A 56,683-nucleotide genomic window follows, 5' to 3' on the forward strand; every position below is an offset into this window, starting at 1 on the left:
GGAGGGATAATGCCGTCTGTAAAATGAGGTAAATATAGCAAATTGATGCAGCCTTCGTGTTTTACGTATTTATATATTCCGTATGGGGAATATGCTGCTTTTGAAGTGTGTATTATGGATGAACTGCCGATAACAGTAAATCGGTTTGATTTGTTTCCGTCAGCTTATGCCGTCTGAAGCCCTTTCAGACGGCATTTATTTTGAAGTTCGGGTTGTTTTTGCCAGTGATATTTTGATGGTTTGAAGCTGTCTTTTATATTCCCGGCAATGCGGGCAGAACAGCAGGTGCATATATATGGAAATCTTCTCGCCCGGGGTGCTTTCCCGATCCTGATGTTTGGAAAGAAGTAGGGCAATATCGCGGCATTTTTTCATAACGGTTACTTCGGGTTTTCTTGGTTGAACCATTTGATTTGCAGGCATTGGCGCAATGATTCTCGGGCGCGGTGCATAATGGTGTGGTAGTTGGCTGTACTGATACCGCACATTTGTTGTATTTCGTTGGATGAAAAACCGAGTATTTCCTTCAGGGTGAATACCCGTGCGGTGTTTTCAGGAAGGTTGTATAGGCAGCTTTGCAGAATTTTTTGAAATTCGTTGTTATTTAATGATTTTTCTGGAGTGTTCCAATGTTGAGGCTGCCCTTCTGGCGTCCAATGCCCGTTTTGGGAAAAATGGCTTTCAAATGCTTCATCCAGCAGCTCGTCGTCCAGTGCGGTAAAGACTTTCCTTTGCCTCCCGATTTGACGTAATGCGTCAATAATTTTGTTTTTCAATATGGCAAAAAGCCAGCTGTTGACAAGTGCCCTGCCTTGAAAACTGTCGCCTGCGCTGTATGCGGACAGCAATGTTTCCTGTACTAAATCTTCAGCCAAATCAGGGTGGTCGGGCAACTGGAGTCGCGCAAAATGCAGAAGCAGTTTGCGCGACTCCATTAATTCGGCATCGGTCAGGTCGGGTAGCGGCATAGTATCGGGAACAAGGTAATTTTATGCGGATAGATGGTTTTGGCCCGGGGAATTGCCTTCCATATTTTCGGATATGGCTGACAAGGAGGGGATGATAATCCTTTGTTCAATCCAGCCTGACCATTTCCTAAGCAAAATATTTTTCCAATTATCGGCTTCGGGCATAAATTCGACAAGGGTATGGGTAAGGGTGTCAAACGAAAGTGCGGAAGCCCCCATTATCTCCAGCAGCATCATATCGAAGCCGTCCAATGTTTGGTACATCACATCATCTTCGGCGTTTCGCCATATTAACAAGGCTGTTTCCGCTTCCTGCAAATCATCGGTAACATCATATCGATATTGCCGGATAAAGGCCGCAGGGGAGGGCGTGTATTTGCTGTGATTTGAATAATGAATATCGGGAATATCCGGAATTTGTGCAACTTCTGCCAGTAATTGGGTATATTCAAAATCCATCAGTGCCAAAATGCCGCCTGAAAGCGGCAGGCTTTGGCAATATTGTAGGAACTCGCCGGGGATTTCTTGAAAATAGGGCGTTTGGGCGCGCGCGTCGCGGACGAAACCTTCCTTCAGACGGCCCCATTCTTCGCTGTCAAAGTATTGCCGCGTTTCGGTATAACAACGGTCGATGAAGCTGTGGATATTGTTGCGTATCAGGCGAATATAGACGTTCAGGCGGTCCTGCGGCAGGCCGTCGGCGGCTTCGCCCTCGCGTATGGCTTGGGCAAAGCGTTGTTGGTATTGGGCGGAGGTTTCAGGCTGCACGGCGGTATTCCTTTCCGGCACGCGTTTGATAATCGGCGATTTTGGCAACTTCGGCTTCAAGCTCGGCAAAAGGCGGGAAATTGAAATCGCGTTCCAACAGGGTGGGCGGAATCGTCGGCAGCTTGGCATAGGCCAGTTCGAGCAAATCCCAAACGGTCGGCAATACCGCCGCGCCGTGGGTATCAATTAAAAGCTCAGGGGTTTCGACATCGTGTCCGGCGATGTGGATGTAACACACGCGCCCTGCATCCACATTTTCTAAAAAGGCTTCGGGCGACAACAGGCCGTGGTTGACGGCGTTGACGTAAATATTGTTTACGTCCAAATGAATGCCGCAGTCGGCTTCACGGGCAACCGCGTTAAGGAACTCAACTTCGTTCATCTCGGCAAGCGGAGAATGCAGGTAGTAGGACGTATTTTCTACAGCAATGCGGCAGCCCAACCGATCCTGCACTTCGCGGATACGGCGCGCGGTATGTTGCACCATCTCTTCAGTGAAAGGCAGCGGTAACAAATCGTAGAGATGACCGCCGTCATGGCAATAGCTCAAATGGTCGGAGAAAAACGTGCAATCGTAACGGCGCATCATTTCTTTGATTCCGTCTATCAAGGCGGTATCCAGCGGGGCTTGTCCGCCCAGCGACATGGATAATCCGTGCAACGCCAGCGGCAGCCGTTCCGCCACACGGTCAAACTGTTTGCGCGCCCTGCCGCCCATTTTCAGCCAGTTTTCGGGGGCGGCTTCGATAAAGCGTATCGGGCTGTCGTCTGAAAGCGAGAGGAAGTCTTCCGCCAAGTCGCGGCGATAGCCCAAGCCTGCATGTTGAATCATATTTTTACCCGGTTCGGATGGCACAAAAGAATAATGTGCTGGTTTAAAAAAATCTTTGTTTGCCGTTAAAAAAGCCGCATTTTATCGAAAAACGCGGCTTGGGTTGAAGGGGCGGTATTATTTAGAACCGCATTTGCCTTCGCCGCATTTGCCTTCGGCAGATTTGGCTTTGGCTTTAGATGCCTTAGCGTGTTTGTGGGCTTTTTTTACGGTCGCACCGCATTTGCCCTCGCCGCATTTGCCTTCTCCTGCTTTAGAAGCAGCCGCGCCGCACGAACCTTCGGCAGATTTGGACGCGCCGCAAGAGCCTTGGGCGGATTTTTGAACGCCTGTTGCGTTGCTTGCAGGTTTGTCGGCGGCAACGGCGCCGGCGGCCAAAGACAGGGATAAAGCACCGGCGAGTGCGGCAGCAATGTTTTTGTTCATTTCTATTTCCTTTTCAGAATATCAAGTTAACGAGATAAGGTTGGAATGTTTAAAGTCAGATTCCACGACTGAATCAATCTTGTTTCAGACGGCATCGGGGGCAAAACCGTTTTTTCAGCAGCGTATCCAGCGACCATCCGCCCGCACCCTGCAAAAGCAACGGGATTAATACCACGATATAAATTAAAGCCATTTTATAACCGTTGTCGCAGACATTGTAACCCGAACCGGCGTGAACCGCAGCCCAAGCGACGGCGGTAACGACCATCAGCCCCAATGCCGACAGGCGCGTTGCCAAACCCAAAAGCAACAGTACGGGCAGCAAAAGCTCCGCATACATCGCGAGATTCCAGTTTAACGCGTCCGGCAGCAAGTTGAACGGGAATGGGAATTGATCGTTGATTTCAGAAAACCAATTCTCCCCGTTCCATTTTTGCAAACCCGATTCCAAAAATTCATATGCGGCAAACAGACGCAAAACCAGCATAGCGGATGCCGTCTGCCAAGTTGTTCCGATTTTCATAAGTGTTCCTGTTTTTGGTTCTGTTGATACCCCATTAGACGGATTTTGTCGGAAAAACTGACACTCGGCAGCCAATAATTTAACAAGTTAATGAATATAAAAAGAAAGTATTTTGACGGGAAGAAAGGGAAAAGGGCGGGATGTTTGGATAACGGCGGTGTTGTGAGATAATTCCCCCCCTTGGACGGTATGCCTTCAAACACAATTTCCGTAAAGGAAAAGAAGAAAATATTAATTTTGATGATGATATAAAAAGCCCCTTTCGCTTGGCTGTCAAAAGGGGTTGTTAAGAAAAGCAATCCCCCTTTTGACGGGGTGCGATATATAAAGGAATGGAAAATATGGTAACGTTTTCAAAAATCAGACCACTTTTGGCAATTGCCGCCGCCGCGTTGCTTGCCGCCTGCGGTACGGAGGGAAACAATGCCGCCCGCAAGCCGGTGCAAACCGCCAAACCCGCCGCAGTGGTCGGTTTGGCACTCGGTGGCGGCGCATCCAAAGGATTTGCCCATATAGGTATTATTAAGGTTTTGAAAGAAAACGGTATTCCTGTTAAGGTGGTTACCGGCACATCGGCAGGTTCGATAGTCGGCAGCCTTTTTGCATCGGGTATGTCGCCCGACCGCCTCGAATTGGAAGCCGAAATTTTAGGCAAAACCGATTTAGTCGATTTAACCTTGTCCACCAGTGGTTTTATCAAAGGCGAAAAGCTGCAAAATTACATCAACCGAAAAGTCGGCGGCAGGCAGATTCAGCAGTTTCCCATCAAATTTGCCGCCGTTGCCACTAATTTTGAAACCGGCAAGGCCGTCGCTTTCAATCAGGGGAATGTCGGACAGGCGGTTCGTGCTTCCGCAGCCATTCCCAATGTGTTCCAGCCAGTCATCATCGGCAGGCACAAATATGTTGACGGCGGCCTGTCGCAGCCCGTGCCCGTCAGTGCCGCCCGGCGGCTGGGTGCGGATTTCGTGATTGCCGTCGATATTTCCGCACGTCCGAGCAAAAATGTCGGTCAAGGTTTCTTCTCGTATCTCGATCAGACACTGAACGTGATGAGCGTTTCCGCGTTGCAAAATGAGTTGGGGCAGGCAAACGTGGTTATCAAACCGCAGGTTTTGGATTTGGGGGCAGTCGGCGGTTTCGACCAGAAAAAACGCGCCATCCGGTTGGGTGAAGAGGCAGCGCGTGCCGCATTGCCTGAAATCAAACGCAAATTGGCGGCATACCGTTATTGACGCTATGCCGTCTGAACGTGTTTTCGGAAGGCTTTATCCATAGAAAAAAATACCCGAATCCCGTACAATACGCCCCTAAAATTTTGAAAGAACAAAAGAATCATGGAAGCCGAAGTAATCAACCAGCTTAACAACACACTGAACGACTTGGAGAAGCGCAGCGAAGACATCCGCGTCTATATGGATTATCAGGGTAAGAAAGACCGATTGGAAGAAGTTGTCGGACTTTCCGAAGACCCCGAACTTTGGAACGACCCCAAACGCGCCCAAGAAATCGGCAAAGAGCGCAAAATCCTCGAAAGCATAGTGCTGACGCTGGACAACATCGCTTCGGGCATCGAAGACAACCGCATGCTGATTGAAATGACCGTCGAAGAAAACGACGAAGAAGGTTTTGCCGCCGTGCAGGAAGACGTGGCGGGGCTGGAAAAACAGATGGCGGATTTGGAGTTCAAACGGATGTTCAACCAGCCCGCCGACCCGAACAACTGCTTTATCGACATCACCGCAGGCGCGGGCGGTACCGAAGCGGAAGACTGGGCGGGGATGCTGTTCCGTATGTACAGCCGCTATGCCGAGCGCAAAGGCTTCAAAATCGAAATCCTTGAGGAAGACGACGGCGAAATCGCAGGCATCAACCGCGCCACCATCCGTGTAGAAGGCGAATACGCCTACGGTTTGCTGCGTACCGAAACCGGCGTTCACCGCTTGGTGCGTTACTCGCCGTTTGACTCGAACAACAAACGCCATACCTCGTTTGCCTCCGTGTTCGTTTACCCTGAAATCGACGATTCCATCGAAATCGAAATTAACCCTGCCGATTTGCGTATCGATACCTACCGCGCATCAGGCGCGGGCGGTCAGCACATCAACAAAACCGACTCCGCCGTGCGCATTACCCACGAGCCGACGGGGATTGTGGTGCAATGTCAAAACGACCGTTCGCAACATGCCAACAAAGCCGCCGCGATGGAAATGTTGAAATCCAAACTGTACGAATTGGAAATGCGCAAACGCAACGAAGAGAAACAGGCGTTGGAAGAAGGCAAGTCGGATGTGGGTTGGGGCAGCCAAATCCGTTCGTACGTCTTGGACTCCTCACGCATCAAAGACTTGCGCACAGGCTACGAAGTCGGCAACACCAAAGCCGTATTGGACGGCGACTTGGATGGCTTTATCGAAGCCAGCCTGAAACAGGGCGTGTAGTTTGAAACGTATGCCGTCTGAAGCCTGTGCCGCTTCAGACGGCATTTTTGCGTTTCGTGTTATAATCCGCGCCGCACACGGGACAGGCAGACAGTCGCCGCGTATCGCGTAAGGCATACGGGGAGGAAAGTCCGGGCTCCGCAGGGTAGAATGCCGGTTAACGGCCGGGCGCGGTAACGCGACGGAAAGTGGAACAGAAAGCAAAACCGCCGATGGCTGCTTTGGCAGCACAGGCAAGGGTGAAAAGGTGCGGTAAGGGCGCACCGCGCATTTGGTAACAATATGCGGCAGGCCAAACCCCATTCGGAGCAAGACCAAACAGAACGCAATGACGCTGCCCGCCGAGCGTTCGGGTAGGTTGCTTGAGCATACCGGCAACGGTATGCCTAGAGGAATGACTGTCCGAGACAGAACCCGGCTTACCGCCCGTCCGGTGTGCATCCGACACGCAAATGCCGTCTGAAACCTGAAATATGGTTCAGACGGCATTTTTATTTAGGTTGTGTTTTTATAGTGGATTAACAAAAACCAGTACGGCGTTGCCTCGCCTTAGCTCAAAGAGAACGATTCTCTAAGGTGCTGAAGCACCAAGTGAATCGGTTCCGTACTATTTGTACTGTCTGCGGCTTCGTCGCCTTGTCCTGATTTTTGTTAATCCACTATATATTTCGTTGATGCAACTCTAATTTAGTCGGACAAAATGCCTTTTATTCAATAGAACCGGTTTCCGCCCAAGCGGAAATAAACGGCTATTTCCCTTGCAAACAGACGGAATCAGGCGGGTATTCAAATGACAATCGGCAGGCTGCCTTCCGGTTGGGCGGGAGCCTGTCCTGTTGGATGGAAACGGTTTGGTTTCATTATGCGGAAAAATGCCGTCTGAAGGGTTCAGACGGCATCGGTGCGTCGGGGCGGGACTTAGTCTATGCCTTCGAGCATTTTGTTCAATTTGGGGACGAGCAGGAGCAGCAGGAAGCCTGTGGCTGCGCCGATGTAGAACAGCAGCCGGTAAAAGCCGATTTCGTCGCCCGCCTGATAGCCTTTTTCAAATAATACGCCGCCCAAAGTGAAGCCTAATGAAAAGGCAAGGAAATTAAGGGCGACCATTTGGGTTTTGAATAAAGGCGGGGCGATTTTGGTGGAGATGGACAGCGCAATCGGGGAAATCATCAGTTCGCCTATCGTGATGGCGAGGACGATCAGTGCGAAAACCGCAATAGGCATCGGCGTGCCGGAGGAAATAAAGGGGACGAATCCCAAAAACGACGCGCCGGTAACAAATACCGCCATAGCGAATTTCAGCGGGGTTTTGGGCTGTTTGCGCCCCATTTTTGTCCACATTGCCGCCATGAGTCCGGAAAACAGGATGACCCACAGGCTTTGCATAGAGTCTTTCCAGGCAACAGGCACGGTAAACGAACCGATGGTGCGGTTGACGGTTTCGTCGAAATAGACGGTTGCCACGGTGTAAATCTGAAACCAGACGGCCCAAAACATACAGATGGTCAGGAAAAGCGGGATGTAGGCGATGATGTGCCGTTTGTTGTCGGAACTGACGCGGGGGTTGGTCAGCAGGCGGGCGAAATAGGCGATGACGGCAAGGATGACGGTAGATAAGAGGATGCCGGAGAAATTGTCGAGGTTGACAAGCCCTTTTTTGATAGCGGTTGCAAGTGCGGCGATGAGGGCGATGCCGACGGCGGCCGCAATTTTGCCCTGTCCTTTTGAAAGCGGATGGGGGACGGTGGGGTGGGGCAGATTTTTACGTCCCAAGGAATAACGCCACAAGCCGAATGCCATACCGACCGCCGCCGCGCCGAAACCATAATGGAAACCGATGTTTTCTTGAAGCAGGCCAGTCAGCAGCGGGCCTAGGAAGCCGCCGATATTGATGGCGATGTAGAAAATGGAAAATCCCGCATCGCGCAGCGGGCGCATTTCGTCTTGTTCGTATAATGTGCCCACCATAGAGCTGGCCGTGGATTTCACGCCGCCGCTGCCCAATGCGATGAATATCAGCCCGATTAAAAGGCCGTACAGGCCCGGTGCTATGGCAAGGACGATGTGTCCAAGCATCACGACGATGCCCGAGAGGAAGAGGGTTTTTTCCGCACCCCATACGCGGTCGGCAAACCACGCGCCCAAAATGGTGGACAGGTACACGCTGCCGCTGTATGCGCCGACAATGCCGCCTGCGAGGGTTTTGTCTATGCCCAAGCCGCCTTTGTCGGCGGTGTAGTAGAGGTAAATCAGCAGGATGCCCTGCATTCCGTAAAATGAAAAACGTTCCCACAATTCGATATGGAAGAGGGTGGAAAGCTGGAAGGGGTGGCCGAAGAATGTTTTTTCTCCGGTGGGGGCGGGATGCCGGGACATAAAGGTTCTCCTAAAAGATTTTCTCTCAATGCCGTCTGAAACGGATGCGGACGGCGGCGGTGTTTTTTGTATGAAAATCGGTTTTTAACCGATATTTTCATTCTTTGTCAAATGATGCGCTGCCGTTTTTGCGGTCGAATGTTTTTATATTTGTTTCAATTCAACGGGTTGTATTTTAGAGTACGTGTTCCGATACGGCGCGGGTAAAGCCTTTTCAGTCAAGCGGCTTATCCGATAGGGCGGTTTTTTATAGTGGATTAACAAAAACCAGTACGGCGTTGCCTCGCCTTAGCTCAAAGAGAACGATTCTCTAAGGTGCTCAAGCACCAAGTGAATCGGTTCCGTACTATCTGTACTGTCTGCGGCTTCGTCGCCTTGTCCTGATTTTTGTTAATTCACTATATCGATTCCGTTCCCTTGCAGGCGGACGGCGGCGGAAAAGCAGGTTTTCAAATGTCCGGTTTGGCGGCGCGCCTTTCAGACGGCATGGCGGCGGACAGTGCCATGCCGTCTGAAAACCGTTTATTTCCCTTTGCCGTTTCCGGCGGAGTCTTTTTTGTCCGAACCGAATAGGCGGTCAAAACGTATGGTGTATGTCAGCTCGCCGCCCGATGAAAGGCTGCCGATACGGGCAACCGCCTGTATGGCGCGGGTCAGCCGGTAAATCAGTTTGACTGACTGTTCCGCGCTGGAAATGCCGTATTCGTAGCCGATGTAGAGTTTGCCGGTCAGTTGTTTGCCGACGGTCAGCACCTGTTCGGCGGGGTTGAGTTCGCCGGTTTGCGCGTTGCGGCTGCGCTTGCTGGTAAAGCCCAAATCATCCACCAGTCCGATGCGGTCGTTGATTTGTCCGGCAAGCAATGCGCCGGCGGCTGCGGACAGGGTGGCATTGTCGCCGCTGCTGCCGCTGCCGGCGCGGTTGAGGATGAGCCAGGAGAGCTTGTCTTTTTCACTCATCGGTTCGTTTGCCGTCAGCGTAATGCGCGGGCTGTTGAGGCTGCCCAATATTTCCACGCCCGCACCGACGGGGGAAAGGCGGCGTTCGGCGCGGATGTTGAGGTTGGGGTCGTTGAGCGGACCGACAAAGGAGACAGTGCCTTTGGTAATGTCCAAATCCTGCCCGTATGCCTTGTAACGCCCTTTGATGACGCGAACCGTGCCCACGCCCCGCACGCTTCCGCCCGGTTGCGCGGTCAGGGTCAGTTTGCCGCCTATGGTAACGTCCGCGCCGTAGCCGGCGAAGCGGATGCCGTCATTGAGGTCTAAAATCAGGTTCATATTGACGGGGAGCGGTGCCGCCGCCTCTTTTTTGACTTCGCCCAATACGACGACATCGTCGCCGACGGACGGCATCGAGGATTTTTGCGAACCGAACAGCCCCTGATCCGTTTTAATCATCCCGGTAACGGATATGCCTTTTTGCGGCGAATAGCGCAGGCGGGTGTTGCCGGAAACCGTCAGGCGGCGGTTGGGGCGGGACAGGATGCGGTATTTGTCGAACACCGCGCCGATATCGACATCGGGCCCGCTGTTTTCCATACCGACCGTGCCGGAGAGTTCCGCCGTCCCTTCGTGCCGGAATTTCAGGCTGTCGATTACCCATTTCCTGCCCGCGATATGCGAACGCAGCGAACCGTTGTCCAAGATGATGCCTTGGGTTTGGTTGCGGTAATAGAGTTTGTCGCCGTTGATGCTGCCGCCCAAGTGCGGATCGGCGATGCTGCCGCCGAGGGTTACGGCGGCATTCAGGCTGCCTTTGACGGTTTGTCCGACGGGCAGGAAGTTGCGGAATGCTTCAGCATCGGCAACGGTCAGGTTGAGCCTGCCGCCTAAAGGCGCGGTATCGAAGGAGCGGCTTTGCCCGACGGTAATGTTGCCGTTGATTTTCCCGTAGTTGCTGCTGCCGTTGACGGCGGCATTGACGGACGGAGAGCCTACCCGTCCGCCGATTTGCGCGGCGGCATTCAGGCTGCCGGTAATGTTTTGCGCGGCGGCGGGCAGAAAGGGCTTCAATGCGCCCAAGTCGGGAAGAGAGGCGGTAATCCTGCCGCCGAGCGGTGCATTTGCCATATTGCCGCCGAAGGCGTTGCCGATACCCAAATCGGCGTTAATCCGTCCGAAACGCGCGCCGCCGTCAATCAGGATTCCGATGCGGTCGTTTTGAAAGCGCGTTTTCAGGGAAAATGCGTTCAAACCCAAAGCCTGACCGCCGGGCAATACGGCATCGCCGCTTTGTCGGCTGATATTGAGGTAGCCGCGCGCGTTACGCCCGTAGGCGACATCCCAGTCGCCGTTTAAAACCAGATTGTGTTCGACGGGCGGTTTGAAGAAATTGTGCAACTCGGCGATGTGCAGTCCGTGTGCGCCGCCTTTTGCCGATATGCCGGTTTTTTTATCCCAAGAAAAGTGTTGCAGGTTGAGGCTGCCGCCCATTGCCTGCCAATTTGCCGCACTTGCCGCCACGCGTTCCGTACCGGCTTCGAGCGTCATACGGTTTTGCAGCTTGAGGTTGAACGCGCCGCCGATGTCGAAAACACTAATGCTGCCTTTCCATCGGGTAAGTTCTCTGTTGATACCGCCTGAAGCGTCCAAATCGAATTTGAACGGTTTGCCGTCCAGCGTCATGGCGGCGTGTGTGCGGATGCGGTGCTGCGCGCCCGTGCCTTCCAGCGTCAGGCCGGCGGTATCGACAACCGCCGCCCCACCCGACAGGGAAAGTCGGCTGCCTTTGATGTCGGCGCGTATCGGGCGGCTTGTGTCGGGCGAGCCTCTGAGGGTGAAATCGAGCGAACGGATGTTTGCCGCCTTGCCGATATGCAGGCCGCGTGCCGTACCGGAAAGGTCGGTTTCAAAGGTTCGGATGCCGCCGTCCAAATCGCCGGAAAGGTGTCCGCGTACATTTAAAGCCCCCGCGAGTCCGAAACCGAAACGGGAGAGGTCGGGTGCAGTGATATTGAGGTTGAGCCGGTCGCCTTTTTTGCCGAAGCCGCCGTCTGTTTTAATAATGTTCTGTCCCAGCCGCAAATCGACGGCGGCGCGCGGAAGGTGGCGGGACTCGTAAATAATGTCGGCATGACCGTTAAGCGGTACACCGTTGAGTATGCTGGGGGAAAAACGCATTTTGCCTGCAAAATGCTCTTTTGCCAGTTCGCCTGCAAGGTTTATTGAGCCGTTGATATTGCCTGCCGGAAATTGCGGATCGATGCGCGAAGGGTCGAATGCGCGGGAACGGATGTCCAGCTTGAGCAGGCGGTCTTTAAACAGCTCGAGATAGCCTTGCGCGGTCAGGCTGCCTTGCCCAGCGGCGATGTTGACGGTGTCGAACACCAGTTTCCGCTGTCCGTTTGCGGGGTCGCTTGCGATGGCGAGGCTGCCGTCCGTGCGTGCCGTACCGGTGCCGAGTTGCCAAGAGATTTTGGGCGAGGCGGTCGTGCCGCCGATGCCGATGCTGCCGTCCAACCTGCCTTTGAACGCGGTTTGCAGCACGTCTTCCGCGCCGACGGAGTTGATGCCTATATTTAAATCGAGGATGTCTTTTTCGGTGTCGATTTTGCCCGACAGCCTGATGCCGCCCCGTCCGAGCAGGGCGGCGGACGTATTGCCGATATGCACCGTGCCGTCCTGCCGGATGACAAAGCTGCCTAAAACCTGACGGACGGGAATGCCGTTGCGGTCGGCAAAGCCGGCTTTGGTGTTTTCCAAATCGAGCGAGCCTTCCAGCGCGATGCCGTCTGAAAACGACGGGATGGCGGTCAGGTCGAAATTCAGCCCGGCATCGGGCAGGGAAGGCACGAAAGCGGACGGATTGATGTTGAATCCTTTGACCAGCACTTCTTCCAATGTTTTATCCAATGATTCGGCAAACGGGTGGATGACGGATTTTCCCGAGAGGCGGATATTGCCGCCGTCGATCGCCAGTTCGGCGCGCACATCCTTCAGGCTGCCGCTCAGCCGAGCCGTACTGTGTATGGTTTCGCCTTTGAGTCCGCCTTTGGTGTAAATGGCGGTGTTGAGGACAAAAGGTTTTTTCAGACCGATTACGACTGCGCCGGTCGATTTGCTCCACGGGGTGTCGGCGGTTTTCAGGTCGAGGCGGTGTCCTTTGATGTCATAACGGTACGAGGCATCCAGCCGTTCGAGATAGACGGTTTGTTTGTCAAAGGTTTTGCCTGCGCTGATTTTGCCCGTCTCGAAGCGGTCGAGATAGACGGCGGCAGGCAGGTCTATGCTGTCGGGAAGGCTGAGTGGCGGGCGTTCTTCTTTAGGCGGAGTCGGTTTGGTAACGATGGCGATGTCGCCGGCGGAAATTTCGGTAATGTGCAGGCTGCGGCGCATCAGTTCGGACGGTTTCCACGCGAAGCGGAAGCGGCTGATTTTAAGGTCTGCACCCTCGGTTTCTATCGACCAGTTGTCGCCGTCGAAGCCGTCGAGCAGCGTGCCTTTGAGGTTTTGGGAGGAAATGTTTACGCCGAACCAAGACGGGATTTGGTACAGCCCGAAACGCAAACCGGATTCCGTACCGGCGAGCCAGCCGAGGAAACATACTGCCAAAATCAGGACAGACAGCAGTGCCGCCGACAGCTTCAGCAGCGGGCGGCGTTTTTTTGCCGGCGGGGTAGGGCGGTGTTTAGACGGCATTTTGCGTGTGCCGTTTTCGGTCGGATCGGTATCTGTCGGTGCGGTATCGGTCATAATGTCTGTTTCAAAATGGTTTGCTGCAATGCCGTCTGAAGCGGCCGTATCGGTTTAGAAGCGCGTTCCCAGGCTGATGTGCCAGCGGATTTTCTTGTCGCTGTGCCCGTAGGCAATATCGAAGGAAAACGGCGCGAGCGGGCTGAACCAGCGCACGCCCAGTCCCGAACCGTGTTTCAGCTCCATACGTTTGAAATTGGCGGCGGCATCGCCCATATCGTGGAACACCGCGCCGGACAGGGTGCGCGTAAACGGCAGTTGGTATTCCAGGCTGCCCACCAAGAGGGCGCGTTCGGGCAGGACCGATCCGTTCGGACCGGCAAGCCCGATGCTGTCGAGTTCGTAACCGCGCACGGAAGACGCGCCGCCGCTGCGGAACATCAGCCCTGAAGGAACGTCGGCATTGTCGCGGGCAACGGTGTAACCCGCTTGTCCGCGTATGATGAATGTGCCGAGTTTTTTGTTTTCGGGCGTGAAGAAATAACCTGCGCGGGCGGAAGCGCGGATCAGCGCGGTGGAGGATAGGAATGTGCCCAAAGTCGTACCGATTTTGCCGTCGAGGTAATAGCCGTTTTCGGGGTGCAACGCGTTGTTGAGCAACTGGCGTTTCCAAGAGACGGTCAGCATCGTGGCGTGGCTGTTGCCCAAATCGACATCCGAGCCGGGGATTTTCCGGCCTTCTGCGAGAAACTCCGCCCCCAGCCTGGCATCAATGCCCGCGCGGTCGCGCACATACCAGATGCCGCCGGAGAAGGCGCGTTTTTCGAGGTTTTGGGTAGTCGAACGGTTGTAGGAAACGTTGCTTGTCCAGTATTTGCCCCTGTAGTTGCGGGGTTGGCTGATACCAGCGGCAAGCGTGGTTTCGTATTTGTCCATATCCCAGACGACCGAGCCGATATAGCCTTTGTTGAAGAGGTTGTAATAGTCGTAGGCGATTTTGCCGCCCAAACCGTATTCCGAATCGAGGCGGATGCCGGTTTCGAGCTTGTGGCGTTTGACCTCGGTTACGCTGACTTTGACGGGGACGCGGTCGCCTTGGAGACGGTCGAAGTCGGCTTGTACGGACGCGCCGGAATAATGCCCGTTTTGTTCGAGTGCCTGTTGGAAGTCGAGCAGCAGGTCGAGGTCGTAGGGCGTGCCCGGTTGGAAGCGCGCCAGGCCGGAGACAATTTGTTCGGGATAACGCTGTGTGCCGGTAATTTCAAAGTCGCCGAAGGCGATGGGGCGGCCGCTGTCCACGACGACGTTCAAATCGGCGGTGGCAGTATCGGGGTTGACGGCCGCCCGGGTGTTGCCGAGCTTGGCAAGCGGGTAGACTTTGCGCGTTACCGCGCCGAGGACGGAAGTTTTGCTGTTTTCCCAACTGTCCTGGTCGAAATCGCTACCTACCGGCTGCTGCCAGTTTTCCATCGCGTTGCGGTAGTATTCGGCGAGGTTGCCGTCTGAAAGGATGTCGCCGAGGATGGCGACGCCGACGTTGGCGATTTTGGTGCGCGGGCCCGGTGTGATGTGCACCGTATAAGCTCCGTCTTTTTCCGTCAGGCTGACTTTGCTGCTGAAATAGCCTTTGCTGCGGAGCATGGTTTTGACGTTGTCCGGTGCTTCTTCGGCAAGGAAGCCTGTTTGTTCCTTGTCCAATACTTCTTCCTGCTGCTGCGTGATGAGCGGCAGGTGTTCTTCGACCATATCTTTGATTTCACTGTCCTGCGTGTCGATGCGGACGGGGAATTTGGGTTTTAATTTGACTGATTCGGTGTCAGGGCTTTTGTTTTTGAACAATGCGAAACCCGCCGCCTTGTTTTCGGAAAGGTCGGCGGCAGGCGCGTATGCGTGCGGAAAGAAAAATAAAGCCGGCAGGAGCAGGGCGGTCGGTTTGATCATCATAGTACGGGTGTCGTGCATCGGTGTGGCGGTTTTCGATTTTAACACTGTTCGGACGGGGCGGGACGCTTCAGACGGCATACCGCCGCCGGTATTTCGGAGGTTGCGGCCCGCCTGGAATGTATCTGCTTGTTTTAGGGGATTTTGCTTCCAATCCGTATGCGGGCAGGCTGCGTTTCGGGGTAGTGTCGAAAAATAGGCGGGATTGAATAAATTTATTTTTATTCAATAAATTAAACCGTCGCGCCGAATGATAAAGCAAAGCCTGTCCGGCACTGCATAGGGCAAATCAACGCAACCTTAAAACACAGCCGAAAAATAAAAAAACACAGAGAATGAGTTTTCTTTTAAAATACAACATTTTTTAACATATCACAACATAAGGAAGAATTATGGCGTTCGGCAAATCCTTATTTCATGCGATCGGCCGCGTCAGCCTGGTCAGGCAGATTGCCGCCGGTTTGGCGTTGGGCATCGTAATCGGTTCGGTTTCCCCGCAACTGGGCTTGGCGGCAGGCTTGTTCGGCAGCCTGTTTGTCGGCGCGCTCAAAGCGGTCGCGCCGGTTTTGGTATTTATTTTGGTGGCGGCCACAATCGCGCAGCACCAAAAAGGCAACAAGGCGCATATCAGGCCGATTATCATCCTTTACCTCATCGGTACGTTTTCCGCAGCCCTGACCGCCGTCATCGCCGGTATGGTTTTCCCGACGCACATTGTTTTGGCGGGCGCGGGCGATGTGTCCGCCGCGCCGCCTTCCGGCATTGTGGAAGTATTGAAATCGCTGCTGATGAACCTGGTCGCCAACCCGATTAACGCGATTGCCAATGCCAACTATATCGGCATTTTGGCTTGGGCTTTGGTTTTGGGCGCGGCGTTGCGGAATCACGGTTCGGACGTTACGCGGCAGGTCGTTGCCGATTTGGCGGAAGCGGTTTCCACCGTCGTGAAATGGATTATCCGTTTTGCCCCTTTGGGCATTTTCGGGCTGGTGTCGTCCACAATCGCGGAGACGGGTTTCGGCGCGCTGGCGGGGTACGCGAAGCTGCTTGCAGTGCTGTTGGGCTGTATGGCGTTTATCGCGCTGGCGGTCAATCCCGCCATCGTGTGGTGGAAAATCCGCCGCAACCCTTATCCGCTGGTGTTCACCTGCCTGCGCGAAAGCGGCGTGTATGCCTTCTTTACCCGTTCTTCCGCCGCCAATATCCCCGTGAATATGGCTTTGGCGAAAAAACTGGGGCTGCACGAAGACACTTATTCGATTTCCATCCCGTTGGGGGCGACCGTCAATATGGGCGGCGCGGCGATTACGATTACCGTTTTGGCTATGGCGGCGGCGCACACCCAAGGCATACAGGTTGATTTTGCCACCGCGCTGCTGTTGAGCCTGGTGGCGACGGTCAGCGCGTGCGGCGCGTCCGGCGTGGCGGGCGGTTCGCTGCTGCTGATTCCGCTGGCGTGCAGCCTGTTCGGCATCAGCAACGATGTCGCCATGCAGGTGGTTGCAGTCGGCTTTATCATCGGCGTGATTCAGGATTCGGCAGAAACGGCGTTGAATTCTTCAACCGACGTTTTGTTTACCGCTGCCGCCGATTTGGGCCGACAGAGAAACCGGGCGGAATAAACCAAGCTATGCCGTCTGAAGCCCGTTTGGCGTTCAGACGGCATATTTTTACAATTTTATGGGCATATGGCGGAAACAATACCGGCTGCCTTGAATATGAAGGAGATGATGATGTTTAAACGCAGTGTGATTGCAATGGCTTGTATTGTTGCCCTTTCAGCCTGTGGGGGCGGCGGTGGCGGATCGCCCGATGTTAAGTCGGCGGACACGCTGTCAAAACCTGCCGCCCCTGTTGTTGCCGAAGATGTCGAGGAAGAGGTGCTGCCGAAAGAAAAGAAAGATGAGGAGGCGGTGAGTGGTGCGCCGCAAGCCGATACACAGGACACACCCACCGGAAAAGGCGGTCAAGATATGGCGGCAGTTTCGGAAGAAAATACAGGCAATGGCGGTGCGGCAACAGCGGATAATCCCAAAAATGAAGACGAGGGGGCGCAAGATGATATGCCGCAAAATGCCGCCGATACAGACAGTTTGACACCGAATCACACCCCGGCTTCGAATATGCCTGCCGTAAATATGGAAAACCAAGCACCGGATACCGGGGAATCGGTGCAGCCGGCAAACCAACCGGATATGGCAAATGCGGCGGACGGAATGCAGGGGGACGATCCGTCGGCAGGGGAAAATGCCGGCAATACGGCTGCCCAAGGTGCAAATCAAGCCGGAAACAATCAAGCCGCCGGTTCTTCAGATTCCACCCCTGCGTCAAACCCTGCCACTACGAATAGCGGCGGTGATTTTGGAAGGACGAACGTGGCTAATGGCGTTTTGATTGACGGACCGTCGCAAAATATAACGTTGACCCACTGTAAAGGCGATTCTTGTAGTGGCGATAATTTATTGGATGAAGAAGCACCGTCAAAATCAGAATTTGAAAAATTAAGTGATGCAGACAAAATAAATAACTACAAGAAAGATGGGAAGAATAATAATAAATTTGTCGGTTTGGTTGCTGACAGGGTAAAAAAGGATGGAACTAACAAATATATCATCTTTTATACGGACAAACCCCCCACTCGTTCTGCACGGTCGAGACGGTCGAGGAGGTCGCTTCCTGCCGAGATGCCGCTAATCCCCGTCAATCAGGCGGATACGCTGATTGTCGATGGGGAGGCGGTCAGCCTGACGGGGCATTCCGGCAATATCTTCGCGCCCGAAGGAAATTACCGGTATCTGACTTACGGGGCGGAAAAATTACCCGGCGGATCGTATGCCCTCCGTGTGCAAGGCGAACCGGCAAAAGGCGAAATGCTTGCGGGCGCGGCCGTGTACAACGGCGAAGTGCTGCATTTCCATACGGAAAACGGCCGCTCGTACCCGACCAGGGGCAGGTTTGCCGCAAAAGTCGATTTCGGCAGCAAATCTGTGGACGGCATTATCGACAGTGGCGATGATTTGCATATGGGTACGCAAAAATTCAAAGCCGCCATCGATGGAAACGGCTTTAAGGGGACTTGGACGGAAAATGGCGGCGGGGATGTTTCCGGAAAGTTTTACGGCCCGGCCGGCGAGGAAGTGGCGGGAAAATACAGCTATCGCCCGACAGATGCGGAAAAGGGCGGATTCGGCGTGTTTGCCGGCAAAAAAGAGCAGGATTGATGCTGATGCCGTCTGAAGCAGTGGCGTTCAGACGGCATTGTGATGTTTGGGTCGGCAGATCCGGTTCAAATCCGCATCAGTTGATAAACCCGTCGTCTTTCATTTTCTTTTCGGAAAAATACTGGCCGCATACCAGCAGGGCGGCGAGGATGATGACAAACAGCCCCGCCATAGTCAGTGTGATCTTAAAGAACAATTCCGCTTCGAGAAAAGAAAACCAAAGTTGCACAATCAGCAGCAGCACCCAGCCGGCAAACAGTCCGAGACAGGCATAAACGCCGAGCTTAAACACGATCCCGCTCCAAAATGACGACGTAGGCTTCGCGTTTGAAAAACAGCAGCATACGGCGCAAATCTTTTTCCATCGTTACGACCCGCCAGCCTTCGGGGGTTTGTTTGTTGAGGAACGCGCTGAAATTGACGGGGTTGACCTTTGCCGCGCCGAAAAACAGGCTGGACAACAGGCTTTCCTGATAAATGACGACTTTGTATTCTTTCATCGTATTTCCTTTTCGGTTGAAACACCGCCCTTTGGGGCGGCAGGATCAGACTTTATTTGGGAGGGGCGTAACCCCTTCCAAATCAGGACGATACATAGGGCGGTGCTTTATGTGCCGTCCTGTGTGTTGAAACATAGGATTCCTTTAACTAAGGGATTGCCTTTTCAGACAATCCCTTAAATTGCAGCGATGCAATGCGGTGAAACTTATTGCTTATTACCCAACTGCGGCAATACCGAACCTTCGCCCAATGCCAACAAACCGCTTTGCGAGTAAATGCCCAGTTTGGCGCGGGTGTCGGTAATGTCGAGGTTGCGCATAGTCAGTTGTCCGATACGGTCGAGCGGTGTGAACGCTGCGTCTTCGACTTTTTCCATACTCAGGCGTTCGGGTTGGTAGGTCAGGTTGGGCGATTCGGTGTTCAGAATCGAGTAGTCGTTACCGCGCCGCAATTCGAGGGTAACTTCGCCGGTAATGGCTTTGGCAACCCAGCGTTGGGCGGTTTCGCGCAACATCAAGGCTTGGCTGTCAAACCAGCGGCCTTGGTAGAGCAAACGTCCGAGGCGCAGGCCGTTGATGCGGTATTGTTCGATGGTGTCTTCATTGTGGATTCCGGTAACCAAGCGTTCGTAGGCGATGTGGAACAATGCCATGCCCGGGGCTTCGTAGATGCCGCGCGATTTGGCTTCGATGATGCGGTTTTCGATTTGGTCGCTCATGCCCAAACCGTGACGGCCGCCGATGCGGTTGGCTTCGAGGAAGAGTTCGACGGGATCGGCGTATTCTTTGCCGTTCAATGCGACGGGCACGCCTTCTTCAAAGCGTACACTGACTTCTTCGGGTTTGACTTCGACGTTTTCGTCCCAAAAGGCAACGCCCATGATGGGTTTGACGATTTTGATGCCCGAGTTCAAAAATTCCAAGTCTTTGGCTTCGTGGGTGGCACCCAGCATATTGGAATCGGTGGAGTAGGCTTTCTCCACCGACATTTTGTAGTTGAAGCCGTTGGCAATCAGAAATTCGCTCATTTCGTGGCGACCGCCGAGTTCGTCGATAAATTGCTGGTCGAGCCAGGGTTTGTAGATTTTCAGCGCGGGATTGGTGAGCAAACCGTAGCGGTAGAAACGCTCGATGTCGTTGCCTTTGTAGGTGCTGCCGTCGCCCCAAATATTCACATCGTCTTCTTTCATGGCGGAAACAAGCATCGTGCCGGTTACGGCGCGGCCCAGAGGCGTGGTATTGAAATAGGCGATGCCGCCGGTGGAAACGTGGAACGCGCCGCATTGGATGGCGGCGATGCCTTCGTGTGCCAACTGCGCGCGGCAGTCAATCAGGCGGGCGTTTTCCGCACCGTATTCCATCGCTTTTTTGGGAATGGCGTTGTAGTCGTCTTCGTCGGGCTGACCAAGGTTGGCGGTGTAGGCGTAAGGCAGCGCGCCTTTGAGTTTCATCCACAACAGCGCGGCAGAGGTATCAAGGCCGCCGGAGAAGGCGATGCCGACTTTTTGACCGATGGGGAGGTTTTGTAAAATAGTATGGTTTTGGTTCATAGGGGAATCCTTCGGACTTGAAAAAAGGAGTTCATCGTGTTTCCTTTTCGGTTGAAACCCCGCCCTTTAGGGCGGTAGAATCAGACTTTATTTGGGAGGGGTGTAACCCTTTCCAAATTAGGACGATACATAGGGCGGTGCTTTATGTGTCGTCCTGTGTGTTGAAACATTATCTTATAAATATAACCCATTGTCAGCCGTCAAGGCCGTCTGAAAAGAAGCCTGACCCGTTTCGTTGAAAATCTTTTCAGACAACCTTTACACCATCCGCAACCCGCCCCCTCCCCTGCGGGGGAGGGTTGGGGAGAGGGTGCAGACAGCAGCCCTTAAGCAAACGCTGCCTGAAAAACGCAAGCTCGACCCTCTCTCTAACCCTCTCCCACGGGAGAGGGAACAAATCACAGCACCATCGACATTTTCAGACGGCATCGGTAAAGAAACCCATCTATGAACGCGTTCAACCTCATCATCATCGGCGACGAAATTCTGCACGGCAGCCGCCAAGACAAGCATTTCGCCTTTTTCAAATCCCTGCTCGAATCCAAAGGGCTGAAGCTCAATCAGGTGCAATACCTGCCCGACGAACCCGATTTGCTGGTCAAACAGCTGCGTCGCAGCTTTTCAGACGGCATACCGACGTTTGTTACCGGCGGCATCGGTGCCACGCCCGACGACCACACGCGCCAAGCCGCAGCGGCTGCTTTGGATTTGCCTGTCGTCCGCCACGCGCAAGCCGCCGGGTTTATCGAAGCCGTTACCCTGAAACGTGGCGAGCCGCTTGATTCGCCGGAACACGCCCAACGCCTGAAAATGGCAGATTTTCCCGAAGGCGCGGAATTGGTGCCTAATCCGTTTAATAATATCGCCGGATTTTCCATCCGCGAGCATTATTTCTTCCCCGGCTTTCCCGTGATGGCGCACCCGATGGCGGAATGGGTTTTGGAAACTTATTACGCCGGCCGCTTCAACCAAACCGAACACGGCAGCCGCAGCGTGTATGTGTTCGAGCAGCCCGAATCGCGCATTACGCCGCTTATGGAGCATATCGAGCAAACTTATCCCGGCGTGCGTTCGTACAGCCTGCCCAGCGTCGGTTGGACGCATTCAGACGGCACGCAGGTCAAACCGCACATTGAGTTCGGCATCAAAGCCGAAGGAGAAGCCGTCAACCTTTTGGACGCGGCGTGGGCGGAAGTGTTGCACAGCTTGGACGGATTGGGAGCAGAGCTGAAAAATCGGGTAAACTGAAAACCGTTTGCCCAAATCGGACGATATTTAAGGAAAACCATGCAATACCGAATCAGAAGAGAAAACGAAGCACCCGAAGCAAAAAATGCGGGGGAAACCTTATGGGAGCGCGACATCATGCGCGAAGTGCTGCTGTCCGCCTATCGGGACAGGCGCAGGGAGCGGATGTGGAAAAACATCTGGCGCGCCGTCAGCACCCTGATTCTGGTTGCCCTGATTGCAGGCATTTTCCAAAAAGACGAAGCCGCATTGCAGTTGGCGGGCAATACGCCGCATACGGCAGTCGTCAACCTGTACGGCGAAATCGGCAACGGCGTAGAAGACCAGGTCAAAAAACTCAAAGACGGTATGGAAGCCGCCTACAAAAATCCGCAGGCAAAAGCCATCGTCATCCGCGCCAACAGCCCCGGCGGTTCGCCCGTCGTCTCCAACACCGCTTTTGAAGAAATACGCCGTCTGAAGGCGCAACATCCCGGCATCCCCGTTTATCTCGTGGCGGAGGATATGTGCGCGTCCAGCTGCTACTACATCGCGGCGGCGGCGGACAAAATCTATGCCGACCCGTCCAGCATCGTCGGCAGCATCGGCGTTATCGGCAGCAGTTTCGACGCGACCGGCCTGATGGAAAAAATCGGCGTAAAACGCAGGGTTAAAATTGCGGGCAGCAACAAAGGTATGGGCGATCCGTTTTCGCCCGAAACGCCCGAACAGTCGAAAATCTGGGAAGAAATGCTGACCGGCATACACGGCGAGTTCATCAAAGCCGTCAAAACCGGACGCGGCGGCCGCCTCAAATTCCGACAATATCCCGACGTGTTCAGCGGTCGCGTGTACACAGGCGCGGACGCGCAGAAAGTCGGGCTGGTGGACGGACTCGGCAATATTTACAGCGTGGCGCGAGACGTGGTCAAAGCCCCCGATGTGGTGGATTACACCCCGAAGGACGATTTCGGCAGAATCTTGGGCAGACGCTTCGGCGCAGAACTCAAAGCCGGCGTGCGCGAAGCCCTGCAATCCCTCCAATAACGCTTTCCGCCGGATATAGTGGTTTAAATTCAAACCACTATACCGATGCCGTCTGAAAGGTTTTCAGACGGCATTTTTTTGCATGGTAGGGTGATATTTGTGAAACGGTAATATGAAAACAGAACGCTTGTCGCGCGGTTTGTACCGTGCCAGTCTGTACGAAGGCAGTAATAAAGATAGAAACGTTTTGTTTTTATAGGATTGGCGCGAAACAGACGGTCCGGTGTTCTTGAAATCAAATAAGAATCGTTATCATAACATGATTGTATTTATTGGGTTTTTTTGGGCGTTTTGCCGATATTTACCTTTTAATGGTTTTTGAAATTCGCTAAAATACGAAATTATTGTAGAAATTTTGTTAACGGATTTGGGTGTAACCATGTTGTCCGCTTACTTTCCCGTCTTTGTCTTTATCCTCGTCGGCCTCGCGGCCGGCGTGCTGTTTATCCTGCTCGGCACGATTTTAGGCCCGAAACGCCACTACGCCGAAAAAGACGCGCCTTACGAATGCGGTTTTGAAGCCTTTGAAAACGCAAGGATGAAGTTCGACGTGCGCTATTACCTCGTCGCCATCCTCTTTATCCTCTTCGATTTGGAGGTTGCGTTTATGCTGCCGTGGGCGGTCGTGTTCAAAGATTTGGGCGCATACGGCTTCTGGTCTATGCTGGTGTTTATCGTCGTTCTGACGGTAGGCTTTGTTTACGAATGGAAAAAAGGTGCGCTGGAATGGGAATAGAAGGCGTTTTGAAAAAAGGTTTCATCACCACCAGCGCGGATACGGTGTTGAACTATATGCGTACCGGTTCGTTGTGGCCGGTTACTTTCGGCTTGGCCTGCTGCGCCGTGGAAATGATGCACGCGGGTATGGCGCGTTACGACCTTGACCGTTTCGGCATTATTTTCCGTCCGTCCCCCCGTCAGGCCGACCTGATGATTGTGGCGGGTACGCTCACCAATAAAATGGCGCCCGCCCTGCGTCGCGTGTACGACCAGCTCGCCGAGCCGCGCTGGGTATTGTCCATGGGTTCGTGTGCCAACGGCGGCGGCTATTATCATTATTCTTATTCCGTCGTGCGCGGTGCCGACCGCGTCGTGCCGGTGGACGTTTATGTGCCGGGTTGCCCGCCGACTGCGGAAGCCCTGATTTACGGCCTGATTCAGCTCCAACAAAAAATCAAGCGCACTTCCACCATCGCGCGTGACGAGTAAGGAGAGGACGATATGGCAAGCATTCAAAACTTATACGAAACCGTCAGCCGCGTTCTCGGCAATCAGGCAAGCAAAGTCATTTCCGCTTTGGGCGAGATTACCGTCGAGTGTCTGCCCGAGCACTATATTTCAGTCATGACCGCACTGCGCGACCATGAAGAGCTGCATTTCGAGCTCTTGGTTGACTTGTGCGGTGTCGATTACAGCACTTACAAAAACGAAGTATGGCAGGGCAAACGCTTTGCCGTCGTCAGTCAGCTGCTTTCCGTTAAAAACAATCAACGCATCCGTGTACGCGTCTGGGTTTCAGACGACGATTTCCCCGTAGTCGAATCCGTAGTCGATATTTACAACAGCGCGGATTGGTACGAGCGCGAAGCCTTCGATATGTACGGCATCATGTTCAACAACCACCCGGACTTGCGCCGCATCCTGACCGATTACGGTTTTGTCGGACATCCGTTCCGCAAAGACTTCCCGATTTCCGGCTATGTGGAAATGCGTTACGACGAAGAGCAAAAACGCGTGATTTACCAACCCGTTACCATCGAGCCGCGCGAGATCACGCCGCGTATCGTCCGTGAGGAGAACTACGGTGGCCAATAAATTAAGAAACTACACCATCAACTTCGGCCCGCAACACCCTGCGGCGCACGGCGTATTGCGTATGATTTTGGAGTTGGACGGCGAACAAATCGTCCGTGCCGACCCGCATATCGGCCTCCTGCACCGAGGTACTGAAAAACTGGCGGAAACCAAAACCTACCTGCAAGCCCTGCCTTATATGGACCGCTTGGACTACGTTTCCATGATGGTCAACGAGCAGGCGTATTGCTTGGCGGTAGAAAAACTCGCCGGAATTGATGTGCCTATCCGCGCCCAATATATCCGCGTGATGTTCGCCGAAGTAACGCGCATCCTCAATCATTTGATGGGCATCGGTTCGCACGCATTCGACATTGGTGCGATGACCGCCATCCTTTATGCCTTCCGCGACCGCGAAGAGCTGATGGACTTGTACGAAGCCGTGTCCGGCGCACGTATGCACGCAGCCTACTTCCGTCCCGGCGGCGTTTACCGCGACCTGCCCGACTTCATGCCCAAATACGAGAGCAGCAAATTCCGCAACGCCAAAGTATTGAAGCAGCTCAATGAATCCCGCGAAGGCACGATGCTCGACTTTATCGATGCCTTCTGCGAACGTTTCCCGAAAAACATCGACACACTCGAAACCCTCCTGACCGACAACCGCATCTGGAAACAGCGTACCGTCGGCATCGGCGTCGTCTTCCCCGAACGCGCCATGCAAAAAGGCTTTACCGGCGTGATGTTGCGCGGTTCGGGCGTGGAATGGGACGTGCGTAAGAAACAGCCGTATGAAGTGTACGACAAAATGGATTTCGATATTCCCGTCGGCGTGAACGGCGACTGCTACGACCGTTACCTCTGCCGTATGGAAGAAATGCGTCAATCCGTACGCATCATCAAACAATGTTCCGAGTGGTTGCGTGTTAATCCGGGTCCGGTCATTACCGTAAACCACAAATTCGCTCCGCCCAAACGTACTGAAATGAAAACAGGTATGGAAGACCTGATTCACCATTTCAAACTCTTTACCGAAGGTATGCACGTTCCCGAGGGCGAGACCTACACCGCTGTCGAACACCCGAAAGGCGAGTTCGGCGTTTATATCATTTCAGACGGCGCAAACAAACCCTACCGCCTGAAAATCCGCGCACCCGGCTTCGCCCACCTGCAAGGCATGGACGAAATGGCAAAAGGCCACATGCTCGCCGACGTCGTTGCCATCATCGGTACGCAGGACATCGTATTCGGGGAGGTTGACCGATAATGTTATCCGCAGAATCCTTAAAACAAATTGACATCGAGTTGGCGAAATATCCCGCCGACCAACGCCGTTCCGCCATCATGGGCGCGTTGCGTATCGCCCAAACCGAAAAAGGCTGGCTCGCCCCCGAAACCATCGCCTTTGTTGCCGACTACATCGGCATCTCGCCTGCACAAGCCTACGAAGTCGCTACCTTCTACAATATGTACGATCTTGAGCCTGTCGGCAAATACAAACTGACCGTTTGTACCAACCTGCCCTGCGCCCTGCGCGGCGGTATGGCTACCGGCGAATACCTCAAACAAAAACTCGGTATCGGCTACGGCGAAACCACGCCCGACGGCAAATTTACCCTTGTCGAAGGCGAATGCATGGGCGCATGTGGCGATGCCCCCGTTATGCTGGTCAACAACCACAGCATGTGCAGCTTTATGACCGAAGAGGCGATTGAGAAGAAATTAGCAGAATTAGAATAGATTATCCGGATGCAGCCGGGTTTGTAATCAAATTTAAACGGTTATTCCAAAATTCTAAATTGTGATTTTAAAAAGTAACAATAAAAAAGGAGTGGTTGATGAGGGGGGTAATTGTTAAATGGGATGACGAAAAAGGTTATGGTTTTATACGGATAGATGGCGGTAACAAAGAAATTTTCTGCCATATTTCCGACTTTTCCCCAAGAAACCCACGTCCTGAAATTAACGAGGTGGTTGGTTTTGAAGTGGTTTCAGACGGCAAGGGAAGATTTTCTGCAAAACAGATACGCTATCTGAATCGGGAGCGCGCAGTTTCTCCCGTGTACCGCAAGAAACATCGAAAAGACGAGGAATCTCCCACTTCGATTGTTCGGGTTGTGCTGTCTTTGTTGGTCGGTTTGCTGCTTGTTTCGGCAATCGGCTATAAGGCGTATCAATATGCGTCAGAGAAGCTGACTCCGAAACAGGAAAATACGCCGGTTAAAACACAAGTATTGCCCGAAATAAAACGGCAGCAGCCCGACAGCAGCCCATACCGTTGCGACGGCAGGCAATATTGCCCACAAATGACTTCGTGCGAAGAAGCCAAATGGTTTGTAAGGAACTGTTCCGATACCAAGATGGACGGCGATGGCGACGGCATTCCGTGTGAAAATATGTGCAGCGGATGGTAATTTTGATTGATGACGGGAAGAACAAACACAGGTTTGGTTCAGATTAAACGAAGACAGGAAAATGCCGTCTGAAAACAGACGAACCGTTTCAGACGGCATCAGGAACATTGAGACGGCAGGCAGCCGCAACCGATACGAAAACAAACAGGCACACCAAAAATGGCTATTTACCAATCAGGCGTGATTTTTGACCAAGTGGATACCGCCAATCCCGATTGCTGGACATTGGACGAATACGTCAAACGCGGCGGCTATACCGCCCTGCGTAAAATCTTGTCCGAAAACATCTCGCAAACCGACGTGATTGACGAAGTCAAAACCTCCGGCTTGCGCGGGCGCGGCGGTGCGGGCTTCCCGACCGGTTTGAAATGGAGCTTTATGCCCCGTTCCTTCCCGGGCGAAAAATACGTCGTCTGCAATACCGACGAAGGCGAGCCGGGTACATTTAAAGACCGCGACATTATTATGTTCAATCCCCATGCACTGATTGAAGGCATGATTATTGCCGGTTACGCGATGGGCGCGAAAGCCGGCTACAACTATATCCACGGCGAAATTTTCGAAGGCTACCAACGCTTTGAAGCTGCTTTGGAGCAGGCGCGTGCCGCAGGCTTTTTGGGTAAAAATATTTTGGGTTCGGATTTTGAATTTGAACTCTTCGCCCACCACGGTTACGGCGCATATATTTGCGGCGAAGAAACCGCATTGCTTGAATCGTTGGAAGGCAAAAAAGGCCAGCCGCGCTTCAAACCGCCATTCCCTGCTTCGTTCGGCCTGTACGGCAAACCGACCACCATTAATAATACTGAAACCTTTTCCTCCGTCCCATTCATTGTCCGTGATGGCGGACAGGCATTTGCCGATAAAGGTATTCCGAATGCAGGCGGTACCAAATTGTTCTGTATTTCCGGCCATGTCGAGCGTCCGGGCAACTATGAAGTGCCATTGGGTACGCCGTTTGCCGAAATCCTGAAAATGGCGGGCGGTATGCGCGGCGGCAAAAAACTCAAAGCCGTTATTCCCGGCGGTTCGTCCGCGCCCGTATTGCCTGCCGACATCATGATGCAGACCAATATGGACTACGACTCGATTTCCAAAGCCGGCTCCATGCTCGGTTCCGGCGCGATTATCGTGATGGACGAAGATGTGTGCATGGTCAAAGCCCTTGAACGGTTAAGCTACTTCTACTACGACGAATCCTGCGGCCAATGCACCCCCTGCCGCGAAGGCACTGGCTGGCTCTACCGCATCGTCCACCGCATTGTAGAAGGCAAAGGCCGCATGGAAGACTTGGATTTGCTGGATTCCGTCGGCAACCAAATGGCAGGCCGCACCATCTGCGCCCTCGCCGACGCCGCCGTCTTCCCCGTCCGCAGCTTTACCAAGCATTTCCGTGATGAATTTGTGCATTACATTGAGCACGGCGGGCCGATGAAGCCGAATAAGTGGTGCTGAGTTTTCAGACGGCATCCAAAAGAATGATTTATCAAATACCCGTAACTAGGAACGAACCATGTTACAAATCGAAATCGACGGCAAACAGGTATCTGTGGAGCAGGGCGCGACGGTGATTGAAGCCGCGCACAAGCTCGGTACTTATATCCCGCATTTCTGTTACCACAAAAAACTTTCCATCGCCGCCAACTGCCGTATGTGTCTGGTGGACGTGGAAAAAGCCCCCAAACCTCTGCCCGCCTGTGCCACGCCGGTTACAGACGGCATGATTGTGCGTACGCATTCGGCAAAAGCCCGAGAGGCGCAAGAAGGTGTGATGGAGTTTCTGCTCATCAACCATCCGCTTGATTGTCCGACCTGCGACCAAGGCGGTGAATGCCAGTTGCAGGATTTGGCGATGGGCTACGGCAAAACCACCAGCCGCTACACCGAAGAAAAACGTTCCGTCGTCGGCAAAGACATGGGGTCTTTGGTTTCCGCCGAGGAAATGAGCCGTTGTATCCACTGTACCCGCTGCGTGCGTTTCACTGAAGAAATCGCCGGTTTGCAGGAAATCGCCATGGCCAACCGCGGCGAACATTCCGAGATCATGCCTTTTATCGGCAAAGCAGTGGAAACCGAATTGTCAGGCAACGTCATCGATTTGTGTCCTGTCGGCGCATTGACCAGCAAACCGTTCCGCTTTAACGCGCGTACTTGGGAATTGAACCGCCGCAAATCCGTTTCCGCCCATGACGCTTTGGGCAGCAACCTGATTGTGCAAACCAAAGACCATACCGTCCGCCGCGTGTTGCCGTTGGAAAACGAAGCCATCAACGAATGCTGGCTGTCCGACCGCGACCGTTTTGCCTACGAAGGCCTATATCACGAAAGCCGTCTGAAAAACCCGAAAATCAAACAGGGCGGCGAGTGGATGGACGTGGATTGGAAAACCGCGTTGGAATATGTCCGCAGCGCGATTGAATGTATCGCCAAAGACGGCAACCAAAACCAAGTCGGCGTTTGGGCCAATCCGATGAATACGGTCGAAGAGCTGTATTTGGCGAAGAAATTTGCCGACGGTTTGGGTGTTAAAAACTTTGCAACCCGCCTGCGCCAACAAGACAAACGTCTTTCAGACGGCATTAAAGGTGCGCAATGGTTGGGACAAAGCATTGAATCGCTGGCGGACAACGATGCCGTATTGGTAGTCGGCGCGAACTTGCGCAAAGAACAGCCGCTCCTGACCGCCCGCCTGCGCCGCGCCGCCAAAGACCGTATGGCATTGAGTGTATTGGCCGGCAGTAAAGAAGAATTGTTTATGCCGCTTCTGTCTCAAGAAGCCGCACATCCCGACGAGTGGGCAGGCCGTCTGAAAAACCTGTCTGCCAATGCGGAACACGCCGTTACCGCCAGCCTGAAAAACGCTGAAAAAGCAGCGGTGATTTTGGGCGCGGAAGTGCAAAACCATCCTGATTACGCCGCCATTTATACCGCCGCTCAAGAGCTGGCAGACGCGACCGGCGCAGTGCTGGGTATTTTGCCGCAAGCCGCCAACAGCGTCGGTGCGGATGTTTTGGGCGTGAACTCGGGCGAGAGCGTTGCCGAAATGGCAAATGCGCCAAAACAGGCAGTTTTGTTGCTTAATGTCGAGCCTGAAATTGATACGGTTGACGGTGCAAAAGCCGTGGCCGCGTTGAAACAGGCGAAAAGCGTGATGGCGTTTACCCCGTTTGTCAGCGAAACGCTGCTGGACGTGTGCGACGTATTGTTGCCGATTGCGCCGTTTACTGAAACATCAGGCAGCTTCATCAATATGGAAGGCCGTCTGCAATCTTTCCACGGCGTGGTACAAGGCTTCGGCGATTCGCGTCCGCTGTGGAAAGTGTTGCGCGTATTGGGCAACCTGTTTGACCTGAAAGGTTTTGAATACCACGATACCGCTGCGATTCTGAAAGATGCGCTGGATGCAGAAAGCCTGCCGTCCAAACTGGATAACCGCAGCACATGGACAGGGGAGGGCGTTCAGACGGCCTCAGACCGCCTCGTCCGTGTCGGTGGCGTTGGTATTTATCACACTGATCCTATCGTGCGCCGTTCCGCACCGTTGCAAGAAACCAGCCATGCCGCCGTGCCTGCCGCGCGTGTGAATCCGAACACATTGGCGCGCTTGGGCCTGCAAGACGGACAATCCGCTGTCGCCAAACAAAACGGCGCAAGCGTATCGGTTGTCGTCAAAGCCGATGCCGGTTTGCCTGAAAACGTGGTGCATCTGCCGCTGCATACCGAAAATGCCGCGCTGGGTGCGTTGATGGACACTATTGAACTGGCGGGAGCTTGATCATGCAAGAATGGTTCCAAAACCTCTTTGCCGCAACGCTCGGTCTGGGCGATTTGGGCATCACCGTAGGCTTGGTGGTATCCGTCATCGTCAAAATCGTGATTATCCTGATTCCGCTGATTCTGACCGTTGCCTACCTGACGTATTTTGAACGTAAAGTCATTGGCTTTATGCAGCTTCGCGTCGGCCCGAACGTAACCGGTCCGTGGGGTCTGATTCAGCCGTTTGCCGACGTGTTCAAACTCTTGTTTAAAGAGGTAACCCGTCCGAAGCTGTCAAACAAGGCCCTGTTCTATATCGGCCCGATTATGTCGCTTGCCCCGTCTTTCGCGGCATGGGCAGTGATTCCGTTCAACGAAGAATGGGTGCTGACCAACATCAATATCGGCCTTTTGTACATCCTGATGATTACCTCGCTGTCGGTTTACGGCGTGATCATCGCGGGCTGGGCTTCCAACTCCAAATATTCGTTTTTGGGCGCAATGCGTGCTTCCGCACAAAGCATTTCCTACGAGATTGCCATGAGTGCCGCGCTGGTGTGCGTCGTGATGGTATCGGGCAGCATGAACTTCTCCGACATCGTTGCCGCACAAGCTAAAGGTATTGCCGGCGGTTCGGTATTCTCTTGGAACTGGCTGCCGCTCTTCCCCATCTTCATCGTCTATCTGATTTCCGCCGTTGCCGAAACCAACCGCGCGCCGTTTGACGTGGCAGAGGGTGAGTCTGAAATCGTTGCCGGCCACCACGTCGAATACTCCGGCTTCGCGTTCGCGCTGTTCTTCCTTGCCGAATACATTTTCATGATTCTGATTGCCGCGCTGACATCGCTGATGTTCCTCGGCGGCTGGCTGTCCCCCTTCCCGCAAAGCTGGGGCTTTATCGGCACGCCTTCCGCATTCTGGATGTTCGTGAAAATGGCGGCTGTGCTGTACTGGTATCTGTGGATACGCGCCACCTTCCCGCGCTACCGCTACGACCAAATCATGCGCTTGGGCTGGAAAGTGCTGATTCCCATCGGCTTCGCCTATATTGTGATTTTGGGTCTGTGGATGATTTCGCCGCTGAATTTGTGGAAATAGGTCGTCTGAAAACCTTGATTCAGATGCGGCTTGTGAAAGGATGAAGCAAATGAAGAGATATGCAGCAATATTGTCTTCCGTCATTTTGGCATCATGTGCGCTTGTCGGCGGTATCCAATACGGCGGTCAAAGTACCGCGTTCGGCGGCGACAATGTTTTGCGCAATGATGTCGCGAAGGTCATCAAGCAATGGGAAAGTACCGCTTTCTTATGCCAAAACATCAAAGCCATCGATGCAAAAATCAGCGATGTCAAACGTGTGAAAGGGCGGATACAGTCCGAGGAAGTGTGGACGGTACAGGCTTGTGGTCAGGTGCGCCATTACAATGTGCATATGCGTGAAGATGAACGCGGCGAAACAAATTTCAACGTTTCATTTTTAAAATAACCGGTTTTCAGACGGCTTGAAGCCCTCAAAATATTCCCTGAGATAATGGGTTGAATAATATGGCTAACTTAGTAAAAACTTTCTTGCTTGGCGAATTGGTAAAAGGCTTGGGCGTAACGCTCAAAAACTTTTTTGCCCGCAAAGACACAATTTATTTCCCCGAAGAGAAAACGCCGCAATCCGTGCGTTTCAGGGGTCTGCACGCGCAACGCCGTTATCCGAACGGCGAAGAGCGCTGTATTGCGTGTAAATTGTGCGAGGCAGTTTGTCCGGCAATGGCGATTAACATCGAATCGGAAGAACGTGAAGACGGCACACGCCGCACCAAGCGTTACGACATCGACCTGACCAAGTGCATCTTCTGCGGTTTCTGCGAAGAAGCCTGCCCGACCGATGCGATTGTGGAAACCCATATTTTTGAATACCACGGCGAGAAAAAAGGCGACTTGCACATGACCAAGCCGATCCTATTGGCAATCGGCGACAAATACGAAGCCGAAATCGCCAAACGCAAAGCCGCTGACGCGCCGTATCGTTAATGCTTTTGGGCTTCTTGGAAGGTTTTAAATATGGAAGGACTGATTAATGCATTGAAATATTTAGCCGAACATGAGCCAATAGATAATTTTGAAGAAATTAGAATTAGAAATAGCCCGATTGAGTTGCCAAGTGGATTAAGTAATTTTGAACAAAATATTTTTTTAAAAGAAAATTTATCCCCAAAATTACAAAATGATGATAGCTTGAAGACTCATTATTGGATTATCCGTGAATGGGGTGGGATTAAAAGTTTTAAACAATCTGCTGAAAATAGCCAGCTTATTCGTCAATTTTTATCGGAACTTAATTCGGGAAAATTGAGTAGTGGTTTGTTGAAAATTTCATCATTATCTAAATTGGCTTCTTTTATAGATTGTGAGCGATTCGCCATTTATGATTCACGCGCTATTTTTTCGTTGAATTGGTTGTTGTTTAAATTTACAAATGCAGATTTGTTTTTTCAGCCACAAGGTAGAAATAGGGAACTAGAAATCCGAAATATGAACGTATTGTTTCATTTTTCTGATATCAAACCGAATTATCGGAAACCAGACGTTTCGTTTCATCAATATTGTGGGTTGTTACAAGATTTGGCGAAACAAGTTTATGGTAAACAAGCAAAACCGTATCACATAGAAATGTTGTTATTCAAAATTGCGACAACGTGGATTTGTGCGGATATGGATCAACTGATTAAGTTTGATTGTTTGCGTAACCAGGATTTTCAGACTGCTTGAAACCATATTTTTGATTAATAAAGAAAGCATAGACTATGACTTTCCAACTGATTTTATTTTATATTTTTGCAGTGATAATTCTTTATGGCGCGCTCAAAACCGTCACCGCTAAAAACCCTGTTCACGCAGCTTTGCATCTGGTGCTGACCTTCTGCGTGAGCGCGATGCTTTGGATGCTGATGCAGGCCGAGTTTTTGGGCGTGACGCTGGTGGTGGTTTACGTCGGCGCTGTGATGGTGTTGTTCCTGTTCGTCGTGATGATGTTGAACATCGACATTGAAGAAATGCGCGCCGGTTTCCGGCAGCACGCGCCTGTTGCCGGCGTGGTCGGCACATTGTTGGCGGTTGCCCTGATCCTGATTCTGGTCAACCCGAAAACCGACCTTGCCGCATTTGGTCTGATGAAAGACATTCCCGCCGATTACAACAATATCCGCGATTTGGGCAGCCGTATTTATACCGACTACCTGCTGCCGTTTGAATTGGCGGCGGTATTGCTGCTGTTGGGTATGGTGGCGGCGATTGCGCTGGTTCACCGTAAAACCGCCAATCCGAAACGCATGGATCCTGCCGACCAAGTTAAAGTACGCGCCGACCAAGGCCGTATGCGCCTGGTGAAAATGGAAGCGGTCAAACCGCAAGTCGAATCTGCCGAAGAAAGCGAAGTTTCAGACGGCCTCAAGCCGGAAGGGGAGGGCAAAGCATGATTACCTTGACGCATTATCTGGTATTGGGCGCGCTCCTGTTCGGTATCAGCGCGATGGGTATCTTTATGAACCGCAAAAACGTGCTGGTCTTGCTGATGTCCATCGAGCTGATGCTTTTGGCGGTGAACTTCAACTTTATCGCTTTCTCCCAATATTTGGGCGATACTGCCGGACAGATTTTCGTATTCTTCGTACTGACCGTTGCCGCTGCCGAATCCGCTATCGGTTTGGCGATTATGGTGCTGGTGTACCGCAACCGACAAACAATCAACGTTGCCGATTTGGACGAGTTGAAAGGGTAATTTTTAGGTGATATTTACAAGGAGAATATATGACAACATTTGATAGAAATAAGATCAAAGCAATCTTGAAACCAATCATTATCGAAGCTTATCAAGCTGAAGTATCCGATAAAGATTTGCGAGCCAATACATTGGACATTTTTTCTGCTTCATTAGAAAGTACATTGAAAGACATTTCCTTTGCAGAGTGGGTAGAGGGGGAAAAGAAACGTCAAATTCAAAAAACGTTGCAAAACCAAATAGGTGAGTTACACCAAAAGATTTTGGGGACTTTGGATGGCGTTGAGGATTTAGGTGTCGGAAGTATTGTAGATATTCGTTGCAAAGATAAGCAGCTGATTGCCGAAATTAAAAATAAGCACAATACTACTAAAGGCAATCACAAAATTGCAATTTATGATGATTTAGCCAGATTCCTACGTGATGATTCAAATATTCAGAATACTTATTATGTAGAAATTTTGCCTAAGAATGGTAAAACTTATAATAAACCATTTACTCCATCAGATAATAGAACTAAACAAAGACGCGATGAAAATCCGCAAATTAGACAAATAGATGGTAAGTCATTTTATACCTTGTTAACTGACAATCCTGATGCTTTACGCGAATTATATTTGTTGTTACCTGAGCTTGCCAGTGAGATTTTAGTTGAAGAATTTAATACAGAACGTGATGTGGTTAAATTCCTGAATGAGGGAGAGTTTGATTTTATTTATGGTAAAAAATCAGAGTAACCATAAATAAGGTTTGACGGTAATCGGAACTTAAATTACAGTGTGATTTTATAGTAACCATGAATAAGGTTTAGTTAAAGATGTACACTCCTGAACATTACACTATTGCTCAAGTTGCCGATATTTTAGGTGTCTCAAAAGAAACTTTACGTCGGTGGGATAAAAACGGCACGCTCATTCCTGAACGCCAAAGCGATAATAATTATCGTGTATATAGTAGGAAACAATTGGAACAATTTGAATCTGCACAGCTTTTGTTCAATAGTAATTGGCAGCAGGAAAGCGAAGTACATCCATTACGTCCCTACAAATTATTGGAATTGTTTGCAGGTGCAGGAGGGTTGGCGATTGGCATGGAACAAGCAGGATTCCAGTCAGTTTTTTTAAATGAATTAGATGCGGCTGCTTGTAGAACTCTGCGTAAAAACCGCCCAGACTGGAATGTAGTTGAAGGAGATATTGCGGAGCAAGATTTTAACGCGTATTACAATCAAATTGATATTTTATCAGGTGGTTTTCCTTGTCAGGCATTTTCATATGCAGGTAAACAATTAGGGTTTGAGGATACCCGTGGCACATTATTTTTTGAATTTGCACGTGCGGTAAAAGAAACTAATCCAAAAGTCTTTGTTGCTGAAAATGTACGTGGTTTATTGACGCACGATGATGGGAAAACACTAAAAACAATTATCCAAGTCGTTGATGAGTTGGGTTATTCCCTTGTGCCTCCACGTGTTTTAAAAGCAGTGTTTTATAAAGTTCCGCAAAAACGCGAACGTTTGTTTTTAATTGGTATTCGTAAAGATTTAGCGCAAAAAGTCCAGTTTCACTGGCCCTCGCCCTATCATCGAATTTTGACTTTGAGAGATGCTTTAAAAAAAGGTGAATTGTATGAAAGTGATGTACCTGCTTCTGAGGGTCAAAAGTATCCTATGCGTAAGGCAGAAATTATGGCAAAAGTACCTGCTGGCGGTTATTGGCGTGATTTGTCCGATGATCTGCAGCGAGAGTATATGCAAAAAAGTTATTTTTTAGGTGGTGGGAAAACAGGTATGGCAAGGCGGCTGTCATGGGACGAGCCAAGTTTGACCTTAACCTGTGCCCCAGCTCAAAAACAAACTGAACGCTGTCATCCGGAAGAAACGCGTCCTTTAACTATACGTGAATATGCACGGATTCAGACATTCCCTGATGACTGGGATTTTGAAGGTTCACAGACAGCAAAATATAAGCAAATTGGCAATGCGGTACCTGTAAATTTGGCATGTGCCGTTGGACGTTCGCTGGTTCGCTTGTTAAATGATATTGAAATATTAAAAGCATAAGTTTTAGGTGACCGAAATTTGCTAAAAAGCATCCTGTCTCTTAAAAAGAGACTAAAACCCTAAAAAGAAAAAAGGTTCAATCAAATGAACGACATGACTTTATATCTGACCATCGCCCTCGTGCCTTTGGCAGGCTCGCTGATTGCGGGTTTGTTCGGCAACAAAATCGGACGTGCCGGCGCGCATACCGTAACAATACTCGGTGTGGCGGTGTCCGCCTTGCTGTCGGCTTATGTGCTGTGGGGATTCCTCAATGGCAGCCGTGCCAAGTTTGATGAGAATGTCTATACCTGGCTGACGATGGGCGGTTTGGATTTTTCCGTCGGCTTCTTGGTCGATACGATGACGGCGATGATGATGGTCGTGGTAACGGGCGTGTCGTTGATGGTGCATATCTATACCATCGGCTATATGCACGATGAAAAAGTCGGCTACCAACGCTTCTTCAGCTACATTTCTTTGTTTACTTTCAGCATGTTGATGCTGATTATGAGCAACAACTTCATCCAGCTCTTCTTTGGCTGGGAGGCTGTGGGTTTGGTGTCGTATCTCTTGATCGGTTTCTATTTCAAACGTCCGAGCGCAACATTTGCCAACCTGAAAGCCTTTTTGATCAACCGTGTCGGCGACTTCGGCTTTTTGCTCGGTATCGGCTTGGTGCTTGCCTATTTCGGCGGCAGCCTGCGTTATCAGGACGTATTCGCCTATCTGCCCAACGTACAAAATGCCACCATCCAACTGTTCCCTGGTGTGGAATGGTCTTTGATTACCGTAACTTGTTTGCTCCTGTTTGTCGGTGCGATGGGTAAATCGGCGCAATTCCCGCTGCACGTTTGGCTGCCTGATTCGATGGAAGGCCCGACACCGATTTCTGCATTGATTCACGCCGCAACCATGGTTACCGCCGGTCTGTTCATGGTATCGCGTATGTCGCCGATTTATGAGATGAGTAGCACTGCGTTGTCTGTCATCATGGTAATCGGTGCGATTACTGCCCTGTTTATGGGTTTCTTGGGCGTGATTCAAAACGACATCAAGCGCGTGGTTGCGTATTCTACCCTGTCGCAACTGGGCTACATGACCGTGGCTCTGGGCGCGTCTGCCTATTCCGTGGCGATGTTCCACGTCATGACCCACGCTTTCTTTAAAGCCTTGTTGTTCTTGGCGGCGGGTAGCGCGATTATCGGTATGCACCATGACCAAGATATGCGCCACATGGGCAATCTGAAAAAATACATGCCGATTACTTGGCTGACCATGTTGATCGGTAACCTGTCGCTGATCGGTACGCCGTTCTTCTCCGGCTTCTATTCCAAAGATTCGATTATCGAAGCAGCGAAATACAGCACCCTGCCGGGCAGCGGCTTTGCCTATTTTGCCGTCCTTGCCAGCGTGTTTGTTACCGCGTTTTACGCATTCCGACAATACTTTATGGTATTCCACGGCGAAGAAAAATGGCGCAGCCTGCCCGAACACCATTCAGACGGCCATGGCGAAGAACATCACGGCTTGGGTAAAAACGACAATCCGCACGAAAGTTCGCTGGTCGTTACCCTGCCGCTGATTCTGCTTGCGATTCCGTCCGTCATCATCGGCTACATCGCCATCGAGCCTATGCTTTACGGCGATTTCTTCAAAGACGTGATTTTCGTCAACGCCGACGCGCATCCGACCATGCACATCATGAAAGAAGAGTTCCACGGCGCATTGGCAATGGTGTCGCACAGCCTGCATTCGCCCGTACTCTACCTCGCTATCGCAGGTGTCTTGAGCGCATGGCTTCTGTACGTCAAACTGCCGCACCTGCCAGCCAAAATTGCACAGGCGTTCCGTCCGGTTTACGTTTTGTTTGAAAACAAATACTACCTCGACGCCCTGTATTTCAACGTTTTCGCCAAAGGCACGCGCGCATTGGGCACTTTCTTCTGGAAAGTCGGCGATACCGCCATTATCGACAACGGCATCGTCAACGGCTCTGCCAAACTGGTCGGCGCGATTGCCGCGCAAGTGCGTAAAGCTCAAACCGGCTTTATCTACACCTACGCCGCCGCTATGGTGTTCGGCGTATTGGTCTTGCTCGGTATGACCTTCTGGGGATTGTTCCGATAAGGATGAGGTTTCAGACGGTCTGAAACCTTCAGTTGTAGGTCGGATATTTGTATCCGATATGAAAAAGAAAACAGTACAGCGTGTCGGATTCGAGAATCCTACCTACGGCTGGAAGACTCGGCAGAATTAGCTTGAGACAAAGAGCAGAAGCCTGAACAAACCTTTTTCAGACGACTTCTTAAAACATCGTCTGAAAAACCAACCCATATAACGATATTTTTATTTTAACCACAGGTTAACCATTATGTTTTCCAACTACCTACTCAGCTTGGCAATATGGATACCCATCGCCGCAGGTGTGCTGGTTTTGGCGACCGGTAAGGACAGCCGTGCGCCGCTGGCGCGTGTGCTTGCCTTTATGGGTGCGCTTGCTGGTTTCTTGGTAACGCTGCCCCTGTTTACCGGTTTCGACCGTTTGAGCGGCGGCTATCAGTTTACCGAGTTCCACGAGTGGATTCCGCTTCTGAAAATCAACTATCAATTGGGCGTGGACGGTATTTCAGTGCTCTTTATCATCTTGAATGCGTTTATTACGCTGTTGGTGGTATTGGCCGGTTGGGAAGTCATTCAGAAACGTCCGGCGCAGTATATGGCGGCATTCCTGATGATGTCGGGTTTGATTAACGGCGCGTTTGCCGCGCAGGATGCGATTCTGTTTTATGTGTTCTTTGAGGGTATGCTGATTCCGCTGTACCTGATTATCGGTGTATGGGGCGGCCCGCGTCGCGTCTATGCGTCGGTCAAGCTGTTCCTCTATACGCTGATGGGTTCGCTCTTGATGCTGGTTGCTATGGTTTACCTGTACTATCAAACAGGCAGCTTTTCTATTGTCGATTTCCAAAACATCAAACAGATTCCGTTGGGCGTACAACAGCTTTTATTTGCAGCGTTCTTCCTGTCATTTGCCGTAAAAGTGCCGATGTTCCCTGTGCACACTTGGTTGCCGGATGCCCACGTTGAAGCGCCGACCGGCGGTTCGATGGTGTTGGCGGCGATTACGCTGAAGCTGGGTGCGTATGGTTTCTTGCGCTTTATCTTGCCGATTATGCCGGATGCGGCACGCTATTTTGCCCCTGTGATCATCGTATTGAGCCTGATTGCCGTAATTTACATCGGTATGGTGGCTTTGGTGCAAACCGATATGAAGAAACTGGTGGCGTATTCGTCCATCAGCCATATGGGTTTTGTAACGCTTGGGATGTTTTTGTTTGTTGACGGGCAGTTGGACGACTGGGCGTTGAAAGGTGCAATCATTCAAATGATTTCCCACGGTTTCGTGTCGGCGGCGATGTTTATGTGCATCGGTGTGATGTACGACCGCCTGCATACCCGCAATATTGCCGATTATGGCGGCGTGGTCAATGTGATGCCTAAGTTTGCGGCGTTTATGATGTTGTTCGGTATGGCCAATGCCGGTTTGCCTGCAACTTCCGGCTTCGTGGGCGAGTTTATGGTGATTATGGGCGCGGTTAAAGTGAATTTCTGGGTAGGCGCGTTGGCGGCTATGACGCTGATTTACGGCGCGTCTTATACCCTGTGGATGTACAAGCGCGTGATTTACGGCGCGATCCACAATCCGCACGTTGCCGAAATGAAAGACATCAACTGTCGCGAGTTTGCGATTCTGGCGGTTTTGGCGGTTGCGGTATTGGGTATGGGCTTGTATCCGAACGCGTTTATCGAAGTGGTGCATCAGGCGGCAAACGATTTGATTGCCCATGTAGCGCAAAGCAAGATGTGAGGTGTGTAAATGAATTGGTCTGATTTGAATTTGATGCCCGCACTGCCCGAAGTCGCGCTGCTGTCGCTGCTGGTGTTATTGTTGCTGGCAGACTTGTGGGTCAGTGATGACAAACGCCGTTGGACGCATTACGGCGCGTTGGCAACGGTGGCGGTTACGGCTGTGGTGCAGCTTGCCGTTTGGGAACAGGGCAGCACGTCTTCGTTCAACGGCATGTATATTGCAGACGGTATGTCGCGTTTGGCAAAAATGGTTTTATATGCCTTGACGTTTGCCCTGTTTGTTTATGCCAAGCCCTACAACCAAGTGCGCGGTATTTTCAAAGGCGAGTTTTACACCCTGTCGCTGTTTGCCCTCTTGGGCATGAGCGTGATGGTGAGCGCGGGGCATTTTTTAACTGCCTATATCGGTTTGGAACTCTTGTCGCTTGCCCTTTACGCCCTGATTGCCCTGCGCCGCGATTCCGGCTTTGCCGCCGAAGCCGCCTTGAAATATTTTGTTTTGGGCGCGCTGGCATCCGGCCTGCTGCTCTACGGTATTTCTATGGTTTACGGCGCAACCGGTTCGCTGGAATTTGCCGGCGTGCTCGCCTCTTCCTTCAATGAAGAAGCCAATGAATGGCTGTTGAAACTGGGTCTGGTGTTTATCGTCGTCGCCGTTGCGTTCAAACTCGGCGCGGTGCCGTTCCATATGTGGGTGCCCGACGTGTATCACGGCGCGCCCACTTCTGTTACCGCCTTGGTCGGCACTGCCCCGAAAGTCGCCGCCGTCGTTTTCGCTTTCCGCATCCTCGTTACCGGGCTGGGAACCGTGCATCATGACTGGTCTCTGATGTTTGCCCTGCTTGCCGCCGCCTCGCTGCTGGTCGGCAACCTTGCCGCCATCATGCAGACCAATATCAAACGTATGCTCGCCTATTCCACCGTATCGCATATGGGGTTTATCCTGCTGGCGTTTATGGCGGGCGCGGTCGGCTTTGCGGCGGGGCTGTATTACGCCATTACCTACGCGCTGATGGCGGCGGCAGGGTTCGGCGTGTTGATGGTGTTGTCGGACGGGGACAACGAGTGCGAAAACATCAGCGATTTGGCAGGGTTGAACCAACACCGCGTATGGCTTGCCTTTTTGATGCTGCTGGTTATGTTCTCTATGGCGGGCATTCCACCGCTGATGGGTTTTTACGCCAAATTCGGCGTGATTATGGCACTCTTGAAACAAGGCTATGTTTGGTTGTCTGTATTTGCCGTCATTATGTCGCTGATTGGTGCGTTCTACTATCTGCGCGTGGTCAAAGTCATGTATTTTGACGAATCCGGCCGCGCCCGTCCCACCGTCGGCGGCAACAATGCCGCAAAATTCCTTTTGAGCGTCAACGCGCTGCTGTTGGTGCTGTGGGGCATTATGCCGCAAACCGTTATCGACTGGTGCGCCAAGGCGTTGGAAAACACGCTGTAACCCGCCGCAACGGCAGCCGTGTCAGAGGCTGCCGTTTTTGTTAAGATATGCCGTTCCGCAACGCAGTTCAGACGGCATCGCCGCCGACAACGCCAAAACAGAAAGCCCGCCATGACCGCATCCATGTACATCCTTTTGCTGCTTGCCTTGATTTTTGCCAACGCCCCCTTCCTCACGACCAGGCTGTTCGGCATCGTACCGCTCAAGCGCAAACATTTCGGACACCACCTGATCGAGCTGGCGGCAGGTTTTGCGCTGACCGCCGTTCTTGCCTACATCCTCGAATCCCGTGCGGGAGCGGTACACAATCAGGGTTGGGAGTTTTACGCCACCGTCGTCTGCCTGTACCTCATTTTCGCCTTCCCGTGTTTCGTGCGGCGTTATTTTTGGCACACGCGCAACAGGGAATAGGCAGGCATAGAAATGCCGTCTGAAATCCTTTCAGACGGCATTTGTTTCATTCAAGTGTCGGCCGGCATTGCTGTGCCGGCACGTTTCAATCGGCGATATACGCCGGTTTCAATATTTGCGGGCGACTGCAAATTCTGCCAACTGCCGCAGGCGCAGGGCTTTGCCGCCGAAGGGTTCGAGCAGCGAGACTGCTTCGGCAACCAGTTTGTGTGCGTATGAGCGCGCCGCTTCCAAGCCCATCAGTTTTACATAAGTCGGCTTGTCGTTGTCTGCATCTTTGCCCGCCGTTTTGCCCAAAGTCGCCGTGTCCGCTTCACAATCCAACACATCGTCAATGACTTGGAACGCCAGCCCCAGTTTTGCCGCGTAAGCGTCCAATACGGCAAGTTCCGCGTCGGACAGATCGGGACACGCCGTCGCCCCCAATAAAACCGCCGCACGGATTAGCGCACCCGTTTTCAGGCTGTGCATCTGTTCCAAATCGGCTTGAACCATTTGTTTGCCGACATTCGCCAAATCGATTGCCTGACCGCCCGCCATACCTGCGCTGCCGCCTGCTTTCGCCAACACCGACAACATCGCCAACTGGCGTGTGGCGGGCAGTTCTGTCGGACGGCTCAACACGTCGAAGGCTTGGGTTTGCAAAGCGTCGCCGGTCAGTAGCGCGGTGGCTTCGCCATATTTGATGTGGCAGGTCGGTTTGCCGCGCCGCAGGCTGTCGTTGTCCATCGCCGGCATATCGTCGTGAACCAAAGAATAGACGTGAATCATTTCGATTGCCGCCATTGCCTGTCCGACCGCATCCGCCACGGCCCCGCCCAATTCCGAAGCCGCCAGCACCAGCATCGGGCGCAGACGCTTGCCGCCGTCCAAAGCCGCATAGCGCATCGCTTCGTGCAGCGTGTGCGGGATTTCGTTTTCAGACGGCAAAAAGCGTTCCAGCAGCAGCTCTGTTTGCGCCTGCGTCCTAAGCTGCCACGTTTTCAAATCATTCGTCGGATTCAAGGTTCAACTCCTTCAGCCCGTCCGCATCCAAAACCTGTAATTTCTGTTCGACTTGGGCCAGCTTGGTTTGGCAGTACCTGACCAGCTCGTTGCCTTCCTGATAGGCGGCAAGCGCGTCTTCCAAGGGCATTTCGCCCTGCATAGACTGCGTCAGCGATTCAAGTCGAGACAATGCCTCTTCAAACGATTTCGGGGCGTTTTTCTTCATCGTATTTCCTTTTCGGTTGAAACCCCGTCCTTTAGGGCGGCAGGATCAGACTTTATTTGGGAGGGGAGTACCCCTTCAAAATCAGGACGATACATAGGGCGGTGCTTTATGTGCCGTCCTGTGTGTTGGAACATAGTTTCGGGTGTTCCGGTAAAAAGCGGATTGTAGCATTTTTGCAAAACGGATGCCGTCTGAAACCCGAATCCGGCTTCAGACGGCATTTTTTCCGCCCGGGCGGCAAGGCGTTACCCGAGCAGTTCGTCGGTGATGCCCTGCAAAAAGGCGAGGCGTTCGGGATGTGCCGCCCCGGTTCCGGCGGCGGCTTTGAAGGCGCAGCCGGGTTCGGCGCGGTGGGTGCAGTTGTGGAAGCGGCATTGCCCGACAAGGTGGCGGAAATCGGGGAAATAGCGTGGCAAATCGGCGGCTTGGAGGTGGTGCAGGCCGAATTCTTGCAAACCGGGGGAGTCGATTAATTGGGTTGCTTCGTTTAAATCGTAAAGCTGGGCGTGGGTGGTGGTGTGTTTGCCAGAATCGAGCGCGGTGGAGATGTCGCCGGTGCGGGCGGTTTGGCTGCCCAAAAGGGCGTTGGTCAGGGTGGATTTGCCCATACCGCTCTGCCCGAGCAGGATGTTGCTGTGCCCTTGCAGGACGGGGCGCAGGCTGTCGGCGTTTTCCAGCGCGCGGGTTTCGATGACGGGATAACCCAGCGTTTCGTAGAATTTGAGTTTTTCGCGCCAAAGGGCGGTTTCGGGCAGGTCGGCTTTGTTCAGGACGATGACGGCGCGGATGCCGGCGGCTTCGGCGGCAAGCAGGGCGCGCTGTAGCAGCCGCATGCTCGGACTCGGGACGGCGGCGGTTACGATGAGGAGTTGGGTAACGTTGGCGGCGATGAGTTTGGTTTTCCACGCGTCTTGGCGGTAGAGCAGGCTTTGGCGCGGTAAAAAATCTTCAATCACAACTTGTTCGGCGTTGACGGGGCTGATGCGGACGCGGTCGCCGCAGGCGAAATCGACGCGTTTTTTGCGGGTGCTGGCTTCGTAGGTTGTGCCGTCGGGCGTGCGGACGATGTAGCGGCGGCCGTAGCCGGCGGTAATTTGGGAGGTGTCGTTCATGGTTTCTTTGGGGTTGGGTGTGGAAATGCCGTCTGAAAACGGGTGTTCAGACGGCATCGGTTCAGTCATGCTGCCACTCGACGTGTTCGCTGAGGAAACCGCCGCTCTGGTGCGCCCAGAGTTTGGCGTAAAGCCCGCGTTTTTCGAGGAGTTCGGCGTGTGTGCCTTCTTCGATGATGCGGCCTTTGTCGAGGACGACGAGCCTGTCCATCGCGGCAATGGTGGAGAGGCGGTGGGCGATGGCAATGACGGTTTTGCCGTCCATCATTTTGTCGAGGCTTTCTTGGATGGCGGCTTCGACTTCGGAGTCGAGCGCGCTGGTGGCTTCATCGAGCAGCAGAATCGGCGCATCTTTGAGCATGACGCGCGCGATGGCGATGCGCTGGCGTTGACCGCCGGAGAGTTTCACGCCGCGTTCGCCAACATACGCGTCGTAGCCGCGCCGTCCTTTGGCATCGGAAAGGTTAGGGATGAAATCAGCGGCTTCGGCGCGTTCGGCGGCGGAAATCATTTCGGCATCAGTTGCATCGGGGCGACCATAGATAATGTTGTCGCGCACGGAACGGTGCAGCAGCGAGGTGTCTTGCGTGACCAAACCGATTTGGGCGCGCAGGCTTTCTTGGGTCACGCTGTCCACGGTTTGGCCGTCGATCGAAATCGTGCCGCTTTGCGGTTCGTAGAAGCGTAAAAGCAGGTTGACGATGGTGGATTTGCCCGCGCCGCTGCGTCCGATCAAGCCGACTTTTTCGCCCGGTCGGATGGTAAGGTTGAAGCCGTTGAGCAGCGGTTTGCCTGCTTCGTAGCAAAAATCGACGTGTTCGAACTTGATTTCGCCTTGCGACACTTTCAACGGCAGGGCGTTTGGCTTGTCGAGGATGGTGTGCGGTTTGGACAGGGTCGCCATGCCGTCGCCGACGGTGCCGATGTTTTCAAACAATCGGGCGGATTCCCACATGATGTATTGCGACAAACCGTTGACGCGCAACGCCATCGCGGTGGCGGTAGCAACCGCGCCGACGCCGACTTGCCCGTGATACCAAAGCCAGATGCCCAGAGCGGTCGTGCAGGCGGTCAGCGAGCTGTTGACGATGAAGCTGCAGGTGTGCAGAAGCGTCGCCAAACGCATTTGGGCGTGTACCGTCACCATAAATTCTTCCATCGACTGCTTGGCGTAGGCCGCTTCGCGCGCGCCGTGGGAGAAGAGTTTGACGGTGGTGATATTGGAATAGGCATCGGTAATGCGGCCGGTCATTAGCGAGCGCGCATCCGCCTGACGCGCGGCGGTTTTGCCGAGCTTGGGAATCAGGAAACGCATAATCAGGGTGAATCCAATCATCCAGCCGATAAAGGGCAGCAGCAGCCAGCCGTCGAACGAAATCAGAATCACGCCGGACGTGATGAAATACACCAGCACATACACGACCATGTCGGCAACCGTCATCACCACGTCGCGCAACGCCAGCGCGGTCTGCATGACTTTGGCGGACACGCGTCCTGCAAATTCGTCCTGATAGAAGCCGAGGCTCTGTCCCAGCATCAGGCGATGGAAGTTCCAGCGCAGGCGCATGGGGAACACGCCTTGCAGGGTTTGCAGGCGCACGTTGGACGCGAGGAAGGTCCAGAGGGCGAAAAATACCATCATCGCCGCCATCGCCGCCAAAGCCCAGCCTTTTTCGGCAAACAGGGTTGCGGGCGTGTATTTGCCGAGCCAGTCCACGACTTTGCCCATAAATTGAAACAGCAGGGCTTCCATGATGCCGATGCCTGCGGTAAATGCTGCCAAAACGGCAATCCATTTGCGCAAGCCCCTGATGTTGCTCCAGATAAACCGCCACAGTCCTTTTTCAGGCGTTTTCGGCGCGGCTTCTGGATAAGGGTCGATTCGGGACTCGAACCAGGAAAATATTTTGTTCAACATTGTTTTCGATTTCGGTAAAACAGTTTCAGACGGCATCAAACACAATGCCGTCTGAAAGGAAGGACAATAACGCCATTTTACGGGAAAAGCCGTCGGGAAGACAGCGCGGGGCGGAAACGCAGGGTTTCGGCAGGCAAACGCCGCGCCGCCTTCAGACGGCATTATTTCAGCAGGTTTTTTAAGGCAAGGCGCACGCCTTCGCCCACGTCCGTCCCCTTCGGAACGCCTTTGACCGCCGCTTTTGCTTCGCGTTCGCTGTAACCCAGCGCAAGCAGCGTGCTGACGATGTCTTCCGTTTCGTCGGCGGCGGGTGCGGCGGCAAACAGCCCGTCTGTTACCGTATGCGCGACCAGCTTGCCGCGCAGTTCCAAAACCATACGTTCGGCGGTTTTTTTGCCGATTCCCGGGGCGGAGGAGAGGCGTTTCACGTCTTCTTCGGCAACCGCCCGCGCCAGTTCGTCGGCAGTCATCGCCGACAAAATGCCCAAAGCCGTTTTCGCGCCGATGCCGCCGACCTTGATCAGTTGGCGGAAGGTCTTGCGTTCTTCCGCAGTGGCAAAACCAAATAAAAGATGTGCGTCTTCCCGAATGATAAGCTGGGTAAACAGTTGTACGCTTTCACCCACGGGCGGCAGGTTGTAGAAGGTCTGCATCGATACGTCGGCCTCATAGCCGACACCGTTGACATCGATGACGATTTGCGGAGGGTTTTTTTCAACCAGTTTGCCGGTCAGTCTGCTGATCATGTGTGCCGAATCCTGAAGTGTCGGGTGCAAAATGCCGTCTGAAACCGGTTCGGGCTTCAGACGGCACGGATTGTATCAAATTCAGTCGTCGCGGCGGGAGGAAATCACGCGGCCGGTGCGGGCATCGACAACGACTTTGTATTCCTGTCCGTTTTTGACGATTTCGACATCATAGTGCGGACGGTCGTCGTCGTGTTCGAGATCGATGTCGGTGATTTTGCCGCCGACGCGTGCCAACGCTGCTTTTTCGGCTTGGGCGCGGCTGATGATTTTGTCTTGTTTGTTGTGTTGGTGTGCGGCGTGTCCGTGGTCGTCATCGCCATGTCCGTCGTGGTGGGCGAGCGCGGGTGCGGAAATGCCCAGCAGTGCGGTTGCGGCGGCGGTCAAGAGAAGGTGTTTGAAGTTCATATTTTGCCCTTGTAAATCAGGGGTTGGAAAATGGGGATATTAATAAGGTATCAAATAACCGTCAACCGGCGGTCAGTACCGCCCGAACCATACCGCGCGCCTGCGCTTCGGCCTCGGCGGCGCGTTCCTGCGAGGCAAACGGGCCCATTTTGACGACGTATTCGTAACGGTGTTTTTCAACCGAGAGGTTCGGGCTTGATGATGAAGCGGCGAAGTTTTGGGCGGCATGGTTCAGATATGCCTGTGCTTCGCGTTCCGTACCGAAGGATTTCAAGTCGATGAAGATGTCTTTGTTTTCGGCAGTCGGTGAGGATTTACCCGGGACAATCTGTTCGATTTTGACATGTGCCGTACCTTGGCTGACAAAGCCCAATTGTTGGGCCGCCGCTTTGGATACGTCGATGATGCGGTTGCTGTGGAAGGGACCGCGGTCGTTGATGCGGACGACGACGCTTTTCCCGTTACGGGTATTGGTTACGCGGACGTAGCTGGGAATGGGCAGTGTTTTGTGTGCGGCGGTGAAGGCGTTCATGTCGTATCGTTCCCCGCCGGAAGTTTTGCGGCCGTGAAATCTGCCGCCATACCATGAGGCGTTGCCGGTTTGCGTGAACTCGGCGATTTGGTTTTTCGGCGTGTAGCGTTTTCCGGCGACTTTGTAGCTGCGGTTGGCGGAGGCGTGCAGTTTTTCTGCCTTGACCACTGCGTCGGCGGATGCCGTCTGAAGGGAATGTATGCCGAATGCGGCGGTGAGGAGGAAAAGGGTTTTTCGGGTTAAAGTCAAAACGTGTTCCGTTCTTGAGTTGAAGACGAATGGGCATCATGCCCTACGGACACGTTCCGAACCGCCGCACGCTGCGGACGGCGGTTCGGAATGTATCCGAACGGTTTTCAGACGGCATGAACCTGCGTTCAAACGCCGCCTGCGTAACCGTGTTGCCGCCATGCTTCAAAGAGAATCACGGCGACGGTGTTGGAAAGGTTCATACTCCGGCTGCCGGGCTGCATGGGCAGGCGGATTTTTTGCGCGGCGGGCAGGCTGTCGAGAATGTCGGCAGGCAGTCCGCGCGTTTCCGGCCCGAACAATAAAACGTCGCCTTTTTGAAACGCGGTTTCATCGGGGCGCGCCGTGCCTTTGGTGGTCAGTGCGAAAATGCGCCTGCCTGCGAGTGCCTTGAGGCAGTCGTCGAAGTTTTCGTGCACCGTCAGGCTGGCGAACTCGTGGTAGTCGAGCCCGGCGCGTTTCATTTTGGCGGAATCCAATGGGAAGCCGAGCGGTTTGACAAGGTGCAAATCCGCGCCGGTATTGGCGCACAGGCGGATGATGTTGCCTGTGTTCGGGGGGATTTCCGGTTGGTATAAAACGATGGTAAACATAAATATCAATCACTTATAGGCGCGTAACCTTGCCACAAGGCGGATGGGGTGTCAAAAAATTTAGTTATTTTTTCATTGGCGTGCGTGCCAGCGTCCAGCAGCAGATTCGGTTCGCGCCCGATTTTTTCAGTGTCTTTGCCAATTCGTCCAGCGTCGCGCCGGTGGTAAAGACATCGTCGATTAACAGAATATTACAGTTTTCCGGTATCGGCGTGCGGATTTCAAAGGCATTTTTGATGTTTTTCAGTCGGTCGCTGCCTTTAAGCGTGCTTTGCGGCGGGCGGTGGTGTCGGAATACGGTGTGTCGGGGCAGTATCCGCCAGCCGTAGCGTTGTGCCAACAACCCGACGATGCTTTCACTTTGGTTGAAGCCGCGTTGCAACAGCCGCTCCCTGCTTAGCGGTACGGGCAGGACGAAATCGAAACATTCGTCTGCAAGCCGGTCGGGCGGATTCTGCATCATCAGGTCTGCCAGCGGCTGCACCATGCCCAAATCAGCCAAGTGCTTCAGCGCGCGTATCATGTTGCTGACGGGCGGTTCGTAATGCAGCGATGCCCACATCCGGTCGAATGCGGGCGGTTTTCTTTGGCAAATGCCGCACGCTGATCCGCCTTGGATGTGTCTGAAACACAGGGGGCAGCTGTTTGCCGCGTCGGTGCGGTATGCCGCCAAATCCGCCGCGCAGCCGGCGCAGATGCCGTCTGAAACGTCTGATGAATCGTGGCATAATACGCAGTGTCTGACTGCTGCCGCGTCTGCGATGCGCCGCCAACAAGAGAGAAAATTCATGCCTGATGCCGTCAAAAAAGTTTACCTGATACACGGGTGGGGGGCGAACCGCCATGTGTTCGACGACCTGATGCCCCGTCTGCCTGCGGAATGGGCGGTGTGCGCACCCGATTTGCCCGGACACGGCGACGCGCCCTTTGTGCAACACTTCGATATTGAGGCAGCCGCCGACGCGGTTGCCGCACAAATCGATACGCCGGCCGACATTCTCGGCTGGTCGCTCGGCGGATTGGTTGCGCTGTATCTGGCGGCCCGCCATCCCGGAAAAGTCCGTTCGCTCTGCCTGACGGCGAGTTTCGCCCGACTGATGGCTGACGAAGACTATCCCGAAGGGCTTGCCGCGCCTGCACTGGGCAAAATGGTCGGTGCGTTCCGTTTGGATTATGCCAAACATATCAAACAGTTTCTACAACTCCAGCTTCTGCACACGCCTGATGCCGCCGAAATCATCGGCAGAATCCTGCCCGATTTGGCACAGTGCGGCACGCCTCAAGCCTTACAGGAAGCTTTGAACGCGGCGGAAAGGGCGGATGCGCGGCATTTGTTGGACAAGATAGATGTTCCGGTACTGCTGGTGTTCGGCGGCAAAGACGCGATTACGCCGCCGCGCATGGGTGAATATCTGCACCGCCGTTTGAAGGGCAGCAGGTTGGTTGTGATGGAAAAGGCGGCGCATGCGCCGTTTTTGAGCCACGCGGAAGCGTTTGCCGCGCTGTACCGCGACTTTGTTGAAGGGGTTTGAGATGAACCATCAGGACGCACGCTGGCAGGTTCACCGCCATCTTGCCGAACATGCCGACCAACGGCTGACACTCGTCCGCAACGCGCCCAAGCATATCCTGCTTGCCGGGGCGGATGCGGACATCAGCCGCAGCCTGCTGGCGAAACGCTATCCGCAGGCGGTATTTGAAGAATACGATTCCCGTGCGGATTTTTTGGCGGCGGCTGCCGCCGCCCGCAAAGGCGGTTTTTGGCAAAGGTTTACGGGTAAGGGCGTGGTGCAACACTGCCAATCCCCGACCGCGCCGCTGCCTGAAGCGTGTGCCGATATGTTGTGGTCGAATCTCGGACTGTTGGCGGCGGAACAAATCCTTCCCGTGCTGCAAAATTGGGCGCGCGCGCTGAAGACGGACGGACTGCTGTTTTTCACCTGCTTCGGGCGAGATACCTTGGCGGAACTGAAATGCCGTCTGAAAGAAAACGGTATTGAGAGCCGCAGCGCGCTTTTCCCCGATATGCATGACTTGGGCGATATGCTTGCTGAAAACGGCTTTTACGACCCCGTTACCGATACGGCGAAGCTGGTGTTGGATTACAAAAAGGCGGAAACGTTTTGGGCGGATATGGACACGCTGGGCATCTGGCGGGCAATGGCGTGGAACGATGAAAACGCCGCGCGTTCGTGTGTCGGGACAATATTTGAACGGGAAGGTGGTTTGAGTATTACGCTGGAAACAGTGTACGGACACGCCGTGAAAAAACTGATGCTGCCGCAAGGGGAGAACGTGGTGCAGTTTTTTCCGAAGAATGGCTTAACTAATCCATCAGTAAAAGAAGGGATAAGGGTAAATAAATGAATGAGTTAAATGGAAGGATTTTATCAGTAAAGGGGCTTTTCTTCATATATGACGAAACGGATCTTGATATTGATGTCCAACGTCCCGATGAAATACAGTTTGATTTGGAAGGGATCCCTGTTTTATTTAAGTGTAATGGCAGCGAACCGAATCTGTCTTATGAAATCAACAAGGAAGCTGAAAACGTATCTTTAGGTAGTTATGGAGAGCTTAAAATATTCGATTTAACCGATTTTGATTTTTTTGGTTTCCTTAAAGATGAAGACCTATTGGAAATGAGAAAACTATATCTTGATGATGATGAAATCGGGTTTCGGCTAATTTTTTCCCAATCAGTGTTGAATATGATTAATTGGGGAGATGAATTTTTTTTGTTTAAAAACTTACCCGAATTTTTAATAAATGAAAATCTCCATGAATAAAAATTTAGGGGCTGTACTAGATAAGATGATGTGCAGATGCCGTCTGAAGCCGTCTGAAGCCGTTTCCAGGTTTCAGACGGCATATGTCTGTGAAAACCGATAGAAATAAAGGAAATGCCGATGTATGCCGATGCCGGAGACGTATATTGCGTCTATAACATCAGACTGAAGCAGTACACTGCCTGCCAGGTTACCCGAGTTGAAGAACATGGTGGCAAAAAAACACATGCAACCCTGCTGGCTTTGGACTGGCAGGGCAACAAACCGCTTGGGGCGGCGGAGCTGGCGGATTTGAAACCGCTTTACAAAGACTTTATGTATTGGGAACGCGGTCTGCACATGTATAAGGCAAGTGCTGTCGTGCCAACGGGATATGTACGGGTTGGGAATACCGCGCCGCTGGTCGGCGAAGACACGCAGCGGTATGCCTCTTTTTGGGGCGACGGCTACGACGTGTACCGTCAGTTGAGATGGCAGCAGATACCCGAAAAACAGAGAAAGGCATTCAAAAAAGCCGCCAAAAGCAAAAAGACCGTGATGTTTGCCGGACGGGAATACGGCATATCCAAACAGAATTTGAGCGATGTTTGGGATGATTTTGAAGACGCGATGGAACTGAAGACGTTTCCCTGCCTGTCTTCGCTGTTTCTGACCAAATGGCATAAAAATCTATATGAATATCTGGAGGAATATCCGTTTATCACCCGATTGTGTCTGGAAAACCACGGTCAGACCGTGCTGGATTTCAGCAATACGCGCATAACCGACCTTTCTGTCGATATGACCGGCGTGGAATCGCTTTATCTGAACGAAGGCTTGGACAGCCTGAACCTGAAAGGCGAAATCAAGGAAAACTGCAAGGTCTATACCGCCGAAAAGGGCGCGGGTCTGATTTTGGAAGTGGGCAAAAGCGTTCCCAAAGTGCGGGGTTTGGAAAACCTGACCGCCGTCAACGTCATGGGCATTGCCGATTTCGATATGCAAAACCTGTCGGAAACGTATCCCAAGCTCAAAACCATACGGCTGTGGGGCAAACCGGGCAATATCGCCAATTTTTCCGCCGTATCGGGATTTGAGGATTTGGAAGTGTTCACTACCGTAGATTTGTTCGGTTTCGGCGCGGACGACATCCCGCATCCCAACCGGCTGCCGAAGCTGCACAGGCTGTGGATGAGCAGCCTGCCCGAAGAGGCAGCGAAGGCAGTGAAGAAACTTTATAAGAAACGGAAGGAAGACGGTCTAGACCTGTGGATAGAAAAAGCCCGAAAACCCGAATGGCTGGCGCAAAATTTCGACAACCCCTTCCGCGATTGGGACGGCGCGGAGCATATCCCGAAAAGCCAAGCCAAAAAAGCGGCGGAGCTGTACCGGAAAACCCGTGCCGGCGTGGTCAAACTGCTCGGCAATCCGCCTGAAAATATAGGAGAGGAGCTGGCAGAGGCGGTCAAAGCCTATACCGGAGGTTTCAACAAAATGGACAAAAAACTCTTTATCGACACGGTAGAACGGGAAGATATTGCCGAGGCGTTGGAAACGATATTGAACCTGATACCGGAGGGATTTTGTACTGACAAGGAAAAACTGTTTGAAATATTTGATAAAAACAGGAATTTTTAAATAGAGGCAATGCCGTCTGAAACGGAAGCGTTCAGACGGCATTTTATCTGGCGTGGTATTTCGTGCCTGCATTGTACAATGCAACACAGGTTATTGATGTAACCTGTGTTTTTCTTTTTGCAGACAAGATTTGGAGAGAGTGATGTTGAAAAAGGAGATGATAACCGCAGGCATTTTAGGATGGATGGTCTGCAGCAGTTCCGGTTATACCGCAACAATCAGACATGAGAAGAAGATTCCAAGGCAGCAACATTTGAAGACAGTAAAACAAGTTAGGATAAATAAAGAAGAAACAGCACGGCAAGCATTCTATGCTGAACTGCAAGCCGATATGCTGCGACAACAGCTTTTAAAGCAACAACAGGAGTATTTTGCACAACAGCAGGAAGAGCAGCAACGAAGGTATCAAGCTGAATTGCAGATACTTGAACAGCAGCGTCTTGAACGTGAAAGTCAAGAAAGGCAACAGGCGTGGATAAATTTAGGTAATACTATCCAACAGTCTGCCAACAGTTTGGCAAATACTTTTAGAGATAATGCGGTAATGATGAATAATATGAGCAATCAAATGATGATAAACAATCAGCAGATGATGCAGAATTGGGCTCCGAATCGTGGAGGTTCGGTAAATTGTTATAATTTGGGCAGTATTACGCGCTGTAATTATTGACTGGAAAATCATCTGAAACGGCATTCCGTTCCAACACCGCCAACACCGCCGCACCGTAACGTGCGGCTTTTTCTTCGCCCACGCCATATACGGCGGCAAGCTCCGCCAAACCTTCCGGCTGTTTGGCGGCAATGGCGCGCAGGGCGGCTTTGCTGAGAATGCGGTAGGGTTCGGACTGTTCGTGTTTTGCCGTTTCGTTGCACCATTGAATCAGGGCGCGCATCAGGCGGCGTTTGCGTTTGGCGGTTTCATCGATGCCGTCTGAAAACGGACGGCAGACGGCGAGGATGTCCCGTCCGTATTTGGCGGCGCGTACGCTGCCCAAGCCGTGCACGCCTTCGAGGTCGGTTTCGGTTTCGGGCGTGACGGCAAGCATATCGGCAAGGCTTTCGTCGGAGAGGACGGCATGCAGGGCGCAGTTTTCCGCCCTTGCCTGTTCATACCGCCAGGCTTCGAGTTTTTGACGCAGTTGTTGTTCGCGTTCGGTTTGCGGACGGATGACCGCGTCGCGGCCAAAGTCGGCGGCGTTGCGGCAGACTTCGAGGATGCCGTGTCCGAAACGTTCGGTTTTGGCTTCGCCCAAGCCGTAGATGTCGTGCAGACCGTTGAGGTCTTGCGGCATTTTTTCGACAAGGTCGCGCAGGGTTTTGTCGCCGAAAATCATATAGGCGGGGATGCCTTCGGCTTCTGCCTGTTTCATACGCCAAACGCGCAATGCCTGCCACAGGCGTTCTTCGCGTTCGGTACGCAGCCAGTTGTCTTTGAGGGTGCGGACGGCGGGCTTGTCGCGCTTGAGCGGACGCAGCATCACTTCGGTTTCTCCTTTGAGGACTTTTTTGGCAGCTTCGGTCAGTTGCAATGCCTGATATCGGGCAATGTTGACGGTGAGGTAGCCGAGGCTGATGCACTGGCGGATGACGCTGCGCCATTCTTTGTCGGACAACTCCGTACCGATGCCGAAGGTGGACAGTTGTTCGTGCCGGTTGCCGCGTATCCAATCGTCGCTTTTGCCGCGCAAAAGGTTGGTGATGTAACCGGCGGCAAAACGTTGTCCGGCGCGGTACACGCAGCTGAGTAATTTTTGCACCAACACCGTGCCGTCAAACCGCACAGGCGGATGCAGGCAGTTGTCGCAATGGCCGCAGGGTTCGGATTCTTCGCCGAAATGTTTGAGCAGCAGTACGCGGCGGCAGGCGGCGGTTTCGCAGACGGCAAGCATGGCATCGAGTTTTTGCATTTCGATTTGCTTTTGCACCTCGTCGCTGTTGCCCTCGGCAATCCGTTCGCGCAGCAACACCCAATCGTTCAAACCGTAACACAGCCAGCTCACGGCTGGCAGCCCGTCCCGGCCGGCGCGCCCCGATTCCTGATAGAAATGTTCGACACTCTGGGGCATATCGAGATGGGCGACAAAGCGCACGTCGGGTTTGTCTATGCCCATGCCGAACGCCACGGTCGCCACCACAATAATATTGTCTTCATGCGTAAATCGGCGTTGGTTTTCCTCGCGCACGTCCATGCTCAAACCGGCATGATACGGAATCGCCTCCAAGCCGTTTTCACACAAAAACTGCGCCACATCTTCCACCTTTTTGCGGCTTAGACAATACACAATGCCGCTTTGCCCATGCATCTGCTTGCGGATGAAATCCAGCAATTGTTTTTTACCATTATTTTTTTCGATAACCTGATAATAAATATTCGGGCGGTCAAAGCTGGAGACAAATTCGGGCGCATTGTCCAAGTGCAGATAATGCTTGATGTCGGCGCGCGTGGCCGCATCGGCGGTAGCAGTCAGGGCGATGCGCGGGACGTTCGGATAGCGTTTGGCAAGCATGCCGAGCTGTTGATATTCGGGGCGGAAATCGTGTCCCCATTGGCTGACGCAATGCGCCTCATCAATGGCAAACAGGCTGACGGTTTGTTGGTCGAGAAAACGCAAAAAGCGGTCGGTAACCAAGCGTTCCGGCGCGACATAAAGCAGTTTCAGACGGCCTTGGGCAAGCTTGTCGGCAATCTCGCGCGCTTCGTCTGCCGATGTGCCGCTGTTGACTGCCGCCGCTTCAATCCCGGCCACATGCAGGCTGGCCACTTGGTCGTTCATCAACGCAATCAGCGGCGATACGACAACCGCCACGCCTTCGCGCATCAGTGCGGGAATCTGGTAACACAAAGACTTGCCGCCGCCCGTCGGCATCAGCACCGTCAAACTCCTGCCGCCTGCCAAAGCATTGACGATAGCCTCCTGCCTGCCGCGAAATTCGGGATAACCGAATACTTCGTGCAAAATCTGTTTGGCGGTGGGTCGGTGCGTCATTGTTCCGTGTCCGGTAAAGGGTGTTGGTCGGTCGGCGGCAATATGCCGTCTGAAATCGGGATTTAGAAGAGTTTGCCCACTTCCGCCTCAATATCGCCGGCACGCATAAACGTTTCGCCGATCAGGAAGGTGTGCACGCCGCGCGCCCGCATAAATTCCACATCCGCCTTACCCGTAATGCCGCTTTCGGTAACGACGGTTTTGCCTTCCAGCGCGGGCAGCAGCGACAGGGTTTGGTCGAGGGAGACTTCAAAAGTCCTCAGGTTGCGGTTGTTTACACCCCACAACGGCGTGGTCAGGTTGCGGCATTTTTCCAATTCGGTTTCGTCGTGCAGCTCGAGCAGGACGGTCATGCCCAATTCGTGCGCTACCGCTTCAAAGCGTTCCAATTGTCCCTGTTCCAGTGCGGCGGCAATCAGCAGGACGGCATCCGCCCCCCAGGCGCGCGCCTGATAAACCTGATATTCGTCGATGATGAAGTCTTTACGCAGCACGGGCAGCGATACGGCTTCGCGCGCCTGTTTGAGGTATTCGGGCGAACCTTGGAAATAGG

Annotated in this window: 56 protein-coding genes and 1 other RNA gene (1 of these 57 cut by a window edge); 34 read left to right on the forward strand and 23 right to left on the reverse strand. The window is 52.9% G+C overall.

What is annotated here, in order from left to right; translation table 11 throughout:
* Positions 1-195: 195 nt before the first annotated feature.
* The 6 genes from DBY86_RS09445 to DBY86_RS09470 form a co-directional block, all read right to left on the reverse strand.
* Positions 196-375, reverse strand: a complete 180-nt coding sequence (locus DBY86_RS09445) for a zf-HC2 domain-containing protein (protein ID WP_107819790.1) — start codon at positions 373-375, stop codon at positions 196-198.
* A 5-nt stretch (positions 376-380) separates the two neighbouring features.
* Positions 381-968 (reverse strand): sigma-70 family RNA polymerase sigma factor, encoded by a 588-nt coding sequence (locus DBY86_RS09450; protein WP_013449652.1) that lies wholly within the window; start codon positions 966-968, stop codon positions 381-383.
* Between the two features lie 21 nt (positions 969-989).
* The gene (locus DBY86_RS09455) at positions 990-1,736 is read right to left on the reverse strand and encodes an HvfC family RiPP maturation protein (RefSeq protein WP_107819791.1); all 747 of its coding nucleotides are present in this window, start codon (positions 1,734-1,736) and stop codon (positions 990-992) included.
* On the reverse strand, positions 1,726-2,568 hold the full coding sequence (locus DBY86_RS09460; RefSeq protein WP_049323685.1) for an HvfB family MNIO-type RiPP peptide maturase: 843 nt from the start codon (positions 2,566-2,568) through the stop codon (positions 1,726-1,728). The genes DBY86_RS09455 and DBY86_RS09460 overlap by 11 nt, the downstream gene beginning before the upstream one ends.
* Before the next feature lie 117 nt (positions 2,569-2,685).
* Entirely contained in the window at positions 2,686-2,994 is a 309-nt protein-coding gene (locus tag DBY86_RS09465; protein WP_107819792.1) for an HvfA family oxazolone/thioamide-modified RiPP metallophore, read from the reverse strand.
* Between the two features lie 73 nt (positions 2,995-3,067).
* The gene (locus DBY86_RS09470; protein ID WP_003710760.1) at positions 3,068-3,517 is read right to left on the reverse strand and encodes an HvfX family Cu-binding RiPP maturation protein; all 450 of its coding nucleotides are present in this window, start codon (positions 3,515-3,517) and stop codon (positions 3,068-3,070) included.
* Positions 3,518-3,858: 341 nt separating this feature from the next.
* Between DBY86_RS09470 and DBY86_RS09475 the strand changes: the two genes are divergently transcribed.
* From DBY86_RS09475 to rnpB, 3 genes are all read left to right on the forward strand, one after another.
* Positions 3,859-4,752, forward strand: a complete 894-nt coding sequence (locus DBY86_RS09475) for a patatin-like phospholipase family protein (RefSeq protein ID WP_199901085.1) — start codon at positions 3,859-3,861, stop codon at positions 4,750-4,752.
* A gap of 102 nt (positions 4,753-4,854) precedes the next feature.
* The gene (gene prfB / locus DBY86_RS09480; protein ID WP_107819794.1) at positions 4,855-5,958 is read left to right on the forward strand and encodes a peptide chain release factor 2; all 1,104 of its coding nucleotides are present in this window, start codon (positions 4,855-4,857) and stop codon (positions 5,956-5,958) included.
* Between the two features lie 78 nt (positions 5,959-6,036).
* Positions 6,037-6,396: RNase P RNA component class A (gene rnpB / locus DBY86_RS09485), an RNA gene on the forward strand.
* A 480-nt stretch (positions 6,397-6,876) separates the two neighbouring features.
* Here rnpB and DBY86_RS09495 read toward each other — a convergent pair.
* From DBY86_RS09495 to DBY86_RS09510, 3 genes are all read right to left on the reverse strand, one after another.
* A complete protein-coding gene (locus DBY86_RS09495; RefSeq protein WP_107819795.1) occupies positions 6,877-8,334 on the reverse strand; it encodes an oligopeptide:H+ symporter in 1,458 nt (485 codons plus the stop codon).
* A gap of 522 nt (positions 8,335-8,856) precedes the next feature.
* Positions 8,857-13,026: a translocation/assembly module TamB domain-containing protein gene (locus DBY86_RS09505; RefSeq protein ID WP_107819796.1), complete on the reverse strand. Its 4,170-nt coding sequence runs from the start codon at positions 13,024-13,026 to the stop codon at positions 8,857-8,859.
* Between the two features lie 54 nt (positions 13,027-13,080).
* Positions 13,081-14,928, reverse strand: coding sequence for an autotransporter assembly complex protein TamA (locus DBY86_RS09510; protein WP_199901086.1), 1,848 nt, complete (start codon positions 14,926-14,928; stop codon positions 13,081-13,083).
* A gap of 371 nt (positions 14,929-15,299) precedes the next feature.
* Here DBY86_RS09510 and sstT point away from each other — a divergent pair, with 371 nt between their 5' ends.
* Complete coding sequence (gene sstT / locus DBY86_RS09525; protein ID WP_002221731.1) at positions 15,300-16,529, forward strand: serine/threonine transporter SstT; 1,230 nt, start codon at positions 15,300-15,302, stop codon at positions 16,527-16,529.
* Between the two features lie 111 nt (positions 16,530-16,640).
* Positions 16,641-18,128 (forward strand): transferrin-binding protein-like solute binding protein, encoded by a 1,488-nt coding sequence (locus DBY86_RS09530; RefSeq protein ID WP_107819798.1) that lies wholly within the window; start codon positions 16,641-16,643, stop codon positions 18,126-18,128.
* Positions 18,129-18,204: 76 nt separating this feature from the next.
* On the opposite strand, the gene DBY86_RS09535 is transcribed toward DBY86_RS09530, so the two are convergent.
* The 3 genes from DBY86_RS09535 to argG all read right to left on the reverse strand — a co-directional run bounded on the left by DBY86_RS09535 (position 18,205) and on the right by argG (position 20,178).
* A complete protein-coding gene (locus DBY86_RS09535) occupies positions 18,205-18,420 on the reverse strand; it encodes a hypothetical protein (RefSeq protein ID WP_002233267.1) in 216 nt (71 codons plus the stop codon).
* Positions 18,413-18,628: a DUF4177 domain-containing protein gene (locus DBY86_RS09540; RefSeq protein WP_002218233.1), complete on the reverse strand. Its 216-nt coding sequence runs from the start codon at positions 18,626-18,628 to the stop codon at positions 18,413-18,415. The genes DBY86_RS09535 and DBY86_RS09540 overlap by 8 nt, the downstream gene beginning before the upstream one ends.
* Before the next feature lie 206 nt (positions 18,629-18,834).
* Positions 18,835-20,178 carry an argininosuccinate synthase gene (gene argG / locus DBY86_RS09550; RefSeq protein ID WP_107819799.1) on the reverse strand — a complete coding sequence of 448 codons (1,344 nt, stop codon included), beginning with the start codon at positions 20,176-20,178 and terminating at the stop codon, positions 18,835-18,837.
* Positions 20,179-20,625: 447 nt separating this feature from the next.
* Here argG and DBY86_RS09560 point away from each other — a divergent pair, with 447 nt between their 5' ends.
* From DBY86_RS09560 to DBY86_RS09665, 23 genes are all read left to right on the forward strand, one after another.
* Positions 20,626-21,426 carry a competence/damage-inducible protein A gene (locus DBY86_RS09560; protein ID WP_107819801.1) on the forward strand — a complete coding sequence of 267 codons (801 nt, stop codon included), beginning with the start codon at positions 20,626-20,628 and terminating at the stop codon, positions 21,424-21,426.
* 39 nt (positions 21,427-21,465) lie between these two features.
* Entirely contained in the window at positions 21,466-22,452 is a 987-nt protein-coding gene (locus DBY86_RS09565) for a S49 family peptidase (protein WP_107819802.1), read from the forward strand.
* A gap of 379 nt (positions 22,453-22,831) precedes the next feature.
* Positions 22,832-23,188 (forward strand): NADH-quinone oxidoreductase subunit A, encoded by a 357-nt coding sequence (locus DBY86_RS09570; RefSeq protein ID WP_002216332.1) that lies wholly within the window; start codon positions 22,832-22,834, stop codon positions 23,186-23,188.
* The gene (locus tag DBY86_RS09575; protein ID WP_002215610.1) at positions 23,179-23,661 is read left to right on the forward strand and encodes a NuoB/complex I 20 kDa subunit family protein; all 483 of its coding nucleotides are present in this window, start codon (positions 23,179-23,181) and stop codon (positions 23,659-23,661) included. The genes DBY86_RS09570 and DBY86_RS09575 overlap by 10 nt, the downstream gene beginning before the upstream one ends.
* A gap of 12 nt (positions 23,662-23,673) precedes the next feature.
* A complete protein-coding gene (locus tag DBY86_RS09580; protein ID WP_107819803.1) occupies positions 23,674-24,267 on the forward strand; it encodes an NADH-quinone oxidoreductase subunit C in 594 nt (197 codons plus the stop codon).
* Positions 24,257-25,513 carry an NADH dehydrogenase (quinone) subunit D gene (gene nuoD / locus DBY86_RS09585; RefSeq protein WP_107819804.1) on the forward strand — a complete coding sequence of 419 codons (1,257 nt, stop codon included), beginning with the start codon at positions 24,257-24,259 and terminating at the stop codon, positions 25,511-25,513. Before DBY86_RS09580 ends, nuoD begins: the two co-directional genes overlap by 11 nt.
* Positions 25,513-25,986, forward strand: a complete 474-nt coding sequence (gene nuoE, locus DBY86_RS09590) for an NADH-quinone oxidoreductase subunit NuoE (RefSeq protein WP_004467713.1) — start codon at positions 25,513-25,515, stop codon at positions 25,984-25,986. Before nuoD ends, nuoE begins: the two co-directional genes overlap by 1 nt.
* Before the next feature lie 98 nt (positions 25,987-26,084).
* On the forward strand, positions 26,085-26,660 hold the full coding sequence (locus tag DBY86_RS09595; RefSeq protein ID WP_107819805.1) for a cold shock domain-containing protein: 576 nt from the start codon (positions 26,085-26,087) through the stop codon (positions 26,658-26,660).
* A gap of 61 nt (positions 26,661-26,721) precedes the next feature.
* Complete coding sequence (locus DBY86_RS13995) at positions 26,722-26,844, forward strand: hypothetical protein (RefSeq protein WP_300905467.1); 123 nt, start codon at positions 26,722-26,724, stop codon at positions 26,842-26,844.
* Positions 26,820-28,115, forward strand: coding sequence for an NADH-quinone oxidoreductase subunit NuoF (gene nuoF / locus DBY86_RS09600; RefSeq protein ID WP_107819806.1), 1,296 nt, complete (start codon positions 26,820-26,822; stop codon positions 28,113-28,115). The genes DBY86_RS13995 and nuoF overlap by 25 nt, the downstream gene beginning before the upstream one ends.
* A 58-nt stretch (positions 28,116-28,173) precedes the next feature.
* Entirely contained in the window at positions 28,174-30,435 is a 2,262-nt protein-coding gene (gene nuoG, locus DBY86_RS09605; RefSeq protein WP_107819807.1) for an NADH-quinone oxidoreductase subunit NuoG, read from the forward strand.
* Positions 30,436-30,437: 2 nt separating this feature from the next.
* Positions 30,438-31,514: an NADH-quinone oxidoreductase subunit NuoH gene (nuoH, locus tag DBY86_RS09610; RefSeq protein WP_003681683.1), complete on the forward strand. Its 1,077-nt coding sequence runs from the start codon at positions 30,438-30,440 to the stop codon at positions 31,512-31,514.
* Between the two features lie 49 nt (positions 31,515-31,563).
* On the forward strand, positions 31,564-31,902 hold the full coding sequence (locus DBY86_RS09615; protein WP_107819808.1) for a hypothetical protein: 339 nt from the start codon (positions 31,564-31,566) through the stop codon (positions 31,900-31,902).
* A 59-nt stretch (positions 31,903-31,961) separates the two neighbouring features.
* Entirely contained in the window at positions 31,962-32,441 is a 480-nt protein-coding gene (gene nuoI, locus DBY86_RS09620; RefSeq protein ID WP_002218650.1) for an NADH-quinone oxidoreductase subunit NuoI, read from the forward strand.
* A 30-nt stretch (positions 32,442-32,471) separates the two neighbouring features.
* Positions 32,472-33,179, forward strand: a complete 708-nt coding sequence (locus DBY86_RS09625; protein ID WP_101115931.1) for a hypothetical protein — start codon at positions 32,472-32,474, stop codon at positions 33,177-33,179.
* Between the two features lie 35 nt (positions 33,180-33,214).
* Positions 33,215-33,886, forward strand: coding sequence for an NADH-quinone oxidoreductase subunit J (locus tag DBY86_RS09630; protein WP_107819809.1), 672 nt, complete (start codon positions 33,215-33,217; stop codon positions 33,884-33,886).
* Positions 33,883-34,188 carry an NADH-quinone oxidoreductase subunit NuoK gene (gene nuoK / locus DBY86_RS09635; protein ID WP_004519135.1) on the forward strand — a complete coding sequence of 102 codons (306 nt, stop codon included), beginning with the start codon at positions 33,883-33,885 and terminating at the stop codon, positions 34,186-34,188. Before DBY86_RS09630 ends, nuoK begins: the two co-directional genes overlap by 4 nt.
* A gap of 29 nt (positions 34,189-34,217) precedes the next feature.
* A complete protein-coding gene (locus DBY86_RS09640; protein WP_107819810.1) occupies positions 34,218-34,925 on the forward strand; it encodes an Eco47II family restriction endonuclease in 708 nt (235 codons plus the stop codon).
* Positions 34,926-35,005: 80 nt separating this feature from the next.
* Positions 35,006-36,250, forward strand: coding sequence for a DNA (cytosine-5-)-methyltransferase (gene dcm / locus DBY86_RS09645; RefSeq protein ID WP_107819811.1), 1,245 nt, complete (start codon positions 35,006-35,008; stop codon positions 36,248-36,250).
* An 84-nt stretch (positions 36,251-36,334) separates the two neighbouring features.
* Positions 36,335-38,359: an NADH-quinone oxidoreductase subunit L gene (gene nuoL / locus DBY86_RS09650; RefSeq protein ID WP_107819812.1), complete on the forward strand. Its 2,025-nt coding sequence runs from the start codon at positions 36,335-36,337 to the stop codon at positions 38,357-38,359.
* Between the two features lie 244 nt (positions 38,360-38,603).
* Positions 38,604-40,100: an NADH-quinone oxidoreductase subunit M gene (locus tag DBY86_RS09655; protein ID WP_107819813.1), complete on the forward strand. Its 1,497-nt coding sequence runs from the start codon at positions 38,604-38,606 to the stop codon at positions 40,098-40,100.
* A 9-nt stretch (positions 40,101-40,109) separates the two neighbouring features.
* Positions 40,110-41,555, forward strand: a complete 1,446-nt coding sequence (gene nuoN / locus DBY86_RS09660; RefSeq protein ID WP_107819814.1) for an NADH-quinone oxidoreductase subunit NuoN — start codon at positions 40,110-40,112, stop codon at positions 41,553-41,555.
* 111 nt (positions 41,556-41,666) lie between these two features.
* On the forward strand, positions 41,667-41,966 hold the full coding sequence (locus DBY86_RS09665; protein WP_107819815.1) for a DUF2818 family protein: 300 nt from the start codon (positions 41,667-41,669) through the stop codon (positions 41,964-41,966).
* 108 nt (positions 41,967-42,074) lie between these two features.
* On the opposite strand, the gene DBY86_RS09670 is transcribed toward DBY86_RS09665, so the two are convergent.
* The 4 genes from DBY86_RS09670 to DBY86_RS09690 form a co-directional block, all read right to left on the reverse strand.
* Entirely contained in the window at positions 42,075-42,971 is an 897-nt protein-coding gene (locus tag DBY86_RS09670) for a polyprenyl synthetase family protein (protein WP_107819816.1), read from the reverse strand.
* Positions 42,955-43,179, reverse strand: coding sequence for an exodeoxyribonuclease VII small subunit (locus tag DBY86_RS09675; protein WP_002228918.1), 225 nt, complete (start codon positions 43,177-43,179; stop codon positions 42,955-42,957). The genes DBY86_RS09670 and DBY86_RS09675 overlap by 17 nt, the downstream gene beginning before the upstream one ends.
* Positions 43,180-43,424: 245 nt before the next feature.
* Entirely contained in the window at positions 43,425-44,348 is a 924-nt protein-coding gene (gene rsgA / locus DBY86_RS09685) for a ribosome small subunit-dependent GTPase A (protein WP_107819818.1), read from the reverse strand.
* Positions 44,349-44,352: 4 nt separating this feature from the next.
* Positions 44,353-46,209: an ABC transporter ATP-binding protein gene (locus DBY86_RS09690; RefSeq protein ID WP_107819847.1), complete on the reverse strand. Its 1,857-nt coding sequence runs from the start codon at positions 46,207-46,209 to the stop codon at positions 44,353-44,355.
* A gap of 44 nt (positions 46,210-46,253) precedes the next feature.
* Here DBY86_RS09690 and DBY86_RS13410 point away from each other — a divergent pair, with 44 nt between their 5' ends.
* Entirely contained in the window at positions 46,254-46,391 is a 138-nt protein-coding gene (locus tag DBY86_RS13410; RefSeq protein ID WP_199901087.1) for a hypothetical protein, read from the forward strand.
* Here DBY86_RS13410 and ruvA read toward each other — a convergent pair.
* From ruvA to DBY86_RS09725, 5 genes are all read right to left on the reverse strand, one after another.
* Positions 46,371-46,955: a Holliday junction branch migration protein RuvA gene (ruvA, locus tag DBY86_RS09700; RefSeq protein ID WP_002228925.1), complete on the reverse strand. Its 585-nt coding sequence runs from the start codon at positions 46,953-46,955 to the stop codon at positions 46,371-46,373. The genes DBY86_RS13410 and ruvA overlap by 21 nt on opposite strands.
* An 81-nt stretch (positions 46,956-47,036) precedes the next feature.
* The gene (locus tag DBY86_RS09705; RefSeq protein WP_107819819.1) at positions 47,037-47,363 is read right to left on the reverse strand and encodes a PepSY domain-containing protein; all 327 of its coding nucleotides are present in this window, start codon (positions 47,361-47,363) and stop codon (positions 47,037-47,039) included.
* A 61-nt stretch (positions 47,364-47,424) separates the two neighbouring features.
* Positions 47,425-48,144: a septal ring lytic transglycosylase RlpA family protein gene (locus DBY86_RS09710; RefSeq protein WP_107819820.1), complete on the reverse strand. Its 720-nt coding sequence runs from the start codon at positions 48,142-48,144 to the stop codon at positions 47,425-47,427.
* Positions 48,145-48,272: 128 nt separating this feature from the next.
* On the reverse strand, positions 48,273-48,737 hold the full coding sequence (gene trmL / locus DBY86_RS09720; protein ID WP_002218664.1) for a tRNA (uridine(34)/cytosine(34)/5-carboxymethylaminomethyluridine(34)-2'-O)-methyltransferase TrmL: 465 nt from the start codon (positions 48,735-48,737) through the stop codon (positions 48,273-48,275).
* 64 nt (positions 48,738-48,801) lie between these two features.
* On the reverse strand, positions 48,802-49,527 hold the full coding sequence (locus DBY86_RS09725; RefSeq protein ID WP_107819849.1) for a ComF family protein: 726 nt from the start codon (positions 49,525-49,527) through the stop codon (positions 48,802-48,804).
* Here DBY86_RS09725 and bioH point away from each other — a divergent pair.
* The 5 genes from bioH (at position 49,526) to DBY86_RS09755 (ending at position 53,813) form a co-directional block, all read left to right on the forward strand.
* Entirely contained in the window at positions 49,526-50,269 is a 744-nt protein-coding gene (gene bioH / locus DBY86_RS09730) for a pimeloyl-ACP methyl ester esterase BioH (RefSeq protein ID WP_300905472.1), read from the forward strand. The two genes, DBY86_RS09725 and bioH, sit on opposite strands and share 2 nt — an antisense overlap.
* 1 nt (position 50,270) lies before the next feature.
* Positions 50,271-51,104, forward strand: a complete 834-nt coding sequence (locus DBY86_RS09735; RefSeq protein WP_107819821.1) for a methyltransferase — start codon at positions 50,271-50,273, stop codon at positions 51,102-51,104.
* Positions 51,101-51,526, forward strand: a complete 426-nt coding sequence (locus DBY86_RS09740) for a hypothetical protein (RefSeq protein ID WP_002231633.1) — start codon at positions 51,101-51,103, stop codon at positions 51,524-51,526. The genes DBY86_RS09735 and DBY86_RS09740 overlap by 4 nt, the downstream gene beginning before the upstream one ends.
* Positions 51,527-51,640: 114 nt before the next feature.
* Positions 51,641-53,143, forward strand: coding sequence for a gliding motility protein (locus DBY86_RS09750; protein ID WP_234403432.1), 1,503 nt, complete (start codon positions 51,641-51,643; stop codon positions 53,141-53,143).
* A gap of 142 nt (positions 53,144-53,285) precedes the next feature.
* Positions 53,286-53,813: a hypothetical protein gene (locus DBY86_RS09755; RefSeq protein ID WP_107819823.1), complete on the forward strand. Its 528-nt coding sequence runs from the start codon at positions 53,286-53,288 to the stop codon at positions 53,811-53,813.
* On the opposite strand, the gene recQ is transcribed toward DBY86_RS09755, so the two are convergent.
* Together recQ and trpC are read right to left on the reverse strand one after the other, a co-directional pair.
* On the reverse strand, positions 53,794-56,130 hold the full coding sequence (recQ, locus tag DBY86_RS09760; protein ID WP_107819824.1) for a DNA helicase RecQ: 2,337 nt from the start codon (positions 56,128-56,130) through the stop codon (positions 53,794-53,796). The genes DBY86_RS09755 and recQ overlap by 20 nt on opposite strands.
* Before the next feature lie 62 nt (positions 56,131-56,192).
* Positions 56,193-56,683: the 3' portion of an indole-3-glycerol phosphate synthase TrpC gene (trpC, locus tag DBY86_RS09765; protein ID WP_107819825.1), read on the reverse strand. Its footprint extends 292 nt past the window's final position; 491 of the gene's 783 nt are visible here — the last part of the coding sequence; its start codon lies beyond the right edge, outside the window — the gene reads right to left on this strand; it ends in the stop codon at positions 56,193-56,195.

It is taken from the genome of Neisseria bergeri, from assembly GCA_003044455.1.
Taxonomy (GTDB): domain Bacteria; phylum Pseudomonadota; class Gammaproteobacteria; order Burkholderiales; family Neisseriaceae; genus Neisseria; species Neisseria bergeri.

What these genes read in the sequence shown, in the direction of transcription:
- nuoI (WP_002218650.1), top strand. Translation starts at nt 31,962, where the DNA reads ATGGCTAACTTAGTAAAAACTTTCTTGCTTGGCGAATTGGTAAAAGGC.
- DBY86_RS09615 (WP_107819808.1), top strand. Translation starts at nt 31,564, where the DNA reads ATGAAGAGATATGCAGCAATATTGTCTTCCGTCATTTTGGCATCATGT.
- nuoH (WP_003681683.1), top strand. Translation starts at nt 30,438, where the DNA reads ATGCAAGAATGGTTCCAAAACCTCTTTGCCGCAACGCTCGGTCTGGGC.
- DBY86_RS09580 (WP_107819803.1), top strand. Translation starts at nt 23,674, where the DNA reads ATGGCAAGCATTCAAAACTTATACGAAACCGTCAGCCGCGTTCTCGGC.
- DBY86_RS09595 (WP_107819805.1), top strand. Translation starts at nt 26,085, where the DNA reads ATGAGGGGGGTAATTGTTAAATGGGATGACGAAAAAGGTTATGGTTTT.
- DBY86_RS09565 (WP_107819802.1), top strand. Translation starts at nt 21,466, where the DNA reads ATGCAATACCGAATCAGAAGAGAAAACGAAGCACCCGAAGCAAAAAAT.
- DBY86_RS13410 (WP_199901087.1), top strand. Translation starts at nt 46,254, where the DNA reads ATGCCGTCTGAAAGGAAGGACAATAACGCCATTTTACGGGAAAAGCCG.
- DBY86_RS09570 (WP_002216332.1), top strand. Translation starts at nt 22,832, where the DNA reads ATGTTGTCCGCTTACTTTCCCGTCTTTGTCTTTATCCTCGTCGGCCTC.
- DBY86_RS09475 (WP_199901085.1), top strand. Translation starts at nt 3,859, where the DNA reads ATGGTAACGTTTTCAAAAATCAGACCACTTTTGGCAATTGCCGCCGCC.
- DBY86_RS13995 (WP_300905467.1), top strand. Translation starts at nt 26,722, where the DNA reads ATGCCGTCTGAAAACAGACGAACCGTTTCAGACGGCATCAGGAACATT.
- sstT (WP_002221731.1), top strand. Translation starts at nt 15,300, where the DNA reads ATGGCGTTCGGCAAATCCTTATTTCATGCGATCGGCCGCGTCAGCCTG.
- DBY86_RS09630 (WP_107819809.1), top strand. Translation starts at nt 33,215, where the DNA reads ATGACTTTCCAACTGATTTTATTTTATATTTTTGCAGTGATAATTCTT.
- DBY86_RS09445 (WP_107819790.1), bottom strand. Translation starts at nt 375, where the DNA reads ATGAAAAAATGCCGCGATATTGCCCTACTTCTTTCCAAACATCAGGAT.
- DBY86_RS09735 (WP_107819821.1), top strand. Translation starts at nt 50,271, where the DNA reads ATGAACCATCAGGACGCACGCTGGCAGGTTCACCGCCATCTTGCCGAA.
- nuoF (WP_107819806.1), top strand. Translation starts at nt 26,820, where the DNA reads ATGGCTATTTACCAATCAGGCGTGATTTTTGACCAAGTGGATACCGCC.
- DBY86_RS09530 (WP_107819798.1), top strand. Translation starts at nt 16,641, where the DNA reads ATGTTTAAACGCAGTGTGATTGCAATGGCTTGTATTGTTGCCCTTTCA.
- nuoL (WP_107819812.1), top strand. Translation starts at nt 36,335, where the DNA reads ATGAACGACATGACTTTATATCTGACCATCGCCCTCGTGCCTTTGGCA.
- DBY86_RS09470 (WP_003710760.1), bottom strand. Translation starts at nt 3,517, where the DNA reads ATGAAAATCGGAACAACTTGGCAGACGGCATCCGCTATGCTGGTTTTG.
- nuoK (WP_004519135.1), top strand. Translation starts at nt 33,883, where the DNA reads ATGATTACCTTGACGCATTATCTGGTATTGGGCGCGCTCCTGTTCGGT.
- DBY86_RS09625 (WP_101115931.1), top strand. Translation starts at nt 32,472, where the DNA reads ATGGAAGGACTGATTAATGCATTGAAATATTTAGCCGAACATGAGCCA.
- DBY86_RS09450 (WP_013449652.1), bottom strand. Translation starts at nt 968, where the DNA reads ATGCCGCTACCCGACCTGACCGATGCCGAATTAATGGAGTCGCGCAAA.
- DBY86_RS09750 (WP_234403432.1), top strand. Translation starts at nt 51,641, where the DNA reads ATGCCGATGTATGCCGATGCCGGAGACGTATATTGCGTCTATAACATC.
- ruvA (WP_002228925.1), bottom strand. Translation starts at nt 46,955, where the DNA reads ATGATCAGCAGACTGACCGGCAAACTGGTTGAAAAAAACCCTCCGCAA.
- nuoG (WP_107819807.1), top strand. Translation starts at nt 28,174, where the DNA reads ATGTTACAAATCGAAATCGACGGCAAACAGGTATCTGTGGAGCAGGGC.
- nuoE (WP_004467713.1), top strand. Translation starts at nt 25,513, where the DNA reads ATGTTATCCGCAGAATCCTTAAAACAAATTGACATCGAGTTGGCGAAA.
- DBY86_RS09460 (WP_049323685.1), bottom strand. Translation starts at nt 2,568, where the DNA reads ATGATTCAACATGCAGGCTTGGGCTATCGCCGCGACTTGGCGGAAGAC.
- recQ (WP_107819824.1), bottom strand. Translation starts at nt 56,130, where the DNA reads ATGACGCACCGACCCACCGCCAAACAGATTTTGCACGAAGTATTCGGT.
- rsgA (WP_107819818.1), bottom strand. Translation starts at nt 44,348, where the DNA reads ATGCCGTCTGAACACCCGTTTTCAGACGGCATTTCCACACCCAACCCC.
- DBY86_RS09575 (WP_002215610.1), top strand. Translation starts at nt 23,179, where the DNA reads ATGGGAATAGAAGGCGTTTTGAAAAAAGGTTTCATCACCACCAGCGCG.
- DBY86_RS09665 (WP_107819815.1), top strand. Translation starts at nt 41,667, where the DNA reads ATGACCGCATCCATGTACATCCTTTTGCTGCTTGCCTTGATTTTTGCC.
- DBY86_RS09755 (WP_107819823.1), top strand. Translation starts at nt 53,286, where the DNA reads ATGTTGAAAAAGGAGATGATAACCGCAGGCATTTTAGGATGGATGGTC.
- bioH (WP_300905472.1), top strand. Translation starts at nt 49,526, where the DNA reads ATGCCTGATGCCGTCAAAAAAGTTTACCTGATACACGGGTGGGGGGCG.
- DBY86_RS09640 (WP_107819810.1), top strand. Translation starts at nt 34,218, where the DNA reads ATGACAACATTTGATAGAAATAAGATCAAAGCAATCTTGAAACCAATC.
- DBY86_RS09740 (WP_002231633.1), top strand. Translation starts at nt 51,101, where the DNA reads ATGAATGAGTTAAATGGAAGGATTTTATCAGTAAAGGGGCTTTTCTTC.
- trmL (WP_002218664.1), bottom strand. Translation starts at nt 48,737, where the DNA reads ATGTTTACCATCGTTTTATACCAACCGGAAATCCCCCCGAACACAGGC.
- DBY86_RS09505 (WP_107819796.1), bottom strand. Translation starts at nt 13,026, where the DNA reads ATGACCGATACCGCACCGACAGATACCGATCCGACCGAAAACGGCACA.
- dcm (WP_107819811.1), top strand. Translation starts at nt 35,006, where the DNA reads ATGTACACTCCTGAACATTACACTATTGCTCAAGTTGCCGATATTTTA.
- DBY86_RS09725 (WP_107819849.1), bottom strand. Translation starts at nt 49,527, where the DNA reads ATGAATTTTCTCTCTTGTTGGCGGCGCATCGCAGACGCGGCAGCAGTC.
- DBY86_RS09465 (WP_107819792.1), bottom strand. Translation starts at nt 2,994, where the DNA reads ATGAACAAAAACATTGCTGCCGCACTCGCCGGTGCTTTATCCCTGTCT.
- nuoN (WP_107819814.1), top strand. Translation starts at nt 40,110, where the DNA reads ATGAATTGGTCTGATTTGAATTTGATGCCCGCACTGCCCGAAGTCGCG.
- DBY86_RS09495 (WP_107819795.1), bottom strand. Translation starts at nt 8,334, where the DNA reads ATGTCCCGGCATCCCGCCCCCACCGGAGAAAAAACATTCTTCGGCCAC.
- DBY86_RS09510 (WP_199901086.1), bottom strand. Translation starts at nt 14,928, where the DNA reads ATGCACGACACCCGTACTATGATGATCAAACCGACCGCCCTGCTCCTG.
- DBY86_RS09690 (WP_107819847.1), bottom strand. Translation starts at nt 46,209, where the DNA reads ATGTTGAACAAAATATTTTCCTGGTTCGAGTCCCGAATCGACCCTTAT.
- DBY86_RS09540 (WP_002218233.1), bottom strand. Translation starts at nt 18,628, where the DNA reads ATGAAAGAATACAAAGTCGTCATTTATCAGGAAAGCCTGTTGTCCAGC.
- DBY86_RS09560 (WP_107819801.1), top strand. Translation starts at nt 20,626, where the DNA reads ATGAACGCGTTCAACCTCATCATCATCGGCGACGAAATTCTGCACGGC.
- DBY86_RS09655 (WP_107819813.1), top strand. Translation starts at nt 38,604, where the DNA reads ATGTTTTCCAACTACCTACTCAGCTTGGCAATATGGATACCCATCGCC.
- DBY86_RS09705 (WP_107819819.1), bottom strand. Translation starts at nt 47,363, where the DNA reads ATGAACTTCAAACACCTTCTCTTGACCGCCGCCGCAACCGCACTGCTG.
- DBY86_RS09675 (WP_002228918.1), bottom strand. Translation starts at nt 43,179, where the DNA reads ATGAAGAAAAACGCCCCGAAATCGTTTGAAGAGGCATTGTCTCGACTT.
- prfB (WP_107819794.1), top strand. Translation starts at nt 4,855, where the DNA reads ATGGAAGCCGAAGTAATCAACCAGCTTAACAACACACTGAACGACTTG.
- argG (WP_107819799.1), bottom strand. Translation starts at nt 20,178, where the DNA reads ATGAACCAAAACCATACTATTTTACAAAACCTCCCCATCGGTCAAAAA.